The sequence below is a fragment of the Mycolicibacterium iranicum genome, assembly GCF_014190915.1.
GTDB lineage: Bacteria > Actinomycetota > Actinomycetes > Mycobacteriales > Mycobacteriaceae > Mycobacterium > Mycobacterium iranicum_B.
Genome location: NZ_JACHVU010000002.1, coordinates 56465 through 112899 on the forward strand (window position 1 = coordinate 56465; position 56435 = coordinate 112899).

The 56435-nt window shown below is 69.8% G+C and carries 58 protein-coding genes (2 of these 58 running past the window's edge); 33 read left to right on the plus strand and 25 right to left on the minus strand.

Annotation, left to right across the window (positions count from 1 at the left end):
• Both FHR72_RS04070 and FHR72_RS04075 read right to left on the minus strand, forming a co-directional pair.
• Positions 1–2812: the 5' portion of a Na+/H+ antiporter subunit A gene (locus FHR72_RS04070; RefSeq protein ID WP_183466664.1), read on the minus strand. It extends 95 nt beyond the left edge of the window; only the first 2812 of its 2907 coding nucleotides appear in the window; the start codon lies at positions 2810–2812; the stop codon falls past the left edge of the window.
• A gap of 89 nt (positions 2813–2901) precedes the next feature.
• Positions 2902–3597 carry a potassium channel family protein gene (locus FHR72_RS04075; protein WP_183466665.1) on the minus strand — a complete coding sequence of 232 codons (696 nt, stop codon included), beginning with the start codon at positions 3595–3597 and terminating at the stop codon, positions 2902–2904.
• A 30-nt stretch (positions 3598–3627) separates the two neighbouring features.
• Here FHR72_RS04075 and FHR72_RS04080 point away from each other — a divergent pair, with 30 nt between their 5' ends.
• Entirely contained in the window at positions 3628–5124 is a 1497-nt protein-coding gene (locus FHR72_RS04080) for a potassium/proton antiporter (protein WP_183466666.1), read from the plus strand.
• Positions 5125–5143: 19 nt separating this feature from the next.
• On the opposite strand, the gene FHR72_RS04085 is transcribed toward FHR72_RS04080, so the two are convergent.
• From FHR72_RS04085 to FHR72_RS04110, 6 genes are all read right to left on the minus strand, one after another.
• On the minus strand, positions 5144–5587 hold the full coding sequence (locus FHR72_RS04085) for a DUF1707 domain-containing protein (protein WP_183466667.1): 444 nt from the start codon (positions 5585–5587) through the stop codon (positions 5144–5146).
• A gap of 117 nt (positions 5588–5704) precedes the next feature.
• Positions 5705–7912, minus strand: coding sequence for an AAA family ATPase (locus tag FHR72_RS04090; protein ID WP_183466668.1), 2208 nt, complete (start codon positions 7910–7912; stop codon positions 5705–5707).
• Position 7913: 1 nt separating this feature from the next.
• A complete protein-coding gene (gene pssA / locus FHR72_RS04095; protein ID WP_183466669.1) occupies positions 7914–8780 on the minus strand; it encodes a CDP-diacylglycerol--serine O-phosphatidyltransferase in 867 nt (288 codons plus the stop codon).
• A complete protein-coding gene (locus tag FHR72_RS04100; protein WP_183466670.1) occupies positions 8777–9478 on the minus strand; it encodes a phosphatidylserine decarboxylase in 702 nt (233 codons plus the stop codon). Before FHR72_RS04100 ends, pssA begins: the two co-directional genes overlap by 4 nt.
• Before the next feature lie 12 nt (positions 9479–9490).
• Positions 9491–10696, minus strand: a complete 1206-nt coding sequence (moeA, locus tag FHR72_RS04105; protein ID WP_183467218.1) for a molybdopterin molybdotransferase MoeA — start codon at positions 10694–10696, stop codon at positions 9491–9493.
• A gap of 17 nt (positions 10697–10713) precedes the next feature.
• Positions 10714–11631 carry an SDR family NAD(P)-dependent oxidoreductase gene (locus tag FHR72_RS04110; protein ID WP_183466671.1) on the minus strand — a complete coding sequence of 306 codons (918 nt, stop codon included), beginning with the start codon at positions 11629–11631 and terminating at the stop codon, positions 10714–10716.
• Between the two features lie 120 nt (positions 11632–11751).
• On the opposite strand from FHR72_RS04110, the gene FHR72_RS04115 reads away from it, so the two are divergent.
• Genes FHR72_RS04115 through FHR72_RS04135 form a run of 5 tightly spaced genes read left to right on the plus strand, consistent with a single transcriptional unit; the run spans position 11752 to position 16006 of the window.
• Positions 11752–12234, plus strand: coding sequence for a PH domain-containing protein (locus FHR72_RS04115; protein ID WP_183466672.1), 483 nt, complete (start codon positions 11752–11754; stop codon positions 12232–12234).
• Between the two features lie 26 nt (positions 12235–12260).
• Positions 12261–13673 carry a PH domain-containing protein gene (locus FHR72_RS04120; RefSeq protein WP_183467219.1) on the plus strand — a complete coding sequence of 471 codons (1413 nt, stop codon included), beginning with the start codon at positions 12261–12263 and terminating at the stop codon, positions 13671–13673.
• Positions 13674–13718: 45 nt separating this feature from the next.
• Entirely contained in the window at positions 13719–14534 is an 816-nt protein-coding gene (locus FHR72_RS04125; protein ID WP_183466673.1) for an HAD-IIA family hydrolase, read from the plus strand.
• Positions 14535–14543: 9 nt separating this feature from the next.
• A complete protein-coding gene (locus tag FHR72_RS04130) occupies positions 14544–15506 on the plus strand; it encodes a TIGR03621 family F420-dependent LLM class oxidoreductase (protein ID WP_183466674.1) in 963 nt (320 codons plus the stop codon).
• A 29-nt stretch (positions 15507–15535) separates the two neighbouring features.
• Positions 15536–16006, plus strand: coding sequence for an SRPBCC family protein (locus tag FHR72_RS04135; protein ID WP_260155813.1), 471 nt, complete (start codon positions 15536–15538; stop codon positions 16004–16006).
• A gap of 16 nt (positions 16007–16022) precedes the next feature.
• Here the strand turns inward: FHR72_RS04135 and FHR72_RS04140 are convergent, their stop codons facing one another.
• From FHR72_RS04140 to FHR72_RS04150, 3 genes are all read right to left on the minus strand, one after another.
• Entirely contained in the window at positions 16023–17750 is a 1728-nt protein-coding gene (locus FHR72_RS04140; RefSeq protein ID WP_183466676.1) for a DEAD/DEAH box helicase, read from the minus strand.
• 117 nt (positions 17751–17867) lie between these two features.
• A complete protein-coding gene (locus FHR72_RS04145) occupies positions 17868–18365 on the minus strand; it encodes a cupin domain-containing protein (RefSeq protein ID WP_183466677.1) in 498 nt (165 codons plus the stop codon).
• Positions 18366–18384: 19 nt separating this feature from the next.
• Positions 18385–19296 carry an SDR family NAD(P)-dependent oxidoreductase gene (locus FHR72_RS04150; protein ID WP_183466678.1) on the minus strand — a complete coding sequence of 304 codons (912 nt, stop codon included), beginning with the start codon at positions 19294–19296 and terminating at the stop codon, positions 18385–18387.
• A 105-nt stretch (positions 19297–19401) separates the two neighbouring features.
• Here FHR72_RS04150 and FHR72_RS04155 point away from each other — a divergent pair, with 105 nt between their 5' ends.
• Together FHR72_RS04155 and groL are read left to right on the plus strand one after the other, a co-directional pair.
• Positions 19402–19953: a TetR/AcrR family transcriptional regulator gene (locus FHR72_RS04155; RefSeq protein ID WP_183466679.1), complete on the plus strand. Its 552-nt coding sequence runs from the start codon at positions 19402–19404 to the stop codon at positions 19951–19953.
• Between the two features lie 201 nt (positions 19954–20154).
• Positions 20155–21780 carry a chaperonin GroEL gene (gene groL / locus FHR72_RS04160; protein WP_183466680.1) on the plus strand — a complete coding sequence of 542 codons (1626 nt, stop codon included), beginning with the start codon at positions 20155–20157 and terminating at the stop codon, positions 21778–21780.
• A gap of 248 nt (positions 21781–22028) precedes the next feature.
• Here the strand turns inward: groL and FHR72_RS04165 are convergent, their stop codons facing one another.
• On the minus strand, positions 22029–23348 hold the full coding sequence (locus tag FHR72_RS04165; protein WP_183466681.1) for an MFS transporter: 1320 nt from the start codon (positions 23346–23348) through the stop codon (positions 22029–22031).
• 110 nt (positions 23349–23458) lie between these two features.
• On the opposite strand from FHR72_RS04165, the gene FHR72_RS04170 reads away from it, so the two are divergent.
• Positions 23459–24445 carry a zinc-binding alcohol dehydrogenase family protein gene (locus tag FHR72_RS04170; RefSeq protein WP_183466682.1) on the plus strand — a complete coding sequence of 329 codons (987 nt, stop codon included), beginning with the start codon at positions 23459–23461 and terminating at the stop codon, positions 24443–24445.
• A 10-nt stretch (positions 24446–24455) separates the two neighbouring features.
• Here FHR72_RS04170 and FHR72_RS04175 read toward each other — a convergent pair whose 3' ends face one another.
• A complete protein-coding gene (locus tag FHR72_RS04175) occupies positions 24456–24824 on the minus strand; it encodes a pyridoxamine 5'-phosphate oxidase family protein (RefSeq protein ID WP_183466683.1) in 369 nt (122 codons plus the stop codon).
• Positions 24825–24892: 68 nt separating this feature from the next.
• On the opposite strand from FHR72_RS04175, the gene FHR72_RS04180 reads away from it, so the two are divergent.
• Positions 24893–25708 (plus strand): SDR family NAD(P)-dependent oxidoreductase, encoded by an 816-nt coding sequence (locus FHR72_RS04180; RefSeq protein WP_183466684.1) that lies wholly within the window; start codon positions 24893–24895, stop codon positions 25706–25708.
• On the opposite strand, the gene FHR72_RS04185 is transcribed toward FHR72_RS04180, so the two are convergent.
• Together FHR72_RS04185 and FHR72_RS04190 are read right to left on the minus strand one after the other, a co-directional pair.
• On the minus strand, positions 25705–26256 hold the full coding sequence (locus FHR72_RS04185) for a carboxymuconolactone decarboxylase family protein (protein ID WP_183466685.1): 552 nt from the start codon (positions 26254–26256) through the stop codon (positions 25705–25707). The genes FHR72_RS04180 and FHR72_RS04185 overlap by 4 nt on opposite strands.
• Entirely contained in the window at positions 26253–27977 is a 1725-nt protein-coding gene (locus FHR72_RS04190) for an N-acyl-D-amino-acid deacylase family protein (protein ID WP_183466686.1), read from the minus strand. Before FHR72_RS04190 ends, FHR72_RS04185 begins: the two co-directional genes overlap by 4 nt.
• Positions 27978–27999: 22 nt before the next feature.
• Here FHR72_RS04190 and FHR72_RS04195 point away from each other — a divergent pair, with 22 nt between their 5' ends.
• The 7 genes from FHR72_RS04195 to FHR72_RS04225 all read left to right on the plus strand — a co-directional run bounded on the left by FHR72_RS04195 (position 28000) and on the right by FHR72_RS04225 (position 33642).
• Positions 28000–28389: a VOC family protein gene (locus FHR72_RS04195; RefSeq protein ID WP_183466687.1), complete on the plus strand. Its 390-nt coding sequence runs from the start codon at positions 28000–28002 to the stop codon at positions 28387–28389.
• A gap of 27 nt (positions 28390–28416) precedes the next feature.
• Entirely contained in the window at positions 28417–28929 is a 513-nt protein-coding gene (locus FHR72_RS04200) for a mycothiol transferase (RefSeq protein WP_183466688.1), read from the plus strand.
• A 41-nt stretch (positions 28930–28970) separates the two neighbouring features.
• Positions 28971–29501, plus strand: coding sequence for a phosphatase PAP2 family protein (locus FHR72_RS04205; protein WP_221193053.1), 531 nt, complete (start codon positions 28971–28973; stop codon positions 29499–29501).
• 9 nt (positions 29502–29510) lie between these two features.
• Entirely contained in the window at positions 29511–31040 is a 1530-nt protein-coding gene (locus FHR72_RS04210; protein ID WP_183466689.1) for an aldehyde dehydrogenase family protein, read from the plus strand.
• A 63-nt stretch (positions 31041–31103) separates the two neighbouring features.
• A complete protein-coding gene (ppk2, locus tag FHR72_RS04215; RefSeq protein WP_183466690.1) occupies positions 31104–31973 on the plus strand; it encodes a polyphosphate kinase 2 in 870 nt (289 codons plus the stop codon).
• A 60-nt stretch (positions 31974–32033) separates the two neighbouring features.
• Positions 32034–32915 carry a hypothetical protein gene (locus tag FHR72_RS04220; protein WP_183466691.1) on the plus strand — a complete coding sequence of 294 codons (882 nt, stop codon included), beginning with the start codon at positions 32034–32036 and terminating at the stop codon, positions 32913–32915.
• Between the two features lie 94 nt (positions 32916–33009).
• Positions 33010–33642, plus strand: coding sequence for a DedA family protein (locus FHR72_RS04225; RefSeq protein ID WP_260155814.1), 633 nt, complete (start codon positions 33010–33012; stop codon positions 33640–33642).
• Positions 33643–33664: 22 nt separating this feature from the next.
• Here FHR72_RS04225 and FHR72_RS04230 read toward each other — a convergent pair whose 3' ends face one another.
• The 6 genes from FHR72_RS04230 to FHR72_RS04255 all read right to left on the minus strand — a co-directional run bounded on the left by FHR72_RS04230 (position 33665) and on the right by FHR72_RS04255 (position 38142).
• Entirely contained in the window at positions 33665–33907 is a 243-nt protein-coding gene (locus tag FHR72_RS04230) for an anti-sigma factor family protein (protein ID WP_183466692.1), read from the minus strand.
• Positions 33904–34539 carry an RNA polymerase sigma factor gene (locus FHR72_RS04235; protein ID WP_183466693.1) on the minus strand — a complete coding sequence of 212 codons (636 nt, stop codon included), beginning with the start codon at positions 34537–34539 and terminating at the stop codon, positions 33904–33906. The genes FHR72_RS04230 and FHR72_RS04235 overlap by 4 nt, the downstream gene beginning before the upstream one ends.
• A 30-nt stretch (positions 34540–34569) precedes the next feature.
• On the minus strand, positions 34570–35052 hold the full coding sequence (locus tag FHR72_RS04240) for a YkgB family protein (RefSeq protein ID WP_183466694.1): 483 nt from the start codon (positions 35050–35052) through the stop codon (positions 34570–34572).
• Between the two features lie 75 nt (positions 35053–35127).
• Positions 35128–35448 (minus strand): hypothetical protein, encoded by a 321-nt coding sequence (locus FHR72_RS04245; RefSeq protein ID WP_183466695.1) that lies wholly within the window; start codon positions 35446–35448, stop codon positions 35128–35130.
• Positions 35445–36122 carry an LpqN/LpqT family lipoprotein gene (locus FHR72_RS04250; RefSeq protein ID WP_183466696.1) on the minus strand — a complete coding sequence of 226 codons (678 nt, stop codon included), beginning with the start codon at positions 36120–36122 and terminating at the stop codon, positions 35445–35447. The genes FHR72_RS04245 and FHR72_RS04250 overlap by 4 nt, the downstream gene beginning before the upstream one ends.
• 1 nt (position 36123) lies before the next feature.
• Positions 36124–38142, minus strand: a complete 2019-nt coding sequence (locus tag FHR72_RS04255; RefSeq protein ID WP_311736051.1) for a prolyl oligopeptidase family serine peptidase — start codon at positions 38140–38142, stop codon at positions 36124–36126.
• A gap of 155 nt (positions 38143–38297) precedes the next feature.
• Between FHR72_RS04255 and FHR72_RS04260 the strand changes: the two genes are divergently transcribed.
• Positions 38298–39317: a GGDEF domain-containing protein gene (locus FHR72_RS04260; protein WP_183466698.1), complete on the plus strand. Its 1020-nt coding sequence runs from the start codon at positions 38298–38300 to the stop codon at positions 39315–39317.
• 11 nt (positions 39318–39328) lie between these two features.
• The gene (locus FHR72_RS04265) at positions 39329–39619 is read left to right on the plus strand and encodes a ribosomal protein L7/L12 (protein ID WP_183466699.1); all 291 of its coding nucleotides are present in this window, start codon (positions 39329–39331) and stop codon (positions 39617–39619) included.
• 30 nt (positions 39620–39649) lie between these two features.
• Here FHR72_RS04265 and FHR72_RS04270 read toward each other — a convergent pair whose 3' ends face one another.
• On the minus strand, positions 39650–41494 hold the full coding sequence (locus tag FHR72_RS04270; protein WP_183466700.1) for a flavin-containing monooxygenase: 1845 nt from the start codon (positions 41492–41494) through the stop codon (positions 39650–39652).
• 60 nt (positions 41495–41554) lie between these two features.
• Positions 41555–42850: an FAD-dependent oxidoreductase gene (locus tag FHR72_RS04275; RefSeq protein WP_183466701.1), complete on the minus strand. Its 1296-nt coding sequence runs from the start codon at positions 42848–42850 to the stop codon at positions 41555–41557.
• Between the two features lie 86 nt (positions 42851–42936).
• Here FHR72_RS04275 and FHR72_RS04280 point away from each other — a divergent pair, with 86 nt between their 5' ends.
• The 14 genes from FHR72_RS04280 (at position 42937) to FHR72_RS04345 (ending at position 55349) form a co-directional block, all read left to right on the plus strand.
• Entirely contained in the window at positions 42937–43992 is a 1056-nt protein-coding gene (locus tag FHR72_RS04280; protein WP_183466702.1) for a 2,3-butanediol dehydrogenase, read from the plus strand.
• Positions 43989–44795, plus strand: a complete 807-nt coding sequence (locus tag FHR72_RS04285) for an acetoin reductase (protein ID WP_183466703.1) — start codon at positions 43989–43991, stop codon at positions 44793–44795. Before FHR72_RS04280 ends, FHR72_RS04285 begins: the two co-directional genes overlap by 4 nt.
• A gap of 23 nt (positions 44796–44818) precedes the next feature.
• Positions 44819–46147, plus strand: coding sequence for a helix-turn-helix domain-containing protein (locus FHR72_RS04290; RefSeq protein ID WP_183466704.1), 1329 nt, complete (start codon positions 44819–44821; stop codon positions 46145–46147).
• A 1-nt stretch (position 46148) separates the two neighbouring features.
• On the plus strand, positions 46149–46625 hold the full coding sequence (locus tag FHR72_RS04295; protein WP_183466705.1) for a DUF779 domain-containing protein: 477 nt from the start codon (positions 46149–46151) through the stop codon (positions 46623–46625).
• Between the two features lie 278 nt (positions 46626–46903).
• Positions 46904–47182, plus strand: coding sequence for a putative holin (locus FHR72_RS04300; RefSeq protein ID WP_183466706.1), 279 nt, complete (start codon positions 46904–46906; stop codon positions 47180–47182).
• Positions 47175–47606 carry a hypothetical protein gene (locus FHR72_RS04305; RefSeq protein ID WP_311736052.1) on the plus strand — a complete coding sequence of 144 codons (432 nt, stop codon included), beginning with the start codon at positions 47175–47177 and terminating at the stop codon, positions 47604–47606. Before FHR72_RS04300 ends, FHR72_RS04305 begins: the two co-directional genes overlap by 8 nt.
• 45 nt (positions 47607–47651) lie before the next feature.
• Positions 47652–49226 (plus strand): ABC transporter substrate-binding protein, encoded by a 1575-nt coding sequence (locus FHR72_RS04310; protein ID WP_260155817.1) that lies wholly within the window; start codon positions 47652–47654, stop codon positions 49224–49226.
• Positions 49227–49246: 20 nt separating this feature from the next.
• Positions 49247–50329 carry an ABC transporter permease gene (locus tag FHR72_RS04315; RefSeq protein ID WP_396888404.1) on the plus strand — a complete coding sequence of 361 codons (1083 nt, stop codon included), beginning with the start codon at positions 49247–49249 and terminating at the stop codon, positions 50327–50329.
• Positions 50326–51126: an ABC transporter permease gene (locus FHR72_RS04320; protein ID WP_183466708.1), complete on the plus strand. Its 801-nt coding sequence runs from the start codon at positions 50326–50328 to the stop codon at positions 51124–51126. The genes FHR72_RS04315 and FHR72_RS04320 overlap by 4 nt, the downstream gene beginning before the upstream one ends.
• Complete coding sequence (locus FHR72_RS04325) at positions 51120–51887, plus strand: ATP-binding cassette domain-containing protein (protein ID WP_183467224.1); 768 nt, start codon at positions 51120–51122, stop codon at positions 51885–51887. Before FHR72_RS04320 ends, FHR72_RS04325 begins: the two co-directional genes overlap by 7 nt.
• The gene (locus FHR72_RS04330; protein ID WP_183466709.1) at positions 51884–52510 is read left to right on the plus strand and encodes an ABC transporter ATP-binding protein; all 627 of its coding nucleotides are present in this window, start codon (positions 51884–51886) and stop codon (positions 52508–52510) included. Before FHR72_RS04325 ends, FHR72_RS04330 begins: the two co-directional genes overlap by 4 nt.
• 6 nt (positions 52511–52516) lie before the next feature.
• Positions 52517–53911: a dihydrolipoyl dehydrogenase gene (gene lpdA, locus FHR72_RS04335; protein WP_183466710.1), complete on the plus strand. Its 1395-nt coding sequence runs from the start codon at positions 52517–52519 to the stop codon at positions 53909–53911.
• Positions 53912–54190: a hypothetical protein gene (locus FHR72_RS04340; RefSeq protein WP_183466711.1), complete on the plus strand. Its 279-nt coding sequence runs from the start codon at positions 53912–53914 to the stop codon at positions 54188–54190.
• 76 nt (positions 54191–54266) lie between these two features.
• Complete coding sequence (locus FHR72_RS04345; RefSeq protein WP_183466712.1) at positions 54267–55349, plus strand: GGDEF domain-containing protein; 1083 nt, start codon at positions 54267–54269, stop codon at positions 55347–55349.
• Here the strand turns inward: FHR72_RS04345 and FHR72_RS04350 are convergent.
• Complete coding sequence (locus tag FHR72_RS04350) at positions 55346–56317, minus strand: alpha/beta fold hydrolase (RefSeq protein ID WP_183466713.1); 972 nt, start codon at positions 56315–56317, stop codon at positions 55346–55348. The two genes, FHR72_RS04345 and FHR72_RS04350, sit on opposite strands and share 4 nt — an antisense overlap.
• Before the next feature lie 55 nt (positions 56318–56372).
• On the minus strand, positions 56373–56435 hold the 3' end of the coding sequence (locus FHR72_RS04355; RefSeq protein ID WP_183466714.1) for a carboxymuconolactone decarboxylase family protein. It continues 480 nt past the right edge of the window; 63 of the gene's 543 nt are visible here — the last part of the coding sequence; its start codon lies beyond the right edge, outside the window — the gene reads right to left on this strand; the stop codon is at positions 56373–56375.

Sequence of the window (56435 nt, forward strand, 5' to 3'; positions counted from 1 at the left end):
GGCCGACCACGATCAGGTACACCCCCAGGTCGAAGAACAAGGCGGTGACGAACTTGACGGTCCCGAGGACGGGGACGTCGAGTTCGATCACCGCAGAGGACAGCACGGGCGCACCGAGAAGCAGTGAGGCGGCCGCGGTTCCGGCCGCCAGCGTCAGCCCCGCCCCGAGCACGTTGCCGGCGTCGAGCGGCAGGGTCTCTCCCAGCTCGTAGCGTCCACCGGCCAGATAGCGCAGCACCAAGGCCAGGCCGGCCATCAGACCACCGGCGAATCCGCCGCCGGGGACATTGTGCCCGGCGAAGAAGAAGTAGGCCGACAGCACCATCATCACCGGGAAGATGAGGCGGGTCGCCACTTCGAGAACGAGTGAGCGGTGCCGGGGATCACGCAGCTCGCTGCCGCGCAGCCAGGTGATGTCGCCGGCGGCCGGGCTGGTGCCCGGCGACACCGGCACCTTCCCGATGTCGGGCTGGCCGGCGTCGGAAACCCTTGGGGCAGAACCGAACCGCCGACTGCGGAACACCATCGACGCCACGCCGGTGGCCGCCACCAGCAGGACGGACACCTCGCCCATCGTGTCCCAGGCGCGGATGTCGACCAGGAGGACGTTGACCGTGTTCGAGCCGTGGCCGAGCACATAGGCGGCGTCGGGCAGCAGCTCGGCGATCGGCCGCCCGGTGCGGGCGGCCATCGCGAATGCCGCCAGAGTTGTGACCGCTGCGCCCACCGCGATCGCGAGGGCGGCACGCGGGAGGCGGTAGCGCGTGGTCTCGGCGCGGCTGGTCTCGGCAGGCAGGGTGCGCAGCACGAGGACGAACGCGACCAGCGTCAGGGTCTCGACGAGGAACTGCGTCAGCGCGAGATCCGGGGCGCCGTGGAAGGCGAAGATCGCGCCGCAGCCGTAACCGGTGACGCCCACGAGCAGGACCGCTGCCAGACGGTTGCGCATGACGACCGCGGCGAGCGCGGCCGCGACCATCAGCACCCCGACCACCACCTGCGGCGGGGACTCCCACAACTCGAAGTGGGGCCGGTCGCGCGCCCCGAGCATGAGCACACCGATCGGTAGCAGGGTGAGCGTGACGAGGATGAACGACTGGGTCTGGGGCAGCGACCCGCGCTGGGTCAGCGCGGTGATCCGCACCGACATCACGTCGGCACCGCGCAGCACGGCGTCGTAGATGCGGTCGGCATTGCCCAGCGGGAGGAACGCGAACCGGGCCCGGCGCAACCGGCCACGCAGGACGAACACCGCGACACCCGCGGCCAGCACCAACCCCGACAGCAGCAGCGGCAGGTTCACCCCGTGCCACAGGGCGAGGTAGTAGTCGGCCTCGTACCCGCGGGGGTCGGGCACCGTGTCGCTGTAGTTGCTCAGCACCCGGTCCAGCGGTGCAGGCCACAGACCGAACAGCAGACCGGCCGCCGCCAGGATCGCGGGCGGGATCAGGAACAGCGTCTCCGGCCGGTGCATCTCGGCGACCCGGGTGCTCGGATGCGGCAGGCCCTTGCGGCCGAACGCGCCGAACACGAAACGCAGGGTGTACACGGTGGTCAGCACCGAGCCCACCACGATGCCTGCCAGCACGAACGGCGACGCCACACCGAGATACGGGCTGTGCAGCACGGTTTCGAAATCCGCCTCTTTGGCGATGAACCCGAAGAACGGCGGCAGCGCGGCCATGCTCGCCGCGGCCCCGCAGCCGATCAGCGCGAGCGGCTTGCTGCGGTCGGCCAGCCACGCGAGCCTGCGGATGTCGCGCGTCCCGGTGGCGTGGTCGATGATGCCGACCACCATGAACAGTGCGGCCTTGAACATCGCGTGGGCGCACAGCATCGCCAGGCCGGCGAGCATCATCTCGCTGCCGCCGGTGCCCACCATCAGGGTGATGAAGCCGAGCTGGCTCACGGTGCCGAAGGCGAGGATCAGCTTCAGGTCGTATTCACGGATGGCACGCCAGCCCGCGAGCAGCATCGTCAGCAGCCCCAGTGTCACGACCGTCGGGCGCCACTCCGGAGAGTCGGCGAAGCCGGGGGTCATGCGGGCGATGAGGTAGACGCCCGCCTTGACCATGGCCGCAGCGTGCAGATAGGCGCTGACGGGGGTCGGCGCGGCCATCGCGCCGGGGAGCCAGAAGTGCATCGGCACGATCGCCGACTTCGACAGCGCGCCGATGAGGATCAGCACGAGCGCCACCGACGCGGCCACCCCCGCCGGCGGGTCCGCGATCAGCTCCGAGAGCAGGAATGTCCCCGCGATGTTGCCGATGACGACGATGCCGACCAGCATCGCCAGCCCGCCGAACGTCGTCACCAGCAGCGCCTGCATCGCGGCGCGCCGGCTCGTCGCCCGCTCGGCGTAGTGGCCGACGAGCAGGAAGGACAGCACGGTGGTGATCTCCCAGAACACGTAGAGCAGCAGCATGTTGTCGCTGGTGACCAGACCGAACATGGCGCCGGAGAAGGCGACGAGCTCCGCGGCGAAGCTCGGCAGCCGCTTCTCGGTGTGCCCGTCGTGATGATGGAAGTAGTCGGCGCAGTAGAAGAGCACGAGCGCGCCGATGGCCAGGACCAGCACGCTCATGATGGCGGCCAGTGCGTCGAAGCGCAGTGAGATGTCCATCGACAGGGTGGGCACCCACGGCACGTCGACGGTGTGGGCCTGCCCCCTGGCCGGCCAGTTCAGCACCACCCAGACCAGTGACCCGAGCGGCACGAGGGCCAGCGGATAGAACGCCGTCCGACCCCACCGGTACACCAGCAGAGGTGCAAGCACAGCGGCGACTGCGTGGGCAGCGAGGATGGCGAGCATGGCTCCGTCTCGTCGTGGGCGGCTCGCTGTCGGGCGGCCTTGCCGTCGGGCAGGTGGACATGGAGGTGTCAGCCGTACTGACTCCGGAGTCACTCCAGTCTACGGGTGCCCTGCACCATCTCCCGGATCCGCTCCTCGACCCCTGAGGCGGAGACGAACAGCATCTCGTCTCCGGCGAGCAGCACGTCGTCGAGGCCCGGAACGAGCAGTCGGTTGCCGCGCAGCAGTGTCACCAGGGCACTGTCCTGGGGCATCGCGAGGTCGCGCACGCACTGCCCGACCAGGGCGCTGTCGGCCGGCAGCGTGAACTTCGCGACGTTGGTCGCGCGCTGTCCGAGGTCGCCGCGCGAGTCTCTGCCGAGCGCCATCAACCGCACCAGGTGACCGACGTCGATCGCGCCCTCGACGGCCGTCACCAGGGCCATGGGCGTCGAGACGGCCACGTCGATGCCCCAGGCCTCGGTGAAGAGCCACTCGTTGCGCGCGTCGTTGATCCGGGCCACCACGCGGTCGATGCCGAACTCCGTCTTGGCCAGGAATGCCATCGCGAGGTTCGCCTTGTCGTCACCGGTGGCCGCGATCGCGACATCGCAGATCTGCATCTCGGCCTCCTCCAGGGAGGACACCTCGCAGGCGTCGGCCCACAACCACTCCGCGCCCGGGACGGTGGACGGTTCGTAGCGGGGGAACTCCTTCTCGATCAGCAGCACCTTGTGGCCGTACTCGACGAGCTCCTGGGCGACGGACCGCCCGACGGCACCCGCACCTGCTATTGCGATCCGCATCGAGCTCCTGTCCCTGATTTACTCACTCGCGTGACCCTGCACCAGCTCTACGTGGCGCTGTTCATCGGCGGCCTCGTCTTGCTGGTGAGCATCGCGGCCACGAGGCTGGCCACCGGAGTGGGCCTGCCAAGCCTATTGCTGTTCCTCGGCGTCGGTGTCCTTGTCGGTGAGGACGGACTGGGCCTGCAGTTCGACAACGCGCAGCTCGCGCAGGACCTGGGTACCGCGGCGCTGGCGATCATCCTCGTCGAGGGTGGTCTGACGACGCGGTTCAGCGACATCCGCAAGGTGCTGGCCCCCGCCGGCGTGCTGGCGACCGTGGGCGTGGGGGTGAGCACCGTGCTCACCGCGGCGGCCGTGCACTGGATCCTCGGGATGGACTGGCAGCTGGCGCTGCTGCTCGGGGCGGTGGTGTCGAGTACCGATGCCGCCGCGGTGTTTTCGGTGCTGCGGGTGGTTCCTTTGCCGCGCCGGTTGAGCGGGCTGCTGGAGGCGGAGTCCGGCTTCAACGACGCGCCCGCGGTGATCCTGGTGCTGCTGTTCAGTGCCACACCGCTGGACCTCGATCCGTGGGTGATCGCCGGAACGATGCTGTACGAGTTGGCGATCGGCACCGCGATCGGGCTCGGCTTCGGGTTCCTGGGCGCCTCGGCGCTGCGGCGCATCGCGCTGCCGAGCGCCGGGCTGTACCCGTTGGCGATCTTCGGCCTGTGCATGGTGGCGTTCGCCGCGGCGGGCTCCGTGCACGGCAGCGGCTTCCTCGCGGCCTATCTCTCCGGGGTGGTGCTGGCCAATTCCGGTCTGCCGCACCGCTCCGCGACACGGTCCTTCGCGGAGGGTTCGGGCTGGCTCGCCCAGATCGGGGTGTTCGTGATCCTCGGGCTCCTCGTGTCGCCCGACGAGCTGCTCGACGAGGTGGTGCCCGCCATCGTCGCGGGGCTGGTGCTGTTGCTGCTCGCGCGCCCGCTCTCGGTCGTGGTGTCGCTGATCGGGTTCAAGGTGCCGTGGCGCGAACAGCTCTTCCTGTCCTGGGGAGGTCTGCGCGGCGCGGTGCCCATCGTGCTGTGCACCTACCCGATCGTGGCCGGCGTGCCCGACAGCTGGCGCCTGCTGAACATCGTGTTCATCCTCGTGGTCCTGTACACGGTGATCCAGGGCCCGAGCCTGCGGCTGGTGGCCGAGTGGCTGCACCTGATCCCGCGGGACGCCACACGCGAAGTCCAGGTCGACGCCGCGCCTTTGGATGTTCTCGGTGCGGAGCTGCTGACGATGACGGTGTTGCCGGGCTCGCGCCTGCACAACGTCACCGTGCTGGAGCTGCGCCTGCCCGATCCGAGCGTCATCACGTTGATCATCAGGGCGGGACAACCGTTCGTGCCCGAGCGGGTGACGAGGCTGCAGATCGGCGACGAGCTGATGATCGTCACCACCACGGCGACGCGGGATCTGGCCGAGCGCCGGCTGCGCGCGGTGAGCCGCCGGGGCAAGCTGGCGTACTGGTTCGACGAGTACGGCGACCAGGCCTAGGACCGGGCGCCGGGCGCCATCAGTGCGTGCGCAGCCCCGGGCACGGCGGGAACGCCAGGCGGATCGGCAGCGCATGGCCCAGCACCCCGATGCCTGCGCCGAGGATCGGCCAGATCGGCCAGAAGTACCACGCGCCGGTCCCCAGTCCGACCGCGAGCCAGACGGTCAGCACGATGACGACCATCGCCGCATAGCCGGCGAGGTGCAGGTGGATGCCCCGGCGGGCCGCTGCGACCTTGGCCGCCCTGCGCCGCGGGTCGTTGCGCCGCAACTCGGCCAGCGGCAGATCGGCGGTGAGCCGGTGCAGATCGGGTGTGACGCCCGCGTCGTAGACCTGCTGCAGCCGCGACTCGTAGTCGGCCATGTCGAGATACCCCTGCGCGAGCGCCAGGCCGAGCACGTCGGCGGTCCTCTCGCGCTCACGGTCGCCGGCCCGCGTTGCGGTGGTGTCGATGCTGGTCATGATCGCCTCCCAATCTTGACAATGACTAGTTACCACGACGATGCCACCGCAACTTGTCAGTGTCAAGATTTTTCGCCGATGCAGCGTGCTGCCGCCGCCGGACGGGGCGCTACGGGCTCAGCGCGATTCTGCGAACGCCCGCAACGACTCGACCTGCGCCGGATCCAACGACGGGCGCACGGTCTCGCGGGCCTTCGTCACGTCGTCGGCCGTCACGTCGGCGGCGTCGATCGAACGCCGCATCGCCGTCAGCGCGGCCTCGCGCAGCAGGGCGACGCAATCGGCGGCGCTGTAGCCGTCCAGCGATCCGGCCAGCGTCTCCAGATCCACATCGGAGGCCAGCGGCACCGATTTCCCTGCGGCGCGCAGAATCTGGGTGCGTGCCTCGGCGTCGGGCGGTTCGACGAACACCAGCTTCTCCAGCCGGCCGGGACGGAGCAGTGCCGGATCGATCAGATCCGGACGGTTGGTGGCCCCGAGCACCACGACGTCACGCAGTGGCTCGATGCCGTCGAGTTCGGTCAGCATCGCCGCGACGACCCGGTCGGTGACGCCGGAATCGAAGCTCTGGCCGCGCCGCGGAGCGAGCGCGTCGATCTCGTCGAGGAATATCAACGACGGCGCCGAATCGCGGGCCCGAGCGAACAGCTCGCGCACCGCCTTCTCCGAGGAACCGACCCATTTGTCCATCAGCTCGGCGCCTTTGACGGCGTGCACGCTCAACCGGCCGGAACTGGCCAGAGCCCGCACGACGTACGTCTTGCCGCACCCGGGCGGGCCGTAGAGCAGCACGCCACGCGGGGGCTGGACACCCAGGCGCTGGAACGTCTCCGGGTGCTGCAACGGCCACAGCACCGCCTCGGTCAGGGCCTGTTTGGTCTCGACCATGTCGCCGACGTCGTCGAGGGTCACCGACCCCACCGACACTTCCTCGGTGGCCGACCGCGACAGCGGGCGGATCACGTCGAGCGCACCCACCAGATCCTCCTGGGTGAGCGTCGGATCGTCGCCACTCTCGCTGGCGCGTGCGGCGGCCCGCAATGCCGCCTCCCGCACGAGTGCGGCGAGATCGGCCACGACGAATCCCGGTGTGCGCTCGGCGATCTCGCCCAGTTCGAGCTCGCCGGCCGGGACGTCGCGAAGCAACACCTCGAGCAGCTGCCTGCGGACCGCCCCGTCGGGCAGGGTCAGTCCCAGTTCGCGGTCGCACAGGTCGGGTGCGCGCAGCCGCGGGTCCACGTTGTCGGGCATCCCGGAGGTCGCGACGAACGCCACGCCCCTGGTGGCGACCGCGGCGCGGAGTTCGGTCAGGATCAACGTCGCCACCGGTTCGGCGGGCACGGGCAGCAGCGCATCGACGTCGGTCACCAGCAGCACGCCACCACCGTCGCGTGCGGCAGCCACCGCCGAGGCGACCTTCGTCAGCCGGTCCTCCGGCCGCAACGACCCCACCTCCGGACCGTCGAGTTCGATGAGGCGCCGGTCCGCGCAGACCGTCCGTACCAGGGCGACCTTGCCGACGCCGGCGGGACCCGACACCAGAACTCCGAGATTGGCCGTCGCACCGAGCTTTTCGAGCAGCTCCGGTTGATCCAGGGCCAGCTTCAGCCATTCGGTCAGGCGGGCCGCCTGGGTGTGCGCGCCCTTCAGGTCGTCGAGCGCCAGTGTCGGTGTCGCGACGGACCGTTCGGTGACGGTGTGGGCACCGGTGTCCCCGGTGGGCGCCGGTGCCGTCGACTGACCCCAGCAGACAAGGGAATTCGGCTGCACGCTGACCGGTCCGGCAGGATCGACCCCCGTCACGGTCAGCAGTTCGGACGTCCAGGTGATGCCCACGGAGGACGCCAGCGCGGCGCTGGCCGCCGATGTCGAGGTTCCCGGGCCGAGGTCGCGCGGCAGCAGGGACACGGTGTCGCCGACCGTCATGACCTTGCCCAGCAGTGCCTGGCGCAGCGTCGCCGCGGACAGTGACCGAGTCGCGAGGGTGGATCCGCTCAGCGTCACCGACCGCGCGCCGTACACGGTGACCGGCGCGACCAGCACGGGCGTGTCCTCCCGCAGCCCCGCATTGGACAGCGTGACGTCGTCGAGCAGGGCGGTTCCGGTCGGTGTGCCCGTGGGCGCGATGCCGACCACGGCGGCCGTCGTGCGCGATCCGGTCAGCGACACCGCGTCCCACTCCCGGATGCCGAGGGCGGCGATCGCCTCGGGGTGCAGGCGCACGACGCCGCGCCGCGAATCCAGTGCCGAGGTGTTCAGCCGCGCGGTCAGGGTGAGGTGGGCGCCCGGCGGACGGTGTGCGTCCACCTGTCCGAGTTCGGACACCTCAGTTCCTCGGGGGCCGGCGCAGGCCCAGACGCAGCATCGAGCGGCGCGGCTGCGCCCGCTGGGTCCGGTGCGTACGACGGATGGCCCGGCGCGCGGCACGCTGCTGGCGCGGCTTGTCGTCCCAGACTTCGGGGTGCGCGGCCAGGAAGCGCTTGGTGCGCAGCGCGAACGGGATGTGCAGGAAATAGGCCACGATGATCACCAGGATCACGACGTAGCCGTACAGGATCGACGCCGCCACCCCGATCGCCAGCAGGGCCAGCAGCGGGGCCACCATGTTGGGCGGCACCGAGAAGGTGTGGATCTTGCGCATCGGCAGCGTACTGACCACCAGCAGCGAGACCCCGATCATCCAGATCACCACGGCGGGCTCGGAGGTCCACCAGCCGTCACCGAACTGCATCTTCGCCGCGAGCGGGCCGATGGCCCCGATGGCTCCGGCGGGGGCGGGCATGCCGGTGAAGTACTTCTTCTCGTACGCGGGCTGATCGACGCTGAGCATCGCGTTGAAGCGGGCCAGCCGCAGCACGATGCACACGGCGTACAGCAACACCACGATCCAGCCGATCCGCGACGTCGACAGCAGCGTGCCGTAGACGATGAACGCCGGAGCGACACCGAAGTTCACCGCGTCGGCCAGCGAGTCGATCTCCTCGCCCATCTTCGACGTCGCGTTCAGCGCGCGCGCCAGGCGGCCGTCGAGCGCATCCAGGATCGCCGCGATCGCGAGAAACGCCATCGCCTCGGTGGGCCGCCCGTCGAGGGCGAACTTCACCGCGCTGAGTCCCAGACAGATCGCGGCGACCGTCATCGCGCTGGGCAGGATGCGCAGACTCACGACGGAGGTCTTGATGCGTGCCCTCATCGGGGCAACTCGGCCAGCACTGTTTCGCCGGCGATCGCACGCTGACCGACGCTGACGAGGAGGTTCGACCCTGCGGGCAGGTAGGTGTCCAGCCGGGAGCCGTAGCGGATCAGGCCGTAGGTATCGCCGAGGCCGACCTTGTCGCCGGGCGCGACGTCGCACACGATGCGCCGGGCGAGCAGGCCGGCGATCTGCACCGCGATGACCTCGGCGCCCTCGGGGCTGCGGATCACCACGCTGTTGCGCTCGTTGTCGGCGCTGGCCGCTTCGAGTTCGGCGGAGCCGAACAGGCCCGGCCGGTGCTTGACCGCGATCACCTCACCGGCCAGCGGGGCGCGCTGCACGTGCGCGTCGAACAGGGACAGGAATATGCTGATCCGCGGCAAAGGGATTGCCGGAAGCCCGAGTTCGGCCGGCGGCAGCTCGTCTCCGATGAGGCAGATCAGCCCGTCGGCGGGTGCGACGACGACGCCGGGGCGGGTCGGTGGCGTGCGCGGCGGATGCCGGAAGAACGCGGCATTGGCGGCTGCCGAAGCCACACCGGCGTTACGCAGCCAGCGGGTGTTGCGGCCGGCCAACGCGACCGCGAGGCTCGCGCCGACGAACGGCAGGCCCGCGGGGTGCATCGGGGGGACGGTGGTCCGAACCAGGGCCGCCAGGCGCGCTGGTCCTGTTTTGAGGTCGGGGCGTCTGGCCATCGTGCAGCCAGGCTATCGCAGGTCCCACACCTGCACGCGTGACCCTGCGGCCACTTCGGCGGTGTCCTCGTCGAGTTCGAGCAGGCAGTTGGCCGAAGCCAGCCACCGCAGATGGTGGGACGCCGGCGGTCCGTAGCCGGTGACGGTGTCGTCGGCGGGGTCGAACACACCGCGCCGGAACTGCCGCTTCCCGCGCGGCGAGGTGAGGTCCTCGGTGAGCGTCGCGGTCCGGCGGGGCCGCTCCACATCGGACAGGCCCATCGCGGCGCGCAGCGCCGGCCGCACGAAGACCTCGAAGGACACGAGCGCGCTGACGGGATTGCCGGGCAGCGTGACCGCGGGGGTGCCGTCGACCGACCCCGCGCCCTGCGGCATCCCCGGCTGCATCGCGACCTTCACGAACTCGACCGTGCTCTCGCCGCCCTGGCCCAGAGCGTCTTTGACGACCTCGTAGGCGCCGGCGCTGACCCCGCCGGTCGTCAGGATCAGGTCGGCGTTCCCGACGTGGTCGTGCAGGGTCTGCCGGAACGCGTCGACGTCGTCACCGGTCATCGGCGACGCCACCACCTCGCCGCCCGCGTCGCGCACCGCGGCGGCCAGCATGGCGCCGTTGGACTCGTAGATCTGCCCCGGCTGCAGCGGCGTGCCCGCGGTGACCAGCTCGGTGCCGGTCGAGACGACGAGCACCCGCTGGCGGGGGATCACGACCAGTTCGCGCAGCCCGAGCGCGGCTGCCAGCCCGAGCGCGGCGGGGGTGACGACCTGCCCGGCCTGCAGCACCGTCGTGCCGGCGGTGACGTCCTCACCGGCGCGCCGGATGTGCTGCCCCGGCCGCTTGCTCTCCCGGATCGTCACGGTGTCCACACCGCCGTCGGTGCTCTCGACCGGGACGATCGTCGTCGCGCCGGTGGGCAGCGGTGCGCCGGTCATGATGCGGTGGGCCGTCCCGGGCGCCAGGGTCGGGATGTCGGTGCGGCCGGCGGGGATGTCCTCGGCGACGGGGAGCCGGACCGGGGTGTCGGCGCCCGCCGTGGCGATGTCCTCGGTGAGCACCGCGTAACCGTCCATCGCGGAGTTGTCGAAACCCGGCAGGGACAGCGGGGCCGTCACGTCCTCGGCCAGCACGAGGCCGAGCGCGTCGGCGATCGCGACCGAGACCGCAGGCCGCGCGGTGATCAGACCGGCGACCACCCGCCGGTGCTCGTCGACGGAGCGCAATTCCGAGCGGGAGCGCATCAGATCCCGTATTTCACGCCGGTCAGTTCCTCCGACACCGTCCACAGTCGCTGCTGGACGGAGACGTCGTGCGACTGCTGGGTGGACTTCACCAGAACCGGGTGTCCCACGAGCTCGCGGAAGCCGGACGGACCGTAGTACTGGCCGCCCTGCACGTCGGGATCGGTCGCCGCGCGCAGCGTGCCGAGTGCGCCCACCGCCGGACTGTTGGTGACGAGCCCGGCGAGCTGTGCGAAACCGGGCAGCCCGGAACCGGGGATGTGGCGCATCAGCTCGGTGTTGGAGACGCCGGGATGGGCGGCGACCGCGATAGTGGGCGCGCCGGCGGCGCTGAGCCTGCGCTGCAGTTCGTAGGTGAACATCAGGTTCGACAGCTTGGATTGGCCGTAGGCCGCGACACGGTTGTAGGACCGCTCCCACTGCAGATCCTCGAAGTGGATGCCCGCGCGGATGTTGTGGGCGATGCTGGCGACCGTCACCACCCGTGAGCCGGGTACCTCGCGCAGGTTGTCGAGGAGCAGGCCCGTCAGGGCGAAGTGGCCGAGGTGGTTGGTGCCGAACTGCAGCTCGAACCCGTCCTCGGTGACCTGCTTGGGCGGGTACATCACGCCGGCGTTGTTGATCAGCAGGTCGATCTTCGGGTGCGCGCCGCGCAGCTGGTCGGCGGCGCTGCGGACGCTCTTCAGCGAGGACAGGTCGAGCTCCTGGACGGACACGTCGGCACCGGGATGCGCGCGGGAGATCCGGTCGGCGGCGTCCCTGCCCTTGTCGGTGTTGCGCACGGCGATCACGACCCGGGCGCCCTTCTCTGCGAGTACCTGCGCGGCCTCGTACCCGATGCCCGTGTTGGCTCCGGTGACGACGGCCACCCGGCCGGCCTGGTCGGGAACGTCGGCGGCGGTCCATTTGGAGGTCATGACACTCAACTTACGGAGGCGACGGCACGTGCGGCGACCCTGCCCGCGAACACGCAGCCGCCGACCGCGTCGCACGCTTCGCCAACACCCGGCCGGAGGCCGGTGCAATAGGCTCGGGTCGTGCACCTGGCTGAACCGGCGCACCCCCCGAGCCGGAAAGCGCCTCTCGTCTGGGCCCTGGGGGCCGCCGTGCCGTGGGTGTTCGCGGCGGTCGGCCAAGCGGTGTGGCTGGCGTTCGACGGCCGGCTCCCGTGGCTGCACGTGCTCGCCGCCGTGGCCACCGCGCTGGGCGTCGTCGTGTCGGTCGTCGTCGCGCCGCTGTGGCGGTACCGGGTGCACCGCTGGGATCTCGACGGCACCGCCGTGTACACCCGGTCCGGCTGGCTCGTACAGGAACGCCGGATCGCGCCGATCTCAAGGATCCAGACGGTCGACACCTATCGGGGGCCGCTGGACCGACTGTTCGGGCTGGCGAACGTCACCGTGACGACCGCGTCGTCGGCCGGCGCGGTGCGCATCGTCGCCCTGGACGTCGGCGTGGCCGACCAGGTGGTGGCCCGGCTGACCGACATCGCGGCCCTCGGCGCCGAGGACGCCACGTGAACCCGTGGTCGCGGCTGAGCCCCCGGATGCTTCTGGTCCACCCCGTGCACGAGGTGCTGCGCCAGATCCCGGTCCTGGTCGGGTCTCTGGTGCTGGGATCGGCGACCGGGAACCCGATCTGGACGCTGATCGGGGTGGCCCTGGTCGTCGTCTACGGTCTGGCCCGCTGGTTCACCACCACCTACCGGATCGGGAGCGAGGACGTCCAGCTGCGCACCGGGGTCTTGCGGCGCAGCGTGCTGTCGGTGCCGCGCAACAGGATTCGGTCGGTGTCGACGGACGCGCGGCTGCTGCACCGGCTGCTCGGCCTCACCGTGCTCAGGGTCAGCACAGGTAGGGAGGCCGGTGGGGACACCGTGTTCGAGCTCGACGCGGTGCCGACCGCCGAGGTCGCGCACCTGCGGGCGGTTCTGCTCGCGGACTCGCTGTCCGTGCCGGACCCGGTGGCCGCGCCGGGGCGGGTGCTGGCGCGCTGGCAGCCGTCATGGCTGCGTTACAGCCCGTTGACCTTCACGGGCCTGGTGATGATCGTCGCCGCCGCCGGGGTGGCTTCCCAGGCCGGACTGCTTCGCACGCTGGAGGATTCGCCGCTCGCGCAGACGGGCGAGGGTGTGGTGCGGGATCTCGGGGTGGTCAGGGCGGTCGGCGCAGCGGTGGTCGTCGTGCTCGTCGCCTCGGTGCTGCTGTCGGTGACGCAGTCGCTGCTCACCTACGGCAACCTCCTGCTGCGTCGCGACGGCGAGGTCATGCACCTGTCGCACGGTCTGCTGCGGGTGCGCGAGCACACGTTCGACATGCGACGGCTGCGGGGCGGCACGCTCCGGGAGCCGTTGGTGGTGCGGCTGTTCGGCGGCGCGCGACTGGACGCCGTGATGACCGGCGTGGCCGGCGCGGGCGAAGCCTCGCAGCTGCTGCCGCCGTGCCCCCGGGGCACCGCCGAGACGGTGCTGGCCGATCTCATCGGCGCCGGCGATCCGGTGACCGGGCCGCTGACCGGTCACGGACCCGCGGCGGCGCGGCGGCGATGGACGAGGGCGATGATGCTGCCGGCGGCGGCGACCATTGCCATGGCGGTGTGGGCGCTGGTCGCCGACGTCGCGCCGGGGGTGTGGGCGCTGCCCGCGGTCCTGCTCCTGGTCAGCGGAGCGCTGGCTGTCGACCGCGTGCGCGCGCTCGGGCACCGCGTGGGCGGCGGCTGGCTCGTCGCGCGCTCGGGCAGCGTGCAGCGCCGCCGTGACTGCGTGGCCGGGGCGGGCATCGTCGGGTGGACCGTGCGCCAGACACTGCTGCAGCGCCGGGCCGGTGTCGCGACGCTGATCGCCGCCTCGGCCGCCGGCGTGAAACGCTACGAACTCATCGACGTCCCTGCCGACATCGCATGGTCGATCGCGCGGACGACGACGCCCTGGGTGGGCACGACGGCATGGGCCCGCGGCTGACGGGGCCCGAGTTGCGCCCACCCGTCTGCGGTTTACTGTCGCAACATGGCTATCGGTGGAGTTCTGTTCGACATCGATGGTGTGCTGGTCACGTCGTGGACACCGATCCCGGGTGCCGCCGAGGCCCTGCAGGTGTTGGCGGACAACCAGATCGCGTGCGCGTACCTGACGAATACGACCACGCGCACGCGTGCCGAGATCGCCGACCTGCTGACCGAGGCGGGCATGGCGGTGCGCTCCGACGAGGTGATCACCGCTGCGGTGCTGACCGCGGACTACGTCCGCGACCGCTACCCCGACGCACGCTGTTTCCTGGTCAACAGTGGGCAGATCGCCGAGGACATGCCCGGCATCGACATCGTCTACTCCACGGAGTTCACCGGCTCGCGCGCACCGGAGCCACCTGATGTCGTGCTTCTCGGCGGCGCCGGCCCCGAGTACAGCCACCTGACGCTGTCGTGGGTCTACGACTGGATGGCCCAGGGCGTGCCTGTCGTGGCGATGCACCGGAGCACCGCCTGGACGACGGTGGACGGACTGCGCGTCGACACCGGCATGTACCTGATCGGGATGGAGCAGACTTCGGGCCGAAAGGCCACCGCCGTCGGCAAGCCTGCGCCCGAGGGTTTTCTGTCCTCGGCGGCCCGCCTCGGGGTGGACACCGAGGAGATGTACGTCGTCGGGGACGACCTGAACAACGATGTGCTGGCCGGGCAGGTCGTCGGGATGACGGGGGTGCTGGTGCGCACCGGGAAGTTCCGTCAGGACACCCTGGACCGTTGGGCAGCAGACGAATTCGCGATGCAGCCCAACCACGTGATCGATTCCGTCGCCGACCTTCCCCCGCTGTTGGGCCTGTAACGTCGTGGTGTGAGCACCGACGCGCACCGCAGCCGCCCCCTGCGGTTCGGGTTGACCGCAGCGCTCCCGCGCTCCGGTGCGCAGTCCCGCGAGTTCGCGCTGAGGGTCGAGGCTGCCGGTATCGACGTGCTGACCTTCGCCGACCATCTCGCGCCCACGGTGGCCCCGTTCACCGTCGCCGCGGCCGTCGCCGCGGTCACCTCCCGTCTGAACGTCGGAACGCTGGTGCTCAACAACGACTTCCGTCACCCCGTCGAGACCGCACGCGAGACCGCCTCACTGGCGACCGTGTCCGACGGCCGTTTCGAACTCGGCATCGGAGCCGGGCACATGAAGTCCGAATACGACGCCGCGGGAATACCGTTCGACGACGGAGCGACCCGGGTGTCTCGACTCGTCGAAGCGGTGACCGTGATCCGCACCCTCCTCGACGGCGAGCCGATCGACCTCCGCGGGGATCACTACCGGGTGCGAGCGGGCGCGGGGGAGATCGTCGCGACGCCACCGCACAGGGTCCCGATCCTCGTCGGCGGCAACGGGACTCGCGTGCTGGAGCTGGCGGGCCGGGTCGCCGACATCGCGGGGTTCGCAGGCATCAACCACAACCGCGACGCCACACGCGTGCGGCTCAGTCACTTCGACGGGCCCGGGCTGGCGGACCGCATCGCCGTGGTGCGGAACGCGGCGGGGGAACGGTTCCCCGAGATCGAACTCAACGCGCTGATCCAGGCGGTCGTCGTCACCGACGACAGGGCCGCTGCGGCCGCCGATCTCGGCGAGACACTGGGCGCCGACCCGGCCGTGCTGCTCAACTCGCCCTTCATGCTCGTCGGCACCCACGAGCAGATGGCCGAACAGCTGCTGGCCCGTCGGCAGGAGTTCGGAGTCAGCTACTGGACGGTGTTCGACGAATGGGCGGGCCGCCGCTCGGCGCTGCCCGATATCGCCGAGGTCATCGCCCTGCTGCGATGACTTTCCTCGCGCCACGGAGTCGAACCGTCATGACCGAAACGATGACAGTGACCACCACCGTGGACGCGCCCGCCTCCGCGGTGTTCGCGGTGCTCGCCGATCCTTCGACCCACGGCGCCATCGACGGCACCGGCTGGGTGCGCGAGGCGTTGGACGGCGAGCCGATCACCCGTGTGGGACAGATGTTCCGCATCGCCATGTATCACGACAACCACCCCGACGGGCACTATGAGATGGCGAACAAGGTCATCGCCTTTCGTCCCGATGAGGAGATCGGCTGGGAACCCGGACAGGCCGGGCCGGACGGCGACGTCGAGTTCGGTGGCTGGACCTGGCATTACGCGCTTGACCCTGCCGATACGGAGCGCACCCGGGTGACGCTGACCTACGACTGGAACGCAGTGCCCGCGCCACTGCGCGAGCACATCCAGTTCCCGCCGTTCCCCCCTGAGCATCTCGACAACTCGCTGGCCAACCTCGCCACCCTCGCGATGAAATGAGAATGCTGCGAAGGCCCTAGGCCGTGAGCTCGCGCTGCAGGACGCGCACGGCCTCGATGCGTTCCTGGAGTTGCTCGCGGGTCGCGGCGGCCACGGGCGGACCGCCGCAGCGCCGGCGCAGCTCGTTGTGGATCCAGCCGTGCGGCCGCCCGGTCCGGTGGTGGGCCAGCGAAACCAGCGTGTTCAGCTCGCTGCGCAGGTCGCGAAGTTGACCGTGCGTCGTCCTGGGCACCTGCGCGCCGGACTCGGTGCGCTTCTGCATCTGCTCATCCTGCCTGCGCCGCAACAGATCTCGCATGGAGGCGGCATCGAGCAGGCCGGGGATGCCAAGATAGTCGGCTTCCTCGTCGCTGCCCGCAGGCGTCGCGGTACCGAACGACGACCCGTCGAAGATCACCTGGTCGAGTTCGGCGTCGGCGCCGAGATATTCGACCTTGTTCTCCTCGTCGCCGGCCTCGTCGCGCTTCTGCTCGGCCAGTTCGGCGTCCAGCGGGTCGTCTTCCAGTGACTCGCGGTGCGGCTTGCCCAGCACGTGGTTGCGCTGCGCTTCCATCTCGCTGGCCAGCAGCAGCAGGTTCGGCACGGACGGCAGGAAGATGCTGGCCGTCTCGCCGGCACGCCGCGACCGGACAAAGCGCCCGATCGCCTGCGCGAAGAACAGCGGCGTCGATGCGCTCGTGGCGTACACGCCGACCGAGAGCCGCGGCACGTCCACGCCCTCGGACACCATGCGCACTGCGACCAGCCACCGTGAGGTCCCCGCCGAGAACTGCGAGATGCGGTCCGAGGCGCCCTTGTCGTCGGACAGCACCACGGTGGGCATCTCGCCGGTGATCTCCAGCAGCAGGTCGGCGTATGCGCGGGCCGAGGTCTGGTCGGTGGCGATGATCATGCCGCCGGCGTCGGGCACGTGCTGGCGCTTGCCCTGGAGTCGTTTGTCGGCCGCCGCGATGACCGCGGGCATCCACTGGCCCTTCGGATCGAGGGCCGACTTCCAGGCGCGGGCGGTCTGCTCGGCCGTCAACGGTTCGCCCAGGCGGGCCGCGTGTTCCTCACCGGCGCTGTCCCGCCAGCGGGCCTCCCCCGAGTACGCCATGAACATCACCGGCCGCACCACGCCGTCGGCGAGCGCGTCGGAGTAGCCGTAGGTGTGGTCGGCCGACGACCGCGCAAAACCGTCGGGCCCGGTCTCGTAGGTGACGAACGGGATCGCGCTGTCGTCGCTGCGGAAGGGCGTCCCGGTCAGCGCGAGGCGCCGTGTCGCGTCGTCGAACGCTTCGCGGATCGCGTCGCCCCAGCTCTTGGCGTCACCGCCGTGGTGGATCTCGTCGAACACCACGAGCGTCCTGCGGTTCTCGGTCCGCACCCGGTGCCGCGTCGGATGGCTGGCCACCTGCGCGTAGGTCACCACGACGCCGTGGTACTCCGAGGACGTCTGGGAGTTCGAGTTCGAGAACTTCGGGTCCAGCGCGATGCCGTGCCGGGCGGCGGCCTGGGCCCACTGGATCTTGAGGTGCTCGGTCGGCACCACGATCGTGACGGTGTCGACGGTGCCTTCGGCGAGCAGCTCGGAGACGATGCGCAGCGCGAAGGTGGTCTTGCCCGCCCCGGGGGTCGCGACAGCGAGGAAATCGCGGGGCTTGGCGGTCAGGTACTTGACGAGGGCTCGTCGCTGCCAGCTGCGCAGCGCCTGGGTGCCGGGCACTCCGGCTGAGCCGGACACAGGCTCGGCCTCAGCCTGCACCCACGACTCCTCCCAGCCCGTTGACGGTCACCGACGGCATGACCGGAATGCAGTCTAGGGCAGCGGGTTCCGCGATCGCATCTTCGCGGCGTGTCCGGGTGCGGCGTGTCTGTGCGCTCATTCGACGAAGTGGTTGTCGTTCTTGACGAACCACTCGTGGCGTTCGTCGTCGCTCAGGTCGCCCAGCTGCGCCAATCCCTCGAAGTAGTGCTCCCGGGGCGCTCCCGGGGCGAACAGCATCAGGATCGAGACGGGGTCGTCGGCCTCGTTGCGGAAGCCGTGGACGCCGCCCGGCGGGACGTAGAGGAAGTCCCCGGCGTTGCCGTCCACCCAGTCGGTGCCGTTGTAGAGCGACAACGTGCCCGACAGAACGTAGAACGCCTCGGACATGCCGCGGTGGAAGTGTGGGCCGGGGCCGCCGCCCCGCGGGGCGATCCGGACCCGGTACAGGCCGTAATCGCCGCCGGTGTCCTGCTGATTGGCCAGGTAGTGGTACTGGACGTGCCCGAATGCGTCGTAGTCGGGCGGCTCGCCGTCGCGTTTGAGCCAGGCGCTGACCTCGGGTTCGTCGGCGGTGTAGCGGGGCGGGGGATAGGGCGGCACGACCAGCGACATGCCGCCCAGTCTGCCCGCCTCAGACGCTGCTGGGGACCGGGAACGCCACCTTCGTCAACTCTTCGGAGACCTCCCACAGCCGGCGCTGCAGCCCCACGTCGTAGGACTGCGCACTCGAGGCGACCACGACCGGGTTGCCCCGCTGCTGGCCGATGCCGTCGGGTCCGTAGTACTGCCCGCCGAGCACGCCCGGATCCGTCGCGGCGCGCAGCGTCGGCAGGGCGCCCCGGTCGGCGGTCTGGGCGAACAGCACCGGCGCGGCGGCCAGGAAGGCGCGCTCCACCGGGCGCGGCAGATTGCGGGCCAGCTCGGTGGTCGAGGTGCCCGGATGGGCGGCGACGGCGATCGTCGCACCGCGCGGCGCGAGCCGGCGCTGGAGTTCGTAGGTGAACAGCAGGTTGGCCAGCTTGGACTGGGTGTAGGCGCCCATGCGGTTGTAGCTGCGTTCCCACTGCAGGTCGTCCCAGTGCATCGCGCCGCCCATCTTGTGGCCGTTGCTGCTGACGGTCACGATCCGCGAACCCGGCACATCGAGGATCCTGTCCAGCAGCAGCCCGGTCAGCGCGAAGTGCCCCAGGTGGTTGGTGCCGAACTGCAGCTCGAACCCGTCGGCGGTGGTGCCCTTCGGCGTGGTCATGACGCCGGCGTTGTTGATGAGCAGATCGATCCGCTCGAACCGGCCCTTCAGCGCCTCGGCCGCGCTGCGGATGGAGGCCAGGGACGTCAGATCCAGCTCCTGGACCTCGACGTCGCCACCGATGCGGGACGCGGCCTGCGCGCCCTTCTCGGCGTTGCGGACGGCGATCACGACGCGGGCGCCCTTCTCGGCCAGCGCCTTGGCGGTCTCGAAACCCAGCCCGGTGTTGGCGCCGGTGATGACGGCGGTCCGCCCGGTCTGGTCGGGGATGTCGGCGGTCGTCCAGTTGGTCATGTCGGTCTCCTGGTCCTCGTACACTGGGGAAGCGGGGCGATCGCCCCGGTTGTTGTCGACTATACGGAACGCGCGCCCCGGTTCGTGTTCGCCAGGAGGGGAATCGTGACCCGACCGCTGCGCGCCGACGCCGCGCGTAACCGGGCGCGGGTCCTGCAGGTCGCCTACGACACCTTCGCCGCCGACGGGCTCACCGTTCCGATCGACGAGATCGCGCGGCGGGCCGGCGTCGGCGCCGGGACGGTGTACCGCCATTTCCCGACCAAGGAGGCCCTGTTCGTCGCGGTGGTCGAGGACCGGCTGCGCAAGGTCGTCGAGCATGCCCGGTCGCTGCTGGAGACCGAGGGGCCCGGACGGGCGCTGTCGGTGTTCCTGCACGACATGGTGCGCAACGGCGCAACCGATCACGGTCTGGTCGACGCCCTCGTCGGCTACGGGATCGACCTGGAGACCGCGGCACCCGGCGCCGAGCGCGAGTTCCTGGCCATGCTCGGCGAGCTGCTGGCCGCCGCCCAGCGTGCGGGTACCGTCCGCGACGACGTCGACGTCGCGACGATCAAGGCGCTGCTGGTGGTCTGCAAGGTCCCCCAGGTCTACGGCGGCGCCGTCTCAGAACGGGTGGCGCGGGTGATCGAGGACGGACTGCGGGCCCGGTGAGGCAACCCCGGGCGGGGCTATCGAACCTTGCACTCGCCCTGGTCGAGTGCTAAGAATGCAGTTGGCACTCGCGACCAGTGAGTGCTAGGTCGGACCGGTGAGATCGGGGCCGCATCTGCGAGCACAGCCCCGGTCGTCCGTCGCGGGCACTGACTCCGACCACGAGACGTGCATCCCCAATCCCGGAGGAAACACTTCGCAATGGCCAAGACAATTGCGTATGACGAAGAGGCCCGTCGCGGCCTCGAGCGGGGCCTCAACAGCCTCGCCGACGCGGTAAAGGTGACGTTGGGCCCCAAGGGTCGCAACGTCGTCCTGGAGAAGAAGTGGGGCGCCCCCACGATCACCAACGATGGTGTGTCCATCGCCAAGGAGATCGAGCTGGAGGACCCGTACGAGAAGATCGGCGCTGAGCTGGTCAAAGAGGTCGCCAAGAAGACCGACGACGTCGCAGGCGACGGCACCACCACCGCCACCGTGCTCGCCCAGGCGCTGGTCCGCGAGGGCCTGCGCAACGTGGCCGCCGGCGCCAACCCGCTCGGCCTCAAGCGTGGCATCGAGAAGGCTGTCGAGGCCGTCACCCAGGGTCTGCTGAAGTCGGCCAAGGAGGTCGAGACCAAGGAGCAGATCGCCGCCACCGCCGCGATCTCCGCCGGCGACACCCAGATCGGCGAGCTCATCGCCGAGGCCATGGACAAGGTCGGCAACGAGGGTGTCATCACCGTCGAGGAGAGCAACACCTTCGGCCTGCAGCTGGAGCTCACCGAGGGCATGCGCTTCGACAAGGGCTACATCTCGGGCTACTTCGTGACCGACGCCGAGCGCCAGGAAGCCGTCCTGGAGGATCCCTACATCCTGCTGGTCAGCTCCAAGGTGTCGACCGTCAAGGACCTGCTGCCGCTGCTGGAGAAGGTCATCCAGGCCGGCAAGCCGCTGCTGATCATCGCTGAGGACGTCGAGGGCGAGGCCCTGTCGACCCTGGTGGTCAACAAGATCCGCGGCACCTTCAAGTCCGTCGCCGTCAAGGCTCCGGGCTTCGGTGACCGCCGCAAGGCGATGCTGCAGGACATGGCGATCCTCACCGGTGGCCAGGTCGTCAGCGAAGAGGTCGGACTCTCCCTGGAGACCGCCGACATCTCGCTGCTGGGTCAGGCCCGCAAGGTCGTCGTGACCAAGGACGAGACCACCATCGTCGAGGGCGCCGGTGACTCCGACGCCATCGCCGGCCGGGTGTCTCAGATCCGCGCCGAGATCGAGAACAGCGACTCCGACTACGACCGCGAGAAGCTGCAGGAGCGCCTGGCCAAGCTGGCCGGTGGCGTTGCCGTCATCAAGGCCGGCGCTGCCACCGAGGTGGAGCTCAAGGAGCGCAAGCACCGCATCGAGGACGCCGTCCGCAATGCGAAGGCTGCCGTCGAAGAGGGCATCGTCGCCGGTGGCGGCGTGGCTCTGCTGCAGTCGGCTCCGGTGCTCGAGTCGCTGGACCTCAAGGGTGACGAGGCCACCGGCGCCAACATCGTCCGCGTGGCGCTGTCGGCTCCGCTCAAGCAGATCGCCTTCAACGGTGGTCTGGAGCCCGGTGTCGTCGCCGAGAAGGTCTCCAACCTGCCCGCGGGTCACGGCCTCAACGCCGCGACCGGCGAGTACGAGGACCTGCTCAAGGCCGGCGTCGCCGACCCGGTGAAGGTGACCCGCTCGGCGCTGCAGAACGCAGCCTCGATCGCGGCGCTGTTCCTCACCACCGAGGCCGTCGTCGCCGACAAGCCGGAGAAGGCCGCCGCACCTGCGGGCGACCCGACCGGTGGCATGGGCGGTATGGACTTCTAAGTCCCTGTACGAAGAGGCCCCGGCTCGCTTGGCGAGCCGGGGCTTTTCGTCATCCCCAATGTGGGCTTTATGCACAGGATCACGTCGGAAAGCGTGCAGGAAGCCCACATTCGTCGGACGCCGTGGCGACGGTGTCCGCAGGGAATCTTTCCTGGGAAGCGTCGCGGTCCGTGACGGCGACCTGACCCGCCGCGGATCGGCGCGGGAATACCGGGCGATCTGACACAACACCCACAGTCTACGACGCGTCAGAGTGACTGCAGCGGCGTGGGTTTGAGTGCCAGTGTCGCGATGACGCTGATGATCGCCGTCGTGACCAGGTAGCCGCACGCGAGCCACGGCGTGCCTCCGGCCGCACCGATCAGCGCTGTCAGGATCAGCGGTGTCAGGCCCGAGGCGTACACACCGGACAGCTGGTAGACCGTCGACAGCCCGGTGTAGCGGATGCGTGCCGGGAAGAGCGACGCATACAGCGTGCCCTGCGCCCCGTAGAACAGGGCGTGGACGACGCCGAACACCACGACCATCGCGAGCGCGTACAGCGCGATGTCCCTCGTGCCGAACAGCGCGAACACCGGGAACACCGCGACCGCGTAGGCGGCGATGCCGATCGTGTAGATGCGTTGTGGGCCATAGCGATCTGCGAGCAGACCCGACACCGGGATCAACGCCGCCATCACCAGCGCGGCGGCGGTGACGGTCACCAGGACCGGCACCTTCCCCAGCGCCAGGGTGCCGGTCGCGTAGGAGATCGCGAAGACACCCCAGGTGTTGAACGCCGCGCCTTCACCCCACCGCGAGAGCATGCCCAGCACCGTCGATCGGAGTGCCGGCGGGCGGAACACCTCGCGCAGCGGTACGGCCGCCCGGTCGTCGCTGTCGCGGACCTTCTCGAACGCCGGTGTCTCGCTGGCTTTGAGCCGCACCACCACGCCGAAGATCACCAGCACGATGCTGAACAGGAAAGCGATGCGCCACCCGTAGGTCAGGAACGCGTCGTCGGGCAGGACGATCTGCAGGAGCGCGAAAACGCCTGTGCCCAGCGCGAGTCCGAGTGCGAGCCCCACCTGCGGGATGCTGCCGAACAAGCCACGCCTGCGCGGCGGGCCGTGTTCGACCGCCAACAGGACCGCACCTGCCCACTCGCCGCCCAGTGCGAACCCCTGCACGATGCGCAGCAGCAGCAACAGGATCGGGGCCAGTACGCCGATCTGCGCGGCGGTCGGCAGCACGCCCATCAGTGCGGTCGCCCCGCCCATCAACAGCATCGTCAGCGCGAGTGTCCGTTTGCGGCCGATGCGGTCACCGACGTGGCCGAAGACGAACCCGCCGATCGGGCGCACCAGGAAGCCGACCGCGAACGTCGCGAAAGACAGGAGCGTGCCGACGAAGGTGCTCTGGTCCGGAAAGAACGCCCGGTTGAAGACGAGGCTCGCCGCGGTGGCGTAGAGGAAGAAGTCGTACCACTCGATCGTGGTGCCGACGAGGCTCGCCCACAGCGCCGTGCGGGCCTGCGGGGTCGCCGTCTGCTGGTCGCTCGCCTCGTCCGGCGCGTTCGTCACGGTCACGGGAATCAATCAGGCCGATTCACAAGCCTTCTGGCAACAGTTGCGATCGGCGTGGATGAAACTGCGGCTCTCGTCGGTTCACATCTGGCATGACCACGTTAACAGCGAGGATGACTGCGATCGGCGCGTTCGCCGCCGACTCCCTGGATGAGAGCCTGCGGGACGTCACGGTCGACGTCCCCGAACTGCGTGCGCGAGACGTGCTGGTGCGCGTGCTCGCCGTGTCGGTCAACCCGGCCGACTGGAAGGTGCGTCAGGGACTTCAGCCCTCCGACGAGCCCACGATCCTCGGCTACGACGCCGCGGGCGTCGTCGAGGCCGTCGGGCCGGAGGTGACGACGCTGCACGTGGGCGACGAGGTCTGGTACGCCGGCGACGCCACCCGGCCCGGAAGCAACGCCGAATTGCAGGCCGTCGACGAGCGCATCGTGTCCCGCAAGCCGGCCTCGCTGTCGTTCGCCGACGCGGCGGCGCTGCCGTTGACGACCATCACGGCGTGGGAATCGCTGTTCGACCGGTTCGGCCTGACCCGCGAGTCGACGGGTGACCTGCTGGTGCTCGGCGCCGCGGGCGGCGTCGGCTCGATCATGATCCAGCTGGCCAAGGCGCTGACCGGGATGCGGGTGATCGCCACCGCCAGTCGGGACGAGTCCCGCGAATGGGCCCAGCGGATGGGCGCGGACCTCGTCGTCGATCACCATCACCTTCGGGAGCAGACGCTGGCGGCCGTCCCCGATGGTGTCGACTACCTGTTCTCCCCGCATTCGAAGGACAACATCGACGACTACGCAGCGATCGTGAAGCCCTTCGGGCACATCGCCGCGATCGACGAACCCCCCGGCCTGGACCTGTTACCGCTCAAGGCGAAAAGCATTGCGTGGCACTGGGAGCTGATGTTCACCCGGCCGCGGTTCGAAACCCCCGACATGATCGAACAGCAGCGTCTCCTGGCCGCTACCGCCGAGCTGGTCGATCAAGGCACGCTGCGCACCACCGTCACCAAGACGATCGACGACTTCTCCGCGGCCGGTCTGCGCGAGGCCCACCGCGACGTGGAGTCCGGCCACATGGTGGGGAAGGTCGTCATCACACGCTGAGGCGTGGAGGTCACCCGCCGAGGGGCACGCAGTCGTCGCCGCAGCCCGAGGCGGTCGGTGTGCCCGGGCTCGCAGGCCGGTGCAGCACCGCGCCGGTCGGCCGGACCGCGAGCGTGGCGGACACCTCGGCGCGACCGTCCACGATGAGCGTGTACCCGCCGGGTGTGCGGGGTGGCCACACCAAGGTCACGTCGGGGTGCGCCGTGGCGTTCCTGCGCGTGCTGTTGCCGACCGATCCGACGTGCAGCACCCCGTCGGTGAGGACCGGCTCGACAGCGACGGTGTGCGCGCGGTAGTCGTCACCGACGGTGACCAGGTACGCGAACGGGAAGTCGGCGAGTGCCTCGGACAGCGTGTCGAGATCGACCTTGATGCTCATGGCGTCATCTTCGCCGACCCCGGGGCCTGCCGGGAACAAGAACGGCGAGCCGCGTAGTTTCGCAACACATGGGCCTGCCGACACCGTCACCGACCACCACCGCCGTCGTCACCGGAGCCTCGTCCGGCATCGGCGCCGATCTGGCCCGGGAGCTGGCCGCACGTGGCCACGGGCTGACGCTCGTCGCGCGGCGCGAGAACCGTCTGCGCGAGCTCGCCGACGAGCTGTCCCGCACGGTGCGCGTGGAGGTCATCGCGTGCGACGTCGCCGACGCCGCTGCGCGGGCCGAGCTGCTCCCGGAGGTGGAGCGGCGGGGCCTGACCGTGGACGTGCTGATCAACAACGCCGGCATCGGCACCATCGGCCCGGTCGCCGAATCGACGCCCGAGGCCGAGATCGCCCAGGTGCGGGTGAACGTGGAGGCGGTCATCGACCTCACCACCCGCGCCGTGGGGCAGATGGTTCCCCGCGGACGGGGCGCGATCCTCAACGTGGGCTCCACCGCGGGCTTTCAGCCGTTCCCCGGCCAGTCGGGATACGCCGGCACCAAGGCGTTCGTGCGTGCCTACACCGACGGGCTGCGCGGCGAGCTCGCGGGCACCGGGGTCACCGTGGCCGCGCTGCATCCCGGGCCGGTGCGCACCGAGTTCCTCGAGAGCGCCGGCATGGACGAGCGGACCTTCGCCGCGGCCTTCCCGAAGTTCATGTGGGTCGAATCGCGCGCGGTGGCCAGGAAGGGCATCGACGCGCTGGCCAACGACCGCGGCAGCGTGATCCCGGGTCTGCAGAACGAGATCCCGGCGCGCATCTTCGAGTTCCTACCGCGCCGGCTGCTGCTCCCGCTGCTGAAGAACCAGCATCCCGCGCTGCGCCGGTCGAGCTAGGCCTGCGGCCAGGCCCGCATCCAGCCTTCGACGGGCAGATCCAACCCGTTGCACAGCGTGCAGATCGTGCGATACCAGCCGACCGCGATCAGCAGCTCCATCCGCTGCTCATCGGAAAGCCTGTTGCCCAACGCGTTCCAGGTCGATGTCGTCCACGTGCCGCTGCGCTCCAGCTCGTCGACCGCCGCGATCAACACCCGCTCGTCGTCCGACCATGCGGTGTCGGCGCCGGTGACCAGCGCGTCGCACTCGTCCTCGGACACCCCGGCGATCGGACCCCAGAAGGCCGCCTGACCACCCCACTCGTACGCACAGCCCAGCAGCGCGCAGATCCGCAGGATCGCGATCGTGCGTACCCGCGGCGGAAGTTTCGTGTCGAGGTAGAGGGCCTCTCCGAGAGTGCGCAGCTTCGCTGCCAGCGCGGGGTGACGCTGCAGGCAGCGCACCAGTAGCAGCGGTTCGTAGGTGCGGTCGGGATGGCCCCAGCTGTTGATGCCGGCGGCATCCTGCTCGCTCCACGGGGGAGCAAGCGGCGCAACGCGACTCACGCGGTCGGTGCGGGACGGCGGCCCCGGATCAGCACACCCGGGCGGGCGTCGGTCGGCACCCCGTTCTCGGCGATGACCTCGCCGGACACGATCGTCGCGACGTAACCGTCGGCGGTCTGGTCCAGGCGGCGCCCGCCGGCGGGCAGATCCGCCACGACGGTGGGCTTGTGCAGCCGCAGCGCGACGGGGTCGATGACGTTCAGATCGGCCTTGTAGCCCTGCGCGATCCGTCCCCGGTCGGCGAGACCGGCGACCCGCGCCGGCACCGACGTCAGCTCTCGGATCACGTCGGCGACCGACAGCCGTCCCGACGGCCTGTCGCGCACCCAGTGCGTCAGCATGTAGGTCGGAAAGCTTGCGTCGCAGATCATCCCGTAATGGGCGCCACCGTCGCCGAGGCCCAGCACGACGTCATCGCGGCGGATGAGCTCTGCGACAGTGTCGAGGCTGCCGTCGCGGAAATTGGCCAGCGTGACCAGCAGCATGGCATGCCCGTCGTCGTCGAGGAGGCGGTCGTAGGCCTCTTCGAGCGGACTGACGCCGCGGGCCCGCGCCCGCGCCCCGATCGAATCCTGCGGCGACGGTTCGTAGTTCGGCGGATCCCCGAGTGGGAACATGTAGTCCCATGCCTGCGCGGCGAACATCAGCGGGTGCCCGTCGGATGCCGGTGCGTCGTTCAGGATGCGTTCCCGCACCTCGGGTTTGCGCATCTCGGCGACCTTCTGGGCCAGCGGTAGCGCGGCGATCTCCCGGTACGACGGATACATGACGAACGGGTTGCCCGACAGGTCCAGACCGAGCACGAGCCCGATCGGCCGCGGGAAGATCTGTCCGGTGACGTCGCCTCCGTTCTCGTTGGCCTTCTCCACCATGCGCAGCGCGTCGAGGTGGATCGGCGGGCCGGCGTTGCCGATCGCCAAGGTGAACGTGACCGGCAGGCCCACGTCGGAGGCGACGTCGAAGACCGCCTTCAGCGCCCCCTCGTAGTCGCCGGCCATCAGATCGGGAACGAACTGCAACAGCCCGCCGCCCGCGTCGTCGACCCCGCGGGCGATGGCCTCGATCTCTGCGTACTCCGCCTCGTAACTCGGAATCGGTTGCCCGCCTGCCGTCTTGTGCAGGGTGAGTCGAGACGAGGCGAAGCCCAGGGCCCCGGCGCTGACGGCCTCCTCGGCGAGCTTGCGCATCAGGGCCAGGTCCTCGGCGGTCGGCGGCTCGCGGTCGACACCGCGCCGGCCCATCACGTAGACCCGCAGCGGGGAGTGCGGCAGGAACGCCGCGACATCGATGTCCCGCCTCCCGGCATCCAGGGCGTCGAGGAACTCGGGGAACGTCTCCCAGTGCCACGGCAGGCCGTCGACCATCACGACGCCGGGGATGTCCTCGACGCCGGCCATCACGTCGACGAGCACGTCGTGGTCGGCGGGCCGGCACGGCGCGAACCCCACGCCGCAGTTCCCCATGATCGCGGTCGTGACCCCATGGGCCGACGACGGTGTCAGACGGTCCGACCAGATCGCCTGACCGTCGTAGTGGGTGTGCAGGTCGACGAATCCCGGCGTGACGAGCAGGCCGGTCGCGTCGATCTCGCGGACGGCTGCGCCGTCGACCTGACCCACCGCCGCGATCACGCCGTCGCGCACGGCGACATCTCCGGTGACCGGTTCGCCGCCCAGTCCGTCGACGAGGGTTCCTCCGCGAATGATGAGGTCATATGTCATTCCCCGAATGTACGGTGATCCCGTGATCGACCACTTCGGAATCAACTGTGCGGACTGGGAGAAGTCGAAGGCCTTCTACGACAAGGTCCTCGGCGTGCTGGGGTACACCCGGCAGATGGATTTCGGGGTTGCCGTCGGCTACGGCACCGAAGGCAAACCGGACTTCTGGATCGCCGACATGAACGCCGGCGACGCGGCGGGCCCGAACCGGGAGGCGCACTTCGCCTTCCAGGCCGCCGGCGCCGAGGCTGTGCAGGCGTTCCACGACGCCGCCCTGGAGGCGGGCGGGGAATCGCTGCATGCGCCACGGCTGTGGCCCGAGTATCACGACAACTACTACGGCGCGTTCGTGCGCGACCCGGACGGCAACAACGTCGAGGCCGTGTTCCACGGCGGCGGTCCCCGGGACTGACCGCTGCCTCCGGCGTAGCTTGGCGGCATGGCTGACATCGATTCCGCCCGCGAGGTCCTGCGCGATTCCTTCACGCGATTGATCGAGCACGCAGACGACCTCACCGAGAACCTCACCGACGACGTCGCCTACTTTCGGCCCGCCCCGGAGGCCAACACGATCACGTGGCTGCTGTGGCACACCGCGCGGATGCAGGATGCCCAGGTGTGCGACCTCGCCGGCGTCGAGCAGGTGTGGTTCCGGGACGGCTGGGTGGACCGGTTCGGTCTGGACCTGCCGCGCGACGCGCACGGCTACGGCCACTCTCCCGAGGACGTTGCGAAGGTGCGGGCATCGCGGGATCTGCTCGCCGGGTACTACCACGCTGTCCACCGGGCGACGCTGGAGTACGTCGCGTCGGTGTCCGCCGCCGAGCTGGCCCGGGTGATCGACCAGCGGTGGACCCCGCCGGTGACGGCGAGCGCCCGGTTGGTCAGCGTCGTCGACGACGCCGCCCAGCACCTCGGCCAGGCGGCGTATGTCCGAGGGCTCGTCAGCTGAACGCGGCGATCCGGTGGTGGCCGCTGGCCGGTCTGGCCGGCATGGTCGCGCTCGGGGTCGCGGTCGGGAAGGGCTCCACACCGATTGACGACTGGTTCCAGGATCTGGGGGACGAGCATCGATCGCTCGGCCTGCTCCTGGTATTCACCGACGGGCGTGTCATCCTCGCGCTGTGCGCGATCGTCACCGCGGTCGCACTGGCGCAGCGACGGTGGAACCTCGCGGCGGCCACGGTCGTCACACCGTTTCTCGCGGTGATGGCGGCGCGGCTGGCCAAGCGGTCGTTCGGCCGCCTGAAAGAGGGCGGAATCTGCTATCCGAGCGGGCACACCACGCTGGCGGTCGTCGTGATCGCGATGGCGGTCCTGCTGGTCGGGGTGGCCACGTGGGCGGCGGCCGTCGCGGCCGGCGTCCTCGTGCTCGCGATACTCGGTCAGGCGGTGTCCTACCACTACTTCACCGACGCCATCGGGGCCCTGTTCCTCGGCAGCGCTTTCGTCTGCCTGGCCGTTTGGCTGGCAAAACTTGACAGGTGTCAACCCGGGGGCGATCCAGATCACACCCGGGGCTAGCATGGAGGCATGACAGCGACGTCCGACGTGCAAGCAGACAACACGTTCACCGGCACCGGAACCATCAAGAACCCGGCCACCGGCGCCGTCGCCGGCACGGTGCACTGGACCGATCCGGCCGACGTACCCCAGGTGGCGGCCGGCCTGCGCGCCGCGCAGAAGGAGTGGGAGGCCCGCGGTCCCAAGGGCCGCGCCAAGGTCTTGGCCCGCTACGCGATCTGGCTCGGCGACCACCGCGCCGAGATCGAGGACCTGCTGATCGCCGAGACCGGCAAGTCGGCGGTGGACGCCGCCCAGGAGGTGCCGCTGATCCTGATGATCACCTCCTACTACGTCCGCACGATGGAGAAGGCCCTGGCTCCCGAGTCGCGGCCGGCGGCGCTGCCGTTCCTGTCCATCAAGAAGATCACCGTGCACTACCGGCCCCGCCCGGTCGTCGGCATCATCGCGCCGTGGAACTACCCGGTCGCCAATGCGCTGATGGACGCGATCGGCGCCCTGGCTGCCGGCTGCGCGGTTCTGCTCAAGCCCTCGGAGCGCACTCCGCTGACCGCCGAGCTGCTGCTGCGCGGCTGGCTGGAATCGGGCGGCCCGGACGTGCTGGCCCTGGCCCAGGGTGCACGGGCGGTGTCCGAGGCCGTCATCGACAACTCCGACTACATCCAGTTCACCGGGTCGAGCGCGACCGGCGCGAAGGTGATGGAGCGGGCCGCGCGCAGGCTCACCCCGGTCAGCCTGGAGCTCGGCGGCAAAGACCCGATGATCGTGCTGGAGGATGCCGACGTCGAGCTGGCCGCGCACGCCGCGGTGTGGGGCGCGATGTTCAACGCCGGCCAGACGTGCGTCTCCGTCGAGCGCGTCTACGTCCTGGAGCAGGTGTACGACCAGTTCGTCGACGCCGTTGTGCGTGACGTGCAGAAGCTGAAGGTGGGTGCCGGTGACGGCAACGCCTTCGGTGCGTTGATCGACGACAGCCAGGTCGCCGTCACCGAGGGCCACGTCCAGGACGCACTGGACAAGGGGGCGCGCGCACTGACCGGCGGCAAGCGCGGCGCAGGGTCGGGCAGCTTCTACGAGCCGACCGTGCTCGTCGATGTGGACCACTCGATGCAGTGCATGACCGAGGAGACGTTCGGGCCGACGCTGCCGATCATGAAGGTCTCGTCGGCCGAAGAGGCGGTGCGCCTGGCCAACGACAGCCCGTACGGGTTGTCCGCCGCGGTGTTCTCGAAGGATCTGGAGCGCGCGGAATCCGTTGCGGTGCAGCTGGATTGCGGCGGGGTGAACATCAACGACGTGATCTCCAACCTGATGTGCACCACCGCCCCGATGGGTGGATGGAAGACCTCGGGGATCGGCGCGCGGTTCGGCGGGCCCGAGGGGCTGCGCAAGTACTGCCGGATCGAGACGGTGGTCGGCCCGCGCACCAACATCGGAGCGGGCGGCAACTACTACAACAACTCGCCCCGTGCGCTGAAGCGGATGAACACGATGATGACCAAGCTGGCGCTGATCCGGCCCAAGCGCGTGGCCAAGTAGCGCGCCACCGGGCGTTCACCCGGGCGTCACCGCCCGGTACGCAGGGCTGGATAGCTTCGGCCGGTGACCCTGGACCTGTCTGCCCCCGACGGCCGCTACACCGTCCTCGACGACGATGACGACGACCCGGTTCTGCTGATCCAGCCCGGCGGCACCGTCGTCGACACGTGGCGGGAGAACTACCCGTACGACGAGCGCATGCCGCGCCCGGAGTACGAGGAACAGAAGCGTCTGCTGCAGATCGAGCTGTTGAAGCTGCAGAAGTGGAGCCAGGCGCACGGGCATCGCCACGTCATCGTCTTCGAGGGACGCGACGCCGCGGGCAAGGGCGGCACCATCAAGCGGTTCATGGAACACCTCAACCCGCGGGGTGCGCGGGTGGTGGCGCTGGAGAAGCCGACGGAGAAGGAGCGCACGCAGTGGTACTTCCAGCGCTACGTGAACCACCTTCCGTCGGCCGGGGAGATGGTGCTGTTCGACCGGTCCTGGTACAACCGGGCCGGCGTGGAGCGGGTCATGGGATTCTGCACGGCCAAGCAGCACGCCGAGTTCATCCGGCAGGTCCCGCTGTTCGAGCAGATGCTGGTCAACGACGGGGTCAGCCTGACCAAGCTGTGGTTCTCGGTCACGCAGTCCGAACAGCGCACACGCTTCACGATCCGGCAGGTCGATCCCGTGCGGCAGTGGAAGCTCTCGCCCACCGATCTCGCGTCGCTGGACAAATGGGACGACTACACCGAGGCCAAAGAGGACATGTTCGCGTGGACGGACACCGAGACGGCGCCGTGGATGGCGGTCAAGAGCAACGACAAGAAGCGCGCCCGCATCAACGCCATGCGCTACGTGCTGAGTAAGTTCGACTACGACAACAAGGACCTCGACGTGGTCGGCCGCCCCGACCCGCTCATCGTGGGACGCGCACTCGCCGACTGACCCGGTGTCCACGGCGCCGCCCCCGCGGTGACATCTCGCCGGAGACAGGAGGACGCGTCCGTGCGGTTTCTCGCCACGCTGCTGTTGTGGCTTCTCACCACGGTCGCGCTGGCCGTCGCGGTCCCGGCGGTGTGGGCGCAGTCGCACCTCGTCTCCGAGGACGGCTACGCCGCGATGGCGACGTCGGCGGCCAGGGACAGCAGGTTGCAGGATGCGATGTCGGCCGAGCTGACGACGCAGGTGGTGGCGCTCGGCGAGGACAACGGGTACACCCTCAACCCCGAACTCGTGCGCACGGTGGCCGACTCCTACACCCGCAACGACGGGTTCCCCGGCCAGTTCGCCCAGGCCAACCGCATCGCCCACCGGTGGATGTTCACCGGCGCCGTCCCCAGCGGCAACTCGACCGATCAGTGGCTCATCGACGTCGCCCCGATGCTGTCGGACCCGTCGTTCACCGCGACGCTGGGCACCCTGGATCTGCAGGTGCCCCCGACACTGACGGTGCCGATCACCGTCGACTCGCCCGAGCTGCAGCCCGGCACGTTGCGCTGGCTCGCCACCTGGGGGCCGTGGGCGAGCATCGGCGCGGCCGTCGTCACGGCGATGTTCGCACTGCTCACCCTGGCCGCATCGCGGTCTCGGGCCAAAGGTCTTACCGCACTGGGAGTTTCGGCGCTTCTGGTGGGGGCCGCCGGCTGGGCGGCGATCGAGGTCGGCAACCGCTTCGTCGACACCGGGCTCAACCAGACGACCGGGGACATCCGCACGGTGGCCGAGGTGATGGTCGACACCGCGAAAGACAGCCTGCACCAATGGCTCAACTACACGCTGCTCGCCGGTGGCGGGCTCATCGTCCTCGGTGTGGTCGCCGCGGTGGTCGGCGGTGTGCTGCGCCGATCCTCGGAGACGTCGTCGCCCGCACCGACCACCCGCTTCTGAACCGTCCAGCAGATTCCGCACCCGCCAGCGCAATTGAGTGTCCGCGGCGGATAGGTAGGCTCGGAGGAAATCCCTCCAGGAAAGGTTACGACACTTGCCCACTGACGGCACCGCCGAACTCGACGGTCTCGCCGGCTGGACTGTAGACCTGATGGAACGCCTCGGCGGCCCAGGGGCAGGCCTGGCCATCTTCCTGGAGAACCTCTTCCCGCCGCTGCCCAGCGAGGTGGTCCTGCCGATGGCGGGATTCGCCGCCAAGCTCGGAAAGCTCTCCGTCGTCGAGGCGATCATCTGGACCACGGTCGGCTCGGTGGTCGGCGCATGGGTCATCTACCTGCTCGGTGCGTGGCTCGGCCACGACCGGATGCGCACGCTTGCGGTGAAGCTTCCGCTGATCGACGGCGAGGACGTCGACAAGTCCGCGGCATGGTTCGCCCGCCACGGCACCAAAGGTGTCTTCTTCGGCCGGATGCTGCCGCTGTTCCGCAGCTTCATCTCGGTCCCGGCGGGCACCGAACGGATGAACTTCGCCGTCTTCACCGTGCTCACCCTCCTGGGCAGCCTGATCTGGAACAGTGTGTTCATCGGCGCGGGGTACGCCTTGGGCGCCAACTGGCACTTCGTCGAGCCCTACGCGTCGACCCTGCAGTACGTCGTGCTGATCGCCGTCCTCGGATTCGTCGGCTGGTTCACCGTCAAACGGCTCCGGCGCCGCTCGGCGCGGTGACGGGCCGAAGGTTGTTCCCCGATCAGCGCCAGTCGCGGAACGCGTCCAGCAGCCTGTCCCGGAACGCAGGCTCGAGCCCCTCGTCGGGCGTCGAGCCGAGGGTGGCCACCGTCACCCGGAACTGTTGCAGATACTGGCTGCAGCCCTCACAGCCGAGCAGGTGTTCGTCGAACCGCGACCGGGTGTCCAGGTCCAGCGATTCGTCCAGGTAATCGGTGACCAGTTCGACGAGTTCGTTGCAGTCGAGCGGTTTTCCGGTGCTCACACCGTCTCCCTCAGGTAGTCCTCGAGCGCTGCGCGCACAGCGGCGCGCCCTCGATGCAGCAACACGCGCTGGTTGGCGGCGGTGATCTCCATCAGACGGCTCACTTCGGCGGCGTCCATGTCCAGCATGTCACGCATCGTCACCACGAGGCGCTGCCTCTCGGGCAGCTTGTCCAGTTCGCGTCGGGTCACGGCCCGCATCTCCTGACCGAGTACCGATCCCTCCGGTGTCTCGGGGAACGGGTGGGGGACGGCCTCGTCCTTCCAGTGGCCGGGCCACTGGTCGTCGTTGTCGCGGAAGCGTTTCGGGTCGACCGTGCCGCCGGTGTACGCCGCGATCTCGACGTCCACATCGGACCGGTCGCGTAGCCCGCGCTTCTTGGCGATGTTGATCAGGACGGTGAAAAGCCATGTGCGCAAGGATGATCTGCCCTGGAACCCGTCGATCCCCTTGAGCAGTGCGATCCACGCCTCCTGGACCACCTCCTCGGCGGCCTCGTGGGTGCCGACATACCCGCGGGCGACGCGCAGCATCGCCGGGGCGTGCTGATCGACCAGAGACGCGAAGGCGACCTCATCGCGCGCTCGCAGCGCGGCGATGAGGTCGGCCTCGTCGATCGATGTGCTGGTCATCTGGGGCGGATGGTAATCCGCGGCCGGGACCTAGTGGCGCGAACTGCGAATCGCGTCGGCCAGCGTCCACACCGCCACACCCAGCAGGGCGACGTCCTTGATCAGGAACTGTCCGGTCGACGACAGGATCGGGAAGCCTCCGGCGGACGCTTCGAAGACGCCGGGGGTGGTGAACAGGAAGCTCAGGGTGGCGACGAACAGGCCGACGGCGATGGCGCTGCCCGCGGCCGACAGGGTCGGCCACCACGGCTTGACGGCGATGAGCGCCGCTGCGGTCAGCTCGACCACGCCGAGAAGGGCGGAGAAGGTGTTGACCGAGAACACGTCGTAGGCCCAGCTCATGAACGGGCTTTCGGAGACCAGCGGCGCGATACCGGCGGCCTCGTAGGCGGTGAACTTCAGCGCCCCGATCCAGGCGATGACGACGACGAGTCCGTAGCGTGCCAGGACGGCGCCGGCGCGATCCAGCTGCGGCAGGTGCAGACGGCGGGTGTGGTCGATGATGGTGGCCATGGGATGTCCTCCCGGTCGGGCCGCACCTGGGTGGCGCGACATTCACCGACGTAGTGGTGGCGAGGGCGCCGAGCGTTACACGCCCGGCGGCGGGTCGGGCACCCGGTGTGGTTCGTAGGCCGAATAGACCTTCCCGCCGATCTTGATGTGAGGGGTGCGGAAGTACGCCGACCCCGTCATCAGGATGATCGCCGCGGCGGCGAACGCCACCGCACTCTGGACGTCGGGCAGGCCCGCGAGGAAGAGCAGAACGACGCCGACGACCGTGCCCGACCAGTAGATCCGTCGCTTGACCGCACGCCTGGGCATGGTCGCGGTGTCGCGGCCCGGTATGGCCGCACCGAGGGCCAGCGCCAGCGCCCCGGCGCCGAGTAGGACGTAAGACAGGGTGCTCATGACCCCGGCAGCAGCATCTGGAATCCGTCGACGATCTCCTGCGAGGCGCTGACGTAGTCGGGATTGTCCGGATCGGCCGTCTGGATCGTCAGGGTCGCCAGGTAGGTCGAGGTGTCGTCCTCGGCCACCACCGCGTGCATGATGATCGGCCGCTCCGGCGCCGGCCCCATCGGTGGGGCCATGTAAGTGGTTGTCTCCGAGGGCAATCCGCAGGTGGAGTTGCTCTCGGTCTGCAGATCGAATGCGCCCAGTCCACTGACCAGGTTGTCCCGGTTCTGCTCGAAGACCTCCTCGGGCGCCTGGCTGCCGCGTACGGACTCCAGCGTGACGACCGCGTTGGGGGCGAAATTGTTGCTGATCAGGTCCGTCGCGACGATCGAGTAGCGGATGATCTCGCTGTCCATCATCGTGTTGCGTTCCCAGCCCGCGGGAACGGGGATGCGCAGCGCGGGCTCGCTGTCACCCTTGCCCGGGATGTCCTCCAGCGGCGCGGCGACGGTCGTGCACTGGCTGTCGTCGCCCCCGGACGTCGACGGCGAGGACGTCCCCGGGGCGGACGACACCGCCCCGCTCTCGGAGCCCATCACCGCCGTGCCCGTGACGTCCTGGGAGCATCCGGTCAGCACCAGCGCCGACGCCGCGGGAATCAGCAGATATCTCCAGCTGAGGGTCATGTCATCTTCCGTTCAGTGTGCGGTGCAGGTACTCGTAGACGAGCGCGGAACGGAACGCGATCTGCGGATTGTCCGACGCCCCGGCATGGCCTCCCTCGATGTTCTCGTAATACCGCACGGAATGTCCGGCTTCTTCGAGAGCGGCGGTCATCTTCCTCGCGTGGCCGGGGTGGACCCGGTCGTCTCGGGTCGAGGTCGTGATGAGCACCGGCGGGTAGCTCCGCTCCGCTGAGATGTTCTGATAGGGCGAATATTCGGAGATGAACGCCCAATCGTCGGGATCGTCCGGATCGCCGTACTCGGCGACCCACGAGGCGCCGGCGAGCAGCAGGTGGAACCGTTTCATGTCCAGCAGCGGCACACTGCAGACCAGACCGCCGAACAGTTCGGGGTATTTGGTCAGCATGATGCCCATCAGCAGACCGCCGTTGGATCCGCCCTGTGCGCCGAGCTGCTCGACGGTCGTGATCCCGCGCGTCACCAGATCGCGGGCCACCGCGGCGAAGTCCTCGGCGACGAGGTGGCGTCCCTCGCGCATGGCCTGGGTGTGCCATGTCGGCCCGTACTCGCCGCCGCCGCGGATGTTCGCCAGAACGTAGGTTCCGCCGCGGGAGAGCCAGAGCCGGCCCATCACCCCGTCGTAGCCGGGGGTCCGGGCCACCTCGAAACCGCCGTAGCCGCCGAGCAATGTGGGGCCGGGGGCCTCGCGGTGGAGGTGGCCCACCACGAAATACGGGACCTCGGTGCCGTCGTCGGAGGTGGCGAAGTGCTGCGACACCTCGAGGTCGGCGGCGTCGAAGAACGAGGGAGCCCGCTTGATCTCGGTCAGCGTGCCGCCTGCCGTTCCGTGCAGCAGCCGCGACGGCGTGTCGAAACCCGAACAGTCCAGGAAGATCTCGTCCCCGCGACTGTCCGCCCCGACGATCGCGGTGTTCGTGTTCTCCGGCAGCCCCGCCACAGGTTCTGCCGTCCACCGGCCCGGCGTGTGCACGGTCACCCGGCTGGCGACGTCGGCGAGGGTCACGACGACGAGCCGGTCCCGGGTCCACGCGTAGTGGTGCAGGCAGGTGTGTGCGTCCGGCGTGAACACCACCTGCAGATCGGCTGTGCCGCCGAGGAATCGGTCGTAGTCGGCGGCCAGCAGGGAACCTGCGGGGTAGGTCTGGACGCCGTACGTCCAGTCGGTGCGCAGTTCGATCAACAGCCATTCCCGGTGGATCGAGATGCTCGCATCGGTGGGGGTGTCGATCCGGATCAGTTCGTCACCGCGCAGTTCGTAGACCTGCTCGTTGAAGAAGTCGGTCGCGCGACTCACCAGTGTGCGTTCGAAACCTTCGGTGTGGTCGCGTGAGCCGGCGACCACGACGTCGGCGTCCTCGCCGCTGAACACGGTCTCGGCGTCGCCGAGCTCCTGGCCCCGCCGCCACCGCTTGACCACGCGGGGATAACCCGACTCGGTCAGCGAGCCGGGCCCGAAGTCGGTGCCGACGAGCAGGGTGTTCTCGTCCTCCCAGGACACCTGTGACTTCGCCTCCGCCAGTGCGAAGCCATCGTCGACGAATGTCCTTGTCCGCATGTCGAACTCGCGAACGACCGCGGCATCCGAGCCGCCGCGCGACAGACTGACCAGGGCCAGACAGTGGTCGGGTTCGAGCACATCGGCGCCGGCCCACACCCAGTTCGCACCGTCCGCGGCGGCGAGCTGGTCGACATCGATCACGACGTCCCAGTCCGGTTTCTCGGTGCGGTAGCTCTCCAGCGTCGTGCGCCGCCACAACCCCTTCGGGTTCGCCGCATCGCGCCAGAAGTTGTACAGGTACTCACCGCGCCTGCGCACATACGGGATGCGGGCGTCGGTATCCAGAACCTCCAGCGCCTCGGCGCGCATCTGTTCGAAACGTTCACCGCCGAGTTCGGCGATCGTCGGTTCGTTGCGCGCACGCACCCAGGCGAGTGCGTCGTCGCCGGTGACCTCCTCGAGCCAGAGGAACGGGTCATCCGCAGGCGGGGGATTCGTCACGCCCCCATTCTGCGCACCGCGGCCGGGGACCATCGAATCGGTCGCGAGATCGGTCGGCGCGGTGACGGACTCTGTACTATCGCCGCAGGTGAGCATCGGGGGCCGTGGTGAACCACATCCGACAGTGGTGGCGACAGCCGGACCGTTATGACTGGATGACGGGGTACCTGGGGTCGCGCCGGCTGCTCCGCTTCTCGTGCGCGGTGATGGGCTCGATCATGGCCGCGCTCGCCGTCGCCGTGGCGTTGATGTCGTTCAGCCCCGTCGGTCCACACGGGCCCGCCCGGGGCGTGGTGCTCGCGATCGCCGCCGGGTTCGCCGGCATCGCCGCGATGTACGCGCGGCGGTGGCCGACGCAGCGGCAGTCGGCCGTGTTCTCGGTGGCAGGCAGCACTGCTCTCGCCGTCGTCGCACTGACGCAGACCGACCCGCATGCGGGGCTGCTGACCTGCTGGGCCTTCGTCGGACTGGCGGCCTACGTCGCGCTGTCGCACAGTCCGCGTCTGTTGGTCCTCACGGTCAGCGTCGCGCTCGCCACCGCCGCCGCGTGCGCGGTGCGGATGGGACTGGACGGGGACGTCCCGCTGGCGGTGGCCACACTGCTGCTGTCCACCGGAGGTCTGTTGACGGTTCCGTTCGGCGGCCAGATCCTGGTGCGGCTGTTGTGGAACGACGCGGTGTCGACCGATCCTCTGACCGGCCTGACGAACCGGCGCGGGTTCCGTCGCTCGGCCCACGCCCTCCTCGCCGACGTCGCCCACGGCGGTTCCGGGAGTTTCAGCGTGGTGATGATCGACCTCGACCGGTTCAAGCGCCTCAACGACACACTGGGCCACGCGGTCGGTGACCGCGTGCTCGTCGACGTGGCCGGCAGACTGCGCGAGGCCTGTGGTCCAGGCGTGATCGCGGCACGCGTCGGCGGCGAGGAATTCGTGGTCGCCCAGGCCTGCCCGCCTCGCGAGATGGAGATGCTGGCACGGCGCCTCTGTTCGGCCATCGCCTCGAATCCGTGGCATGTGACGGCAAGCCTCGGCGTCGCCGGCGTCTCGGTACAGGACCCCGCTGCGGACGCCCGCACGGTGATCGAACGGGTCATCACCGCGGCCGACATGGCGATGTACGAAGCGAAACGGGCCGGGGGCAACCAGATCCGCCAGTCCGAGGCGGCCGCCTGAGAGACTGGGGCATGGGCATTTTCGGACGATCCGGGGACGGTCTGGACGACGGCGGGCTCCGCCGGCGGGTCGATGAGCTGGAACGACGCGTGGCGGCGCTGGAGTGGGCGCTGCGCAGCGCATCGGCTACGGGTGGGGACGGGCCGGCGCCGGGGCCCGCCGCGGCCGGCGGCCAGGTCAGCGCCGAGGTCCTGCACCTGGCCCGGTCCGGCAACAAGATCCAGGCCATCAAGGTGCTGCGGGACCAGACGGGGCTGGGGCTCAAGGAATCGAAGGACATCGTCGACGACCTCGCCCCCTGACCTCGCCGCCGGCCGCACCGCCGGCGGGGGTCAGGACAGGTGATGCACCTCCTGCAGGCCGTACACCGGGGTCGGCAGCCCCTCGTGGCGCGCCTTGAGCTGCAACGCCAGATACAGCGAGTAGTGCCGGGACTGATGAAGGTTGCCGCCGTGGAACCACAGGTTCGGCTGCTGGGTCGGCTTCCACATGTTGCGCTGCTCGCCCTCCCACGGGCCGGGGTCCTTAGGGGTGTCGCTACCGAGGCCCCACACCTTGCCGACCCTGTCGGCGACGTCCTGTCCGATCAGGTCCGCCGCCCATCCGTTCATCGAGCCGTAGCCGGTCGCGTAGACCACCACGTCGGCGGCCAACTCCGTCCCGTCGGAGAGCACGACCGAGTTCTCGGTCAGATGGTCGACCTGGCCGTGCGCGAGCTTGATCCGGCCGTCGGCGACCATGTCGCAGGCGCCGACGTCGATGTAGTAGCCGGAGCCGCGTCGCAGGTATTTCATGAAAAGCCCGGAACCGTCTGCGCCCCAATCCAACTCGAAGCCGGCGGCTTCGAGCCGGTCGTAGAAGTCCCGGTCGCGCTCGCGCATCTGGTCGTAGAGCGGGATCTGGAACTCGTGCATGATGCGGTACGGCAGGGACGCGAACGTCAGGTCCGCCTTCTCCGTCGTCATGCCGTCGGCCACCGCCTGCTCGGAGTACAGCGCACCCAGCCCGATCTCCATCAGCGAGTCCGACTTGACGATGTGCGTCGATGACCGCTGCACCATGGTGACGTCGACGCCGTTCTCGTAGAGCGCCTTGCAGATGTCGTGGGCCGAGTTGTTCGACCCGATCACGACGGCTTTCTTCCCGACGTAGGCGTCCGGGCCGGGATGCGCGCTGGAATGGTGCTGCTCGCCGCGGAAGACGTCCTGACCGGGTAGCGCCGGGACGTTGGGCTTGCCCGACATGCCGGTCGCCAGCACGAGCTGGGTCGGGTGCAGCGTGAGGCGTTCGCCGTCGCGGTCGACCTCGACCGTCCACCGCTGCGCTGCGTCGTCGAACACGGCCGACAGGCAGGTCGTCTTCGACCAGTACGGCACCTCCATGACGCGGGTGTAGAACTCCAGCCAGTCGCCGATCTTGTCCTTCGGCGCGAACACCGGCCAGTTCGGCGGGAACGGCAGATACGGCAGGTGGTCATACCAGACCGGGTCGTGCAGACACAGCGACTTGTACCGCTTGCGCCACTGGTCGCCGGGGCGCTCGTGCTTGTCGACGACGATCGCCGGCACCCCGAGCTGGCGCAGCCGGGCACCGAGCGCGATGCCGCCCTGGCCGCCGCCGATCACCAGCACGTACGGCTGCACGGTGCGGCCCAGTTCCGCGTCCTCGGCGGCTTTCCTCTCGGCCCACGACCGCGGGTCGGGGTCGTCACCGTGGACAGCGCCCCGCACCCGGGTCGCACCCTTGCGCTCCTCGTGTCCCTTGAGTTCCTGCAGTGCCGTCAGCAGCGTCCAGGCTTTGTCCGTTCCGTCGGCACTCGTGAGCCGCAGGTGGCCGGTGCCGCGCCCGGTGCCGGTCTCGAACTCGATGAACGCCGAGGTGACGGCGTCCTGCCCGGTGCCTTCCTGGACCGGCGCCTCGCGTGTGCGGAACCCGGACGGGTCCGTCTCGATCAGGCGCGCGGCGAGCATGTCGGCGATCTGGTCACGGCCTTCGAGGGTCTTGATGTTCCAGGTGAAGGACACGAGGTCGCGCCAGAAACCGTCGACGGCGAACATCTCGGTGGCGCGGTCGATGTCGCGGACGGCCAGTGCCGCCTCGAAGGACGCGAGCCAGGCATCGACACGCTGCTGCGGCGTCACGTCCGCGGTGGTCTGAAAATCGAGAATGGAAGTCATGTGACCCAGGGCACACCCGGGTGGCCGCTGCCGGCAAGAGTTGCGAAGCGTTGCACGGGGCTAGGAGGCCGGCAGCCCCGGGGGCCTCGCCCGGCGCAGCCGGCCGCGGTGGATCTCGTTGCGCACCGCGGTCGCGATCTCTCTGCCCGTCGCTCCGGCGTCCCGCGGGCGCGTCCGCAGCGACCGTCCCGCGGCCAGCGCGAGCCGCCGCGGGGTCAGCAGGCGCTTCGGGGCGACCTCGTGGTTGAGGACGCGCATCAGCAGGCGGCGCGCCGCCGGGTCGCCGGCGATGTCGCGCAAGACCTCGGTCATCAGCGGCGTCGGGGGCCCCGGGGCGCCGAGGTCGGTGGCGAACCAGTGCATCGCGTGGGCATCCCGATCGCGCCAGCGCCACCAGCGTTGTGTCGCGTCGTCGACGGCACCACTGTGTGCGAGGTCGGCGGGAAGCAGGTCGGCGAGGTGTTCGGCCTGGCAGAACGCGTCCGAGATGCCCTGCCCGGGCGTGAAGTCCTTGAAATGGCCGGCGTCACCGAGGAGCACCCAGCCCGGGCCGGCGGCCTGGCGGAAGTAGCCGTGCCATCGGGCCATGACGCGCAGAGGTCCCACCCGTCGCGCTCCGCCGACGACATCGGCCAGTTCGGGCCAGCCGGCGATCCCCGCGGCGAACGTCTCGTCACGGTCTGCGTCGCCGTCCCCGGCCGCGACGCACACCATGTACAGGTCCCCGTCGGTGGGACTCGCCAGATACGCGTTCTCTCCGATCCGCGCGATCCTGAGCCGGTCCTCGCGGTCGGTGACCCCCTCGAAGTAGGCCCACACCGGGACCCGCCCGCGAGGTGTTGTCGAATACTCCTGTGCCGCAACGGATTGTGCCACTGTCGAGTGCCGTCCGTCGGCCCCCACCACAAGGTGGCCGTGGATCGGTCCGCGGTCCGTCGTGATGCCGGCGATCCGGCCGGCGTCCCGGAACAGGCCCGTCGCCTTCACCCCGGTGCGCACGTCGGCCCCCGCCGCGGCCGCGGTGTCGGCCAGCACAGAGTCCAGCGTGACCCGTCGCACGCACAGCCCGGGCAGCGGGAACGTCGTGCGATCGAACTCGTCCTCGATGCGGACGTCGTCGTTGACCATCGTGAACCTGCTGATGGTCGCGCCGCCGGCAGAGAGGACGGCCTCGAGCGCGCCCAGCCGCTCCAGGGCGGCGGCTCCGCGCGGCTGGATGACGTGCGTCGACGGCGTCTCGGACGGCAGACGTGCCTTGTCGACCACGCAGACGCGAAGACCCCTGCGGGCGAGCAGGACCGCCAGCGACGACCCTGCGCACCGTGCGCCGACGATGACCACGTCGAACTCCTGCATGGCGACCTCGCTGTCTTCGGCACCTCCATGGTGCAACCCACTGCAACTCTTTCGCGTTGTGGCCGCGGTCACATAGGAATGGCCGCATGAGAGCAGCTGTCTATTACGGACCGAACAAGCTCGTGGTCGACGAGGTCGCCGAGCCGCAGGTGCGTCCGGGAACGGTGAAACTGCAGGTCGGCTACAACGGGATCTGCGGCACCGACCTGCACGAGTACTACGCGGGCCCGATCTTCGTCCCGACCGAGCCGCATCCGTTGACCGGCGCGCAGCTGCCGCTGACCATGGGTCACGAATTCTCGGGCACCATCACCGAGGTGGGCGACGGGGTGGTCGGCTGGAACGAGGGCGACCGCGTCGCTGTCGAACCCATCTACCGATGCGACCACTGTGGCCCGTGCCGGGCGGGTAACTACAACGTCTGCCGGCAGATCGGATTCCACGGCCTGATGTCCGACGGGGGGATGGCCGAGTACACCGTGGTGCCCACCAGCATGCTGCACAAGCTCCCTGACGCCGTGTCCCTGGAGCTGGGTGCACTCGTCGAACCGATGTCGGTGGCCTACCACGCCGCGACACTCGGCGACGTGAACCCCGGCGACACCGCCATGGTGTTCGGCGCCGGACCGATCGGCATCGGATTGTGGTTCGCGTTGCGTGGCAAAGGACTCGACGATGTCTTCGTCGTCGAACCGTCACCGACGCGACGCGCCGCGATCGAGGCACTCGGCGCCCACACCCTCGACCCCACCGCCGCCGACGTGCCCGCGTTCATCGCCGAACACACCGAAGGTGACGGCGCCGACGCGGTGTACGACGCCGCAGGGGTCGCCCCCGCCGTCGCGACAGCGCTGGACTGCGTCGGTTCACGCAAGCCGATGATCAGCGTCGCCATCTACGAAAAGCCCTTGGAGACACCACTTCTGAACCTGGTGATGAACGAGTCGAGGATCCAGGGCTCGCTGTGCTACACCGGCGCGGATTTCGACGCGGTGATCGCGCTGATGGCCGAGGGCAGGTACGACACCACCGGCTGGGTCACGCGCATCCCGATCGGTGACGTCGTCGACGAGGGATTCGAGGCGCTGCACGCCGGCACGAAGATGAAGGTTCTGGTCGACCCGAACGGAGAAGGCCGATGAGTTCCGATGCGGCACTGCGCGGGAGGGTCGCGCTCGTGACCGGAGCGGCCCGGGGCATCGGCCGCGGCATCGCGCTGCGCCTGGCCCGCGACGGCGCCGACGTCGCTCTGGTCGACGTCCACCCCGACGGCATGGACGACGTCGCGGCCGAGATCGCGGTAATAGGCTGCAAGACAACGGTTTTCGTGGCCGATGTCAGCGACCGCGACCAGGTGTTCGCGGCCGTGGACCACGCCGCTGCGACGTTGGGCGGCTTCGACATCATGGTCAACAACGCAGGCATCGCGCTCGTCGGACCGATCCAGGACGTGACACCGCAGCAGCTCGAAAAACTCTGGGCCATCAACGTCAACGGGGTGCTGTGGGGAATCCAGGCCGCTGTCGCCAAGTTCGCGGAGCTGAAGAACCGGGAGCACGGGAAACTCAGCAAGATCATCAATGCGTCGTCGATCGCCGGCCACGACGGGTTCGCGATGCTCGGGCCTTACAGCGCCTCGAAGTTCGCGGTGCGGGCGCTGACCCAGGCGGCCGCCAAGGAGCATGCCGCCGACGGGATCACCGTGAACGCCTACTGCCCGGGTGTCGTCGGCACCGACATGTGGGTGGAGATCGACAAGCGCTTCGCCGAGCTGACCGGTGCCGCCGAGGGGGAGACCTACGACAGGTTCGTCGGCGGCATCGCACTGGGCCGCGCCGAGACCCCCGAGGACGTCGCGGGCTTCGTGTCCTACCTGGCCGGCCCGGACGCCGACTACATGACCGGGCAGGCGGGCCTGATCGACGGCGGCCTGGTCTACCGCTGAGATGAGGCGCACACTGGGCCGTGATGCCCATCAACCCCGGCAGTTCGCCCGTGCCTGAACCGGCAGTCGCAGTCGGCGAGGATCCGCGCAGCTACGCGCGGCTGATGTCGGCTGTCTACGACGCGACGATGGCCGGGCACCGGGCACCCGCGCGGCCCCGCGAGGTCATCGGCGAATCGTGGCGGCGCATGATGGCCGGCGGCATCGGCCCCGGCGAGGTGCCGACACCGGTGGTGGAGTCCGGGTCGCTGGAGATGCTGCGCCGGTCGTCGGGGCTGATGGAGGTGCTCGACGAGATCTCCCACGGTCTGGAGTCGCTGGTCGCCGAGGGGGAGAACATCCTCGTCGTCGCCGATGCGCAGGGCCGGGTGCTGTGGCGGTCGGGGTCGCCGTCGGTGTTGAGCAACGCCGACCGGCTCGGCTTCGTCGAGGGCGCCCACTGGGGCGAGGGGGCCGTGGGCACCAACGCCATCGGCACCGCCCTCGTGTCGCAACGCGCCGTGCAGGTCTTCTCCGCCGAACACTTCCTGCGCAGCCACCACTCGTGGACGTGCGCCGGCGCGCCGATCAAGGACCCCAGGACGGGGCAGGTCATCGGCGTCGTCGACGTCTCCGGGCCTGCGGCCACCGTGCACCCGACCACGATCGCTCTGGTCGACGCCGTCGCCCGACTGGCGGAATCGCACCTGCGCCAGGAGCACGACCGCACTCTCAACCGGCTGAGGGCGCTGGCCGCGCCGATTCTCGCGCGGATGGGCAGCCCGGCGCTGGCCGTCGACACCGAGGGGTGGGTCGCCGCGGTCGACGCGATGCCGCTACACAACCGGATCCTGCTTCCCGAGCAGATGGGACCGGGCCGGGTGTGGCTGACCACCCTGGGCATGTGCGCCGTCGAGCCGCTGCCGGGCGGGTGGCTGGTGCGACTCGCGCCCGGGGACGAGGCGGGTCAGCCCGGCGTCACCCGCGTGTCGCTGGACTTCCGCGATCCGGACACGCCCTCGCTGGCGCTGGCGGGGGAATTCGGTGGCTGGCGGCACGACCTCTCGCTGCGGCACGCCGAAATCCTTTGCGCACTGGCGCTTTCGCCGCAGGGGCGGACAGCCCCGCAACTGGCCGAGGACCTCTACGGCGATCGCTCGCGGGTGGTCACCGTGCGCGCGGAGATGTCGCGGTTGCGCAAACAGTTCGCCGGACTGCTCGCGGCCCAGCCGTACCGGTTCTCGGGCTCGGTCGAACTCTCGGTCTGCTATCCGAAGGACCGGCGTCTGCTTCTGCCGCCGTCCACGGCGCCGGCGGTGCGTACTGCCCGAACGGTGGGGGCGCCGGCGGCGGGCCAGGAGCACAATGGGTGAGGTGGACGCACCCTACCGAGCCCTGGTGACCGAGGCCGCCGCCGAACTGCTGCGCACGTTGCAGGAGCGCCACGGCGCGCTGATGTTCCACCAGTCCGGCGGCTGCTGCGACGGCTCCTCTCCGATGTGTTACCCCGACGGCGACTTCATCGTCGGAGACCGCGACGTCCTGCTCGCGGTCCTCGATGTCGGCGACGGCGTGCCGGTGTGGATCTCAGGTCCGCAGTTCGACACCTGGAAGCACACGCAACTCGTCATCGACGTGGTGCTCGGCCGGGGTGGCGGCTTCAGCCTGGAGTCGCCGGAGGGCAAGCGCTTCCTGTCCCGCGGGCGCGCGTTCACCGACGACGAGATGCGTGCGCTGGAGACCGTGTCCGTCGTGACGGGCGCGGCCTACGAACGCGGCGTGCGACCCGCAGCGTGCGGCACGCACATCGTCGCCGACGCCGTGGACGCGTGCGCGATTCCCCAGCGATAGAGCCTCCGATGTGGGGGCCGGGCGCACGAATTCCGGTTCTGCGGCGGCACTGATCGCACACCAGGCGGGCGCGGCGAGAGTGCGCCGGACACAACATGATCACGATCCTGTCTCCCGGCGTCCCCTCGATGCCCCACGTGCGCAGCGCATCTACCGGGTACTTGATGTCCCACGGCCGCCGGTGCACACGGCAACCGTGACCGGTCCGTTACGCCGCGGCCATCAAAGTGCGGCGCGCCGTACGCATTTCGGCCGGCGGCACCGTTATCGTCGATGACGTGATCCCGCTGCCACGAGCATCGGTCTTGGCCGGAGTGATGATCATCGGCGTCGCTCTCGGCATGATGGGTGCGCTCATAGTCGCCGTCGAACTCACCGCCACGATCCGTCCCGACGTCGCGATCGGACTCGTCATCGGTGTGCCGAGTGTCGTCGGCATGCTGATGATCCTGTTCTCGAACCGCCGCTGGACGACCGCCGTCGGCGCCATGATCCTCGCGATCGGACCCGGATGGTTCGGCGCGCTGACCGCGATCCAGGTGGCCTCCGGTGTCTGAGCAGACCCAAGCGTTCACGCCCGAATTCACGGGCGGCTTCGCCGCGCAGACGGTCGTCGAGGACCCCGCTTACGCGGCCGAGCTGCCGGCCCCGCACGCGGCGCCCATCGTCTTCCCCAGCGTGGCCCAGTTCATCAGCCGGTGGCGCTTCGTCCTCGTGGTCACCGGCATGTGGGTCGTGGCCGCGGCCGCCGGGGCGGGCCTCTACTACTGGTGGTTCCACTCCCTCGACAAGGCCGTGCCCGTCTTCGCCGTGCTGGTCTTCCTGGTCGCCTGCATCGTGGGCAGCCTGTTGACGGCGATGGTGCAGGAGCGGCCCGGTATCGCGGCGCTGTCGCTGGCGCTGATGTCGGGCCCGCTGGCCGCCGCCCTCGGTGCCGCGGCGCTGTACGGCAGCTACGCGTTCGGGTGGATCACCACCTAGGGAGCTCGTTGCGCAGTCGAATACTTCATGTGTTCAGATAGACACATGAAACTGCGCGCTGCGCTTGCCTGTGTTGTGAGCGTTGCCGCCGTCGCGGCGTGTTCCTCGCCGTCGGGCGAGGGGAATGCCGATCAGATCGTGCTGGCCGAGGGCTATGAGCTCGGCGGCTACAACCCGGTCAACGGCTATTCCGAATCCGGCGTCTCACCCCTCTACGACGGGCTCTACCGCCCGAGCGCGACCACCGACACCGTCGTCCCCGAGCTGGAGCCGGCCCTGGCCGACCGGGCTCCTGAGCCTGCGGGCCCGAACCGGTGGCGCATCCCGCTGCGGACGGGTGTCACCTTCTCCGACGGCAGCACCCTCGACTCCGCCGACGTGGTCGCCACCTACGCCGCGGTCGGCGATCCCGCGGTCGCGTCGGAGATCTCGACGTCCGTCGCGCCGATCGTGTCGATGACCGCCGACGGGCCCGATGCCGTCACCGTCGAGCTGAACACCGCTGCGGATCCAAAGCCCTGTCTGCTGCTGGGAATCCTGCCGTCGGAGAAGGTGGAAGCGGCGCCGGCCGCGGACTGGGCGGTCAACACCGCGCCCGTCGGCACCGGCCCGTACCGGTTGGAGAGCCTGCGACCCGACCAGGCGGTTCTGGTGGCCCGCGACGACTACTGGGGCTCGCCGCCTCAGGTGAAGCGACTCGTCTACACCTATGCACCCGATGACAACGCCCGTGCCCAGAGCATGGTCTCCGGTGCGGTCGACGGCACGAATCTGCCGCCGCGCCTGATTGATTCGGTCAACAGTGACGACGTGCAGACCGTGGCGGTGCGTTCGGCGGACTGGCGGGGCATCGCCCTCCCCGCGGGCAATCCGTTCACCGCCGACGTCGCGGCCCGGCTCGCGATGAACATCGGTGTCGACCGTGACGCGATGGTGCGCGACGTCCTGCTCGGCTACGGCCAACCCGCCAGCACGCCCGTCGCGGAGGCCTATGGCGCGGCGTACAGCACCGACGCGCCGTACACGTTCGACCTGCGCAGGGCCGAAGAGCTGCTGGAGCAGGCGGGGTGGCGCAGATCCGGTGACGGCGTGCGCGAAAAGGACGGCGCGCGTGCCACATTCGAGCTGCTCTACAACGCCCAGGACACGCTGCGCCGCGACCTCGCGGTCGCCTACGCCGCCGCGATGAAACCCCTGGGCATCGAGGTCCGGCCGCGCGGCACCAGCTGGGACGAGATCGACACCCGGTTCGGTGACTCCGCCGTGGTGCTCGGCGGCGGTTCCACGCCCTACAGCATCGACTCGCAGGTGTACGACACCCTGCACACCCGGGTGCCGAACTCCTCGCCGTACTCCAACCCGGGCAACTTCACCGCACCGGGCCTCGACGAGATGCTGGAGCGCGCAAGCCGATCCGCGCCCGACCCGGCCAAAGACGAGCTGTACCGCACGATCCAGTCCACGTATGCGGCGGCACCGTCGCACGTGTTCCTGGTGTTCCTGAACCACACCTACAGCTACAAGGACCTCGGCTGGCAGCAGAGTCCGCCGATCATGGAGCCGCACTCCCACGGCGTTTCGTGGGGCCCGTGGTGGGATGTCGCCGCGTGGACGCGATAGGCAGCCGGAGCGTGGACGCGATAGGCAGCAAGAGCGTGGACGCGATAAACGGCCGGAGCGTGGACACGCTGACCCCGCAGAGCGCCCCTCCGGTCGCCGAGCATGCGTCCGCCGGACGACCGGCCCGGCCGTGGCGCGCCGCGGCCCGCCTGCTCGCGATCCGCACCGCGATCGCGGTGCCGCTGACAGCGGCGATCTCGGCCGCCATCTTCGCCGTCGCCTCCCTGTCGCCGTTCGACCCTCTCGCGGCCTACCTCGGCAGCAACTACCAGTTCGCCACGCCGTCGCAGCGCGACGCGATGCGGGCGGCGTACGACACCGACCAGCCGTGGTACCAGGCCTGGTGGCAGTGGGTCGGGGGGCTGATGCACGGTGACCTCGGCTGGTCGTCCACGCAGTCGCAACCGGTCACCACCGTGCTGGCCGAGCGCCTGCCGTTCACGCTGGCGTTGTCCGGGGCGGCGCTGGTGACCGCGACGGTCGTGGCGCTGGTGCTGGGCTGTGTGGCCGGAATGCGCCGCGGCGGGCTGATCGACCGGGTGTGCACCGGGTTCTCGGTGACCCTGGCGGCCGTTCCGCCGTTCGTCGTGTCGCTGGCCCTGGTGGTGGTCGTCGCGGTGGGGCTGCGCTGGCTCCCCGCCTCGGGGGCCTCAGCTCCCGGAGCCGGTTACACCCTCGATGGTGTTGTGCGCCACGGCATTCTGCCGTGGATCGCGCTGACCGTGTCGATGATCCCGTGGCTGCTGCTCACGACACGCGCCGCCGTCGTCGCCGGCATCGATTCCGACGCGGTCCGCGGTGCCCGCGCGCGCGGGGTGCACGGCTGGGCGTTGCTGCGCGGTCACATCGCCCCCGTCTCGGTGCTGCCGACCCTGGCGCTGCTCGGCACCCGGTTGCCCGAGCTGATCGCCGGCGCAGCCATCGTCGAGACCGTGTTCGGCTGGCCGGGGATGGCCGCCACACTCGTCGAATCTGCTGCCGCACTCGACTTTCCGTTGCTGGCGGCGTTGACGGTCGCGGCCGCCGCGACGGTGCTGGCCGGCTCGGCGCTCTCCGACGCCGCCGCGGTGGCCATCGATCCCCGCGTGAGGATCAGCGCATGAAAGCGGACCCGCCGTGGATCGTGCTCGGCCTGATCGTCGCGGCCGCGGTGGGGATTCCGCTGCTGGCGGGCGATCAGGTCGCCGACTTCGCCGCAGCGCTGCAGCCGCCCGGGCCCGGACACCTCGCCGGCACCGACCATTCGGGCTACGACCTGCTGGTGCGCACCGCCGAGGGGCTGCGGGTGTCGCTGCTGATCGCGGCCGTCTGCGCGGTCGTGGCCACCGTTCTCGGCGTGGCGATCGGGGTGGCCGCAGCGCTGGTCGGCGGTGGGCTCGATGCCGTCGTGATGCGCCTTGTCGACGGGTTCAACGCGCTGCCGCACCTGGTCGTCGGCATCGTCATCGCGGCGATGTGGCGCGGTGCGCCGCTGGCGATCATCGCCTCGATCGCGCTGACGCACTGGCCTGCCGTGGCGCGGGTGGTGCGCGCCGAGCTGCTGGCCGTGGCCGAGGCGGGTTGGGTCGAGACGGCGCGACTGGCCGGCGCCTCACGCTGGTTCGTGGCGCGCACCCACCTGGTCCCGGCGGTCACCGGACAGGCACTCGTGGCGATGGTGGTGCTGCTGCCCCACGCCGTGTGGCACGAATCCACCCTGTCGTTCCTCGGCGTCGGGCTCTCGCCGGACCGGGCCAGCCTCGGGACCCTGCTCAGCGAGGCCCGTGGGGACGTGCTCGCCGGGGCCTGGTGGACGCTGGCCGTGCCTGCGGCCGCGCTGATCGTCGCCGCGCTGGCGTTCGCGGCGGCAGGTACCTCGGTGCGCAACCGGCACCGGCCGCCGGTGGGGCAGGTCTGGTGAGCGCCGCGCGACTGACCGGGCTGACGGTCGACATCGACCTGCGTCGTGGCCGGGACACGGCTGCGGTGTCGGTCCTCGACGATGTCGACCTCGACGTTCCCGCCGGTGCGGTCACCGCGCTGGTCGGGGAATCCGGATGCGGGAAATCGCTTGTCGCGGCGGCGCTGTCGGGCCTGGTCCCGCCGGGGTCGCGGGTCCGCGGGACGGTGCACATCGACGGCCGCGAGGTCGGGCACCGCGACGAACGGGCCTGGCGCAGGCTGCGCGGGCGCCACGTCGGGGTCGTGCCGCAGTCGGCGGCCACGTCGTTCACGCCCGTGCGCACCGTCGGATCCCAGCTCACCGAGATCTGCACACGGCTCGACGCCGACCGCACGCCGCAACAGCTGTGCGCGGCCGTCGCGCTGCCCGCCGACGTGCTGGGTCGCTACCCGCACGAACTGTCCGGCGGCATGGCGCAGCGCGTCGCGATCGCGGCCGCGCTCGCCGGCAGGCCGAAGCTCCTGCTCGCCGACGAACCCACCTCGGCGCTCGACCCCGACAACGCCGCGGTGATCTGGCGGCTGCTCGGCGACGCCGCCGACGACGGGGCCGGCGTCCTCGTCATCACCCACGACATGCCGTCGCTGCTGCGCGCCCGCGTGTGCGGCGACGTCGCCGTGATGGCCCGCGGAACCGTGCTGTCGCAGGAGCCGCTGGCCTCGGCGCTGGAGACCACGGACCCCTATCTGCGCGCGTTGCTGGGGACGGTGCCGGCGTGACGGGGCTGGAGGCCGTCGGGATCCGCGTGTCCTTCGCGGGAAAGACCGTGCTCGACGGTGTCGACGTGACCGCGCCCGCGCAGGCGGTCACCGGCGTCACGGGCGTCTCGGGCAGCGGCAAGACCACCCTGCTGCGGGTGCTGGCCGGTCTGCAGACACCCGACGCCGGGCAGGTCCGCTACGGCGGGCGCACGGCCGCGCCGGCCGGGTCGGTCGCACTGCTGGCCCAGCACCCCCGGCTGGTCTGCAACCCGCGCTGGACTCTGGGCCAGATCATCGCCGAACCCGCCGTCATCCGCGGAGAGCGCGCCGACACCGACGAGACCGCCGTGCGCGTCGGGCTCGCCCCCGAGCTGCTCGACCGCTATCCCGGGCAGGTCAGCGACGGTCAGCTGCAGCGGGCGTGCCTCGGCCGGGTCCTCACCCAGCGCGCCGCCTACCTGCTGTGCGACGAGCCGACCGCGATGCTCGACCCGATCGCCTCGGGCGCGGTGATCGAGCTTCTGCGGCAGGTCTGCGACGACGGCGCGGCCGTCGTGCTCGTCAGCCACGACCCGGCTCTGATCGAGGCATTGGCCTCGAGCCCGGCGCACGCGCTCGCCTTGCCGCGCCCACTAGGGTAGGTAGGCGTGACCCACTATGACGTCGTCGTTCTCGGAGCCGGCCCCGGCGGATACGTCGCGGCCATTCGTGCCGCCCAGCTCGGGTTGAGCACCGCCATCGTCGAACCCAAGTACTGGGGCGGCGTGTGCCTCAACGTCGGGTGCATCCCGTCGAAGGCGTTGCTGCGCAACGCCGAGCTCGCCCACCTCTTCCACAAGGAAGCCAAGACGTTCGGCATCAGCGGGGAGGCGAGCTTCGACTACGGCGCCGCCTTCGACCGCAGCCGCAAGGTGGCCGACGGCCGCGTGGCCGGTGTGCACTTCCTGATGAAGAAGAACAAGATCACCGAGATCCACGGTTACGGCAAGTTCACGGGCCCGAACAGCATCGAGGTCGACCTGAACGAGGGCGAGACCGAGAAGGTCGAGTTCGACAACGCGATCATCGCGACCGGCGCCAGCACGCGCCTGGTGCCGAACACCTCGCTGTCGGAGAACGTCGTCACCTACGAAGAGCAGATCATGGAGCGTGAGCTCCCCGGGTCGATCATCATCGCGGGCGCGGGCGCCATCGGCATGGAGTTCGCCTACGTGATGAAGAACTACGGCGTCGACGTGACGATCGTCGAGTTCCTGCCCCGGGCCCTGCCGAACGAGGACGCCGAGGTCTCCAAGGAGATCGAGAAGCAGTACAAGAAGCTCGGCGTGAAGATTCTGACCGGCACCAAGGTCGAGAAGATCGAAGACGACGGCAAGCAGGTCACCGTCACGATCAGCAAGAACGACAAGACCGAAGAGCTCAAGGCCGACAAGGTCATGCAGGCCATCGGGTTCGCGCCGAACGTCGAGGGCTTCGACCTCGACAAGGCCGGCGTGGAGCTGACCGAGCGCCGGGGCATCGGCATCGACGACTACATGCGCACCAACGTGCCGCACATCTACGCCATCGGCGACGTCACCGGCAAGCTGCAGCTCGCCCACGTCGCCGAGGCGATGGGCGTGGTGGCCGCCGAGACCATCGCCGGCGCCGAGACGCTGGCGCTGGGCGACTACCGGATGATGCCGCGCGCCACGTTCTGTCAGCCGCAGGTCGCGAGCTTCGGTCTCACCGAACAGCAGGCCAAGGACGAGGGCTACGACGTCGTCGTGTCCAAGTTCCCGTTCACCGCGAACGGCAAGGCCCACGGCCTGGGCGACCCGACCGGCTTCGTGAAGCTCATCGCCGACAAGAAGCACCTCGAGCTGCTGGGCGGGCACCTGATCGGACCGGACGTCGCCGAGCTCCTGCCCGAGCTCACGCTGGCGCAGAAGTGGGACCTCACCGCCACCGAGCTGGCCCGCAACGTGCACACCCACCCGACGCTGTCCGAGGCGCTGCAGGAGTGCTTCCACGGGCTGGTCGGCCACATGATCAACTTCTAGTTGAGGGGCATCTGGGTCGCCGGTATCGGCGGATTGGTGGTCGGCCACATGCTGTGGCTGGCCGGCATCTCGGTGGCCATCGCCTCGACAGATGTGCCCACCTGGGTCCTCGTCGTCGCCGCGGTGTCCTTCGTGGTCGGAGTCGGTGCGGTCTTGCTCGGCCGGCGGCTGTGGCGCGGCAAGACGCCACGATCGGAGGCCTGGGCGGCGTTCCTGTGGGGCCTGCCGATCACGCCGGTGCTGCTGTCGATCGCCGTGCTCGGGGTGACATACCTGTAGCTGGCGCATGGTAAATCTCCATGACGACGTGGCATTTCGCGTTCGGGAGGCGTTCACCGGCCCTTAGGATGAGCCGGTGGGGGAGCGAGCGGCGGACAGCCTGCTGAGGCAATGGTGGCAGCAGCGCGACGACTATCAGTGGCGGATCGAGTTTCTGCGCAGCCGCGGCATGCTGCCGGTGCTGCGCCACATCATTGCCGGCATCGGGGCGACCATGGGCCTGCTCGCGCTGGTGAATGTCGTCCTGACGCCGGGGACCGACTCCACGCTGGCACGCGTCGGCTGGGCCGTGGTGGGCGTCGGATCCCTCGCGTGGGCCGCCCGGTGGGCCCTCCTGCCCTGGCCGAGCTCGCGTGCGTCGGCCGCGCTGGTGGTGTACGTCGACGTGATCATGACGCTGTCGGCGCTGCTGTTCGGCGACCCCAACCTCGCGATGTCGGGCATCCCGATCCTGCTGTGCGCCGGTGGTTACGTGGTGTTCTTCCACGGGCCGCGACTGCACCTTGCCCACATCGCGTGGTGCACGCTGTCGGTCCTGGGCATCGCGGTCTGGCTGGCGGTGACCACGCCGGACCACGGGGTGCAGGTGGCGGTGTCCCGGGCGATCATCGCGCTGCTGGTCACTGTGTGCGTGCTGCCCGCCCTGCAATTCGGGTTCTGGCTGTTGCAGGGCAGTTCGAAGCTGTCGCTGACCGATCCGCTGACCGAGCTGACCAACCGCCGCGGTCTGGCGGTGTCGGTGAAAAGGCTCAACGAGGCCGCGCCCCCCGACGCGAGCCTGTGCGCGCTGCTGATCGACGTCGACGGCTTCAAGGGCGTCAACGACTCGCTGGGCCACGCCGTCGGCGACGAGGTCCTGATCCGCACCACCCGGCGGATCCGTTCCAGCGTGCGTGACGACGCCGTCGTCGTGCGGTGGGGCGGTGACGAGTTCCTCGTCGTGGACCGGGTGCCCAGGGAGCAGGCCGACGCGATCGCCGAGCGCATTCGCGCGGCCGTCTCCGCGCCCGCGCAGCCCGCCATCACCGTCAGCATCGGGCTGGCCACCTGCACGCGGACCGACCTGGATCTGATCGATGTGATCACCGCGGCGGATGCCGCGATGTACGAGGCGAAGGCCTGCGGCGGCGACCGGGTCAGGACCACCGACGCGCGTTAGCCGCGGCGGCGGCTCCCGTTCTCGGTCGGGGCGTCGGACAGGTACGGGGCCAGGAAGCTCAGCACGTCGTCGGCCTTGGCGAAGCCGCCGAGGTGGCTCTCGTCGGGCATCAGCAGCAGGTCCACGTCGGGCAGATGCGCGGCGGCGGCCTGGGCGTCGGCCAGCGAGATGATGGAGTCGGCGTCGCCGTGCCACCACCGCACCGGCACCCTGACGTCGGCCAGCCGGAAACCCCAGTCGCGACCGAACAACCGGGCATCGTCGAGCAGTGCCTGGAACCCGCCGTGGGCGGCGTGGACGATGTCGTCGATGAACATCGCCTCGATCTCGGGGTTGGCGAAGACCTGCTTGTCGCCCTCGGGCATCACGGCGCTCATGCCGCGGTAGGCCAGGTGGGCCAGCGGGATCACCGGCGTCAGCAGACCGGCGGTGACCGCGGCGAACGGCCGTCGCATCGCCGAGGTGAGCGGAGCGCACCGGCGGGCCAGTTCGATGGCGCCGCTGCACGTGGCGTCCGGTCCGACCGACGGCGTCACACCGCCGAGGATGGCGATGGCAGCGACCCGATCAGCCAGCGCGGGCATGCCGGCGCAGGCGAGCGCGAACGGTCCGCCGCCGGAAAGCCCGACCACGCCCAGCTTCTCGGCGCCCAGCAGATCGGCTACGTGGGCCATGTCGGCGGCCCAGTCACCGATCTGGTCGTAGACGTGCGGGTCGCTCAGGCCGGACCCGGCCCGCTCGACGAGGATCACCCGCAACCCCAGCCTCTCAGCGGCCCGCCGGCCGACGATCGGCAGCTGCCTGCGGCCACCGGGGGTGCCGTGGAACCACAGCACGACCGGGCCGGTCGGGTCACCGAATTCCGCGTAGCCGATCCGTCGTCCGTCGGGCAGGAAGAAGGCACCCTCGGCGCGGGGCGGCTCGCAACGGGGCACGCCGGGCGGGTGCCGCCACGGATTCGCAGTCATGCTGGCATGGTAGCCGCCGGGTTTACACCTGCGGCGGCCTATGTCAACCCCGAGATCAGTCCGGGAAGTCCAGCGGCACCTGAAGTGTCGTGATCGTGGCGGCCAGGCCGTCGTATTG

Coding starts and splice junctions, on each gene's coding strand:
- FHR72_RS04260 (WP_183466698.1), top strand. CDS start 38,298: ATGACGGGGTACCTGGGGTCGCGCCGGCTGCTCCGCTTCTCGTGCGCG.
- FHR72_RS04235 (WP_183466693.1), bottom strand. CDS start 34,539: ATGACCAGCACATCGATCGACGAGGCCGACCTCATCGCCGCGCTGCGA.
- groL (WP_183466680.1), top strand. CDS start 20,155: ATGGCCAAGACAATTGCGTATGACGAAGAGGCCCGTCGCGGCCTCGAG.
- FHR72_RS04350 (WP_183466713.1), bottom strand. CDS start 56,317: ATGACTGCGAATCCGTGGCGGCACCCGCCCGGCGTGCCCCGTTGCGAG.
- FHR72_RS04170 (WP_183466682.1), top strand. CDS start 23,459: ATGACTGCGATCGGCGCGTTCGCCGCCGACTCCCTGGATGAGAGCCTG.
- FHR72_RS04190 (WP_183466686.1), bottom strand. CDS start 27,977: ATGACATATGACCTCATCATTCGCGGAGGAACCCTCGTCGACGGACTG.
- FHR72_RS04150 (WP_183466678.1), bottom strand. CDS start 19,296: ATGACCAACTGGACGACCGCCGACATCCCCGACCAGACCGGGCGGACC.
- FHR72_RS04085 (WP_183466667.1), bottom strand. CDS start 5,587: ATGACCAGCATCGACACCACCGCAACGCGGGCCGGCGACCGTGAGCGC.
- FHR72_RS04245 (WP_183466695.1), bottom strand. CDS start 35,448: ATGAGCACCCTGTCTTACGTCCTACTCGGCGCCGGGGCGCTGGCGCTG.
- FHR72_RS04210 (WP_183466689.1), top strand. CDS start 29,511: ATGACAGCGACGTCCGACGTGCAAGCAGACAACACGTTCACCGGCACC.
- FHR72_RS04275 (WP_183466701.1), bottom strand. CDS start 42,850: ATGCAGGAGTTCGACGTGGTCATCGTCGGCGCACGGTGCGCAGGGTCG.
- FHR72_RS04280 (WP_183466702.1), top strand. CDS start 42,937: ATGAGAGCAGCTGTCTATTACGGACCGAACAAGCTCGTGGTCGACGAG.
- FHR72_RS04310 (WP_260155817.1), top strand. CDS start 47,652: ATGAAACTGCGCGCTGCGCTTGCCTGTGTTGTGAGCGTTGCCGCCGTC.
- FHR72_RS04135 (WP_260155813.1), top strand. CDS start 15,536: ATGACCGAAACGATGACAGTGACCACCACCGTGGACGCGCCCGCCTCC.
- FHR72_RS04175 (WP_183466683.1), bottom strand. CDS start 24,824: ATGAGCATCAAGGTCGATCTCGACACGCTGTCCGAGGCACTCGCCGAC.
- FHR72_RS04205 (WP_221193053.1), top strand. CDS start 28,971: ATGGTCGCGCTCGGGGTCGCGGTCGGGAAGGGCTCCACACCGATTGAC.
- FHR72_RS04265 (WP_183466699.1), top strand. CDS start 39,329: ATGGGCATTTTCGGACGATCCGGGGACGGTCTGGACGACGGCGGGCTC.
- FHR72_RS04075 (WP_183466665.1), bottom strand. CDS start 3,597: ATGCGGATCGCAATAGCAGGTGCGGGTGCCGTCGGGCGGTCCGTCGCC.
- FHR72_RS04145 (WP_183466677.1), bottom strand. CDS start 18,365: ATGTCGCTGGTCGTGCCGCCCTATCCCCCGCCCCGCTACACCGCCGAC.
- FHR72_RS04100 (WP_183466670.1), bottom strand. CDS start 9,478: ATGGCCAGACGCCCCGACCTCAAAACAGGACCAGCGCGCCTGGCGGCC.
- FHR72_RS04270 (WP_183466700.1), bottom strand. CDS start 41,494: ATGACTTCCATTCTCGATTTTCAGACCACCGCGGACGTGACGCCGCAG.
- FHR72_RS04250 (WP_183466696.1), bottom strand. CDS start 36,122: ATGACCCTCAGCTGGAGATATCTGCTGATTCCCGCGGCGTCGGCGCTG.
- FHR72_RS04240 (WP_183466694.1), bottom strand. CDS start 35,052: ATGGCCACCATCATCGACCACACCCGCCGTCTGCACCTGCCGCAGCTG.
- FHR72_RS04200 (WP_183466688.1), top strand. CDS start 28,417: ATGGCTGACATCGATTCCGCCCGCGAGGTCCTGCGCGATTCCTTCACG.
- pssA (WP_183466669.1), bottom strand. CDS start 8,780: ATGAGGGCACGCATCAAGACCTCCGTCGTGAGTCTGCGCATCCTGCCC.
- FHR72_RS04290 (WP_183466704.1), top strand. CDS start 44,819: ATGCCCATCAACCCCGGCAGTTCGCCCGTGCCTGAACCGGCAGTCGCA.
- FHR72_RS04120 (WP_183467219.1), top strand. CDS start 12,261: ATGCTTCTGGTCCACCCCGTGCACGAGGTGCTGCGCCAGATCCCGGTC.
- FHR72_RS04125 (WP_183466673.1), top strand. CDS start 13,719: ATGGCTATCGGTGGAGTTCTGTTCGACATCGATGGTGTGCTGGTCACG.
- FHR72_RS04110 (WP_183466671.1), bottom strand. CDS start 11,631: ATGACCTCCAAATGGACCGCCGCCGACGTTCCCGACCAGGCCGGCCGG.
- FHR72_RS04285 (WP_183466703.1), top strand. CDS start 43,989: ATGAGTTCCGATGCGGCACTGCGCGGGAGGGTCGCGCTCGTGACCGGA.
- FHR72_RS04320 (WP_183466708.1), top strand. CDS start 50,326: ATGAAAGCGGACCCGCCGTGGATCGTGCTCGGCCTGATCGTCGCGGCC.
- FHR72_RS04180 (WP_183466684.1), top strand. CDS start 24,893: ATGGGCCTGCCGACACCGTCACCGACCACCACCGCCGTCGTCACCGGA.